Here is a 57,671-nt window from a genome sequence, read left to right as displayed (position 1 = left end):
AACACTTTTTTCTGCAGTGCGCTTTGTCCGGCTTAATCAGGAACTTAGCTTGTGCGGGATCTTTGGTATAAATGCCAGCGGATAAGCATTTCTTCGTATATCTTGGATAACGGCATCCGCAGGGCAGACTGGGCGATATTAACCGGGGCATTTACCAGCCTCAGGTTGATTTTTATCAGGCCCAGCTTTAAACCCTGCTGATTCCGGAGGTAAGCCTCCGGATCATTTAGCTGGATGCCGATCAGCACCTGACCGGTCAGCTGGTACATTTCTATATGGCGGATATCCTCCCAACGGATCAGTCCTCCGGCAATATAAGAGGAGTTATCAAGAATCCCCTCATGATCTATAACAAGACCAGGCGAATGATCCAGCAGCTTCCGGATAAAGAAAAGCAGGCAGGCGGCAAAAATGATGATACAGATACCCCCTATTACTCCATAAAGTAACATCTCTTCCCCGCGCAGATGTAATGACAGGATCCAGGCTCCTGTAGCAATAAAAGCCAGACAGGCAAAGCTGAATAGCCATAGCTTACCTTTTCCCATATAAATCATCAGGGGCTGGCTGTGGTTTGAAGAGTACTCCATAACTGCAGTCCTCCTTCCGTAGCTGTGTTCTTAACCGTATTTACCCAAATTATCCGTATAGATATACCGGTGAATAGCCAATGGATTTATCTGTTCTTGCAATGTCTATTTTTTCTTAGTCTTCTTTATCGTTCCATCCGTTTTAATTGTATAGTAACAGCCCGCGTCCTCTGCGCCGCCTTTGTCATCCGTCACCTGAAATGTCGCCGCATCCGCAGCACGCTGCACGCCCCCGGTGGCGAAGCAGAACACCGCTTGATCGTCCTTACCCCAGAAGCGGTTCAGCATCCGGAAGCTCCGGCCGTCAATTCCTTTTACCGTGCGCTTGCCGTTAGCGTTGTAGAGCCCGTTACTGTCCGCAGCCCAGCTCTCAGGACCCTGATCGAACAGATAGGCGAAGCTGGCCCGGTCCAGCTTCCTGGCCGGACTCCCCCACTGGTACACCTTATCCCGGTCAACAGCCCAGCTTCCGTTCTCCGACAGCACCTCGAAGCTCTCCGGCTCGGCACCCGGCAGCGGCTCCAGAATGTAGTCCGGATGTCCGAAAGGCGGCTCTGTGCGGTCAAATACTGCATGGTATACATGCTGGTTGTCTTTAGAGAGCCCCAGGTACCCTGCTGGCAGCAGACATTGAAAGGAATCCGGATCAGCGCTGTCTACCCGATATCCGTTATAGAAGATGTTCTCACTATCTTTTCCGTATAAACCGCCGAGTGCTTCGAATGCCTGCGTGCGGGCGGCGCTAACCTTCCTCCATGTACAGTAGATCCCCTCCGAATCGCGCCCATATATGCCGCTGAGCACCTCAAACGTTGCCGGGTCTGCCCCTCTCACGAGATTATACACCTGGCGCGGCTCCCTCCTGTTTGAGGTCCCAAGCTCCTCCAGGTAGAATACAGCTGCTGAAGTCCTGTACCAATTGCCCTGAATATGCTCAGCACCTTGCACTGTCATAGCGTAATCAGGATGCCACCAGCCGCACACATCGGGGCAGCTTTCCCGTAGCCATTCTACGAGTTCCCCTTTGCTGCCGTTGGCATAGGACAGGGAATTAAACAGGTGCAGCACATGATCCTTGTCTATGCAGTAATCCATTTTGGCCACCGCAGTTTCTGGATCAATATCGTCCCAGGTATGAAAGCGGTCACCATTCTTGACATACAAACGGCGCTTGTCCACAGAGAAATAAGGAGAGCCCGGCAGCAGCCTGAACGTGTCAGGATCTGCCCCCGGAATCTCTTTGTCTTCCAGATAGACATGCTTAGCATCCAGTCCATAATCCTCATCCAGGACGCGGAATCCTTCCGCTTCCCGGCTCACCAGAGTCACCTTGCTCTTACGGCCGTCAAACCACCATACCCCTTGAGTGTCCCGCAAATATCCGAACGGCAGCCAACCGCGATTGAAGATGTGAACCACGGAGAAGCCTTCACTGGTGATGCCGCCCTTGAGCGGCACGGGTTCTCCTTCATTCTGCCTCAGCAGCACACGGTCCGCTTCAGTAACAAACAGGCTCGACATTTATATCCTCTCCTAACAGGTTGTTTTGTCTATCATACAACAATCCTGCTTAGGAGGACATTCTTGAGCATACCGTAAGATGCTAAGGGCTGCGGAAGATATAGCCTTGTCCCCAGAGCGTCTGAATGAATTCATCCCCTTTCGGGTAACGGTAAAACAGCTTTTTGCGTAATCGTTTGATATGGTTATCCACGGTACGCTGGTCATATATCTCCTTGTGGGTTGTCTTCCATACTTCCTTAAGCAGATCCTCCCGGGAAAAGGCCGTTTCCTGATTGGTTACCAGGAAATAAAGCAAATCGTATTCTTTGGGCGTCAGATGAATCTCATTGCGCTGTACAAGCACGCGGCGGGCAGACGGCTGAATTACAATCTCTGCAATCAGAATTTGACTGCCTGAGTCCGTACTGCAATCGAAATTGTATGCTTCCTGCGTACGGGCCAAGATACTTTGGATACGCAATACGACCTCTCTTGGACTAAACGGCTTGACGACATAATCGTCAACACCTGCCTTAAAGCCCTCGATCCGGTCCTTTTCCTCCGCTCGCCCCGACAGCATCAGTATAGGAACCTCCTGATGATTCAGCTTCACATGCTTGCAGATCTCAATGCCGCTTATATCGGGCAGTAACCAGTCCAGCACCATCAGATCGTAATTCCCGCCGGTCATACAGCAATTCAAAATGGCTTGTTCGCCGCTATCCGCTTCTTCTACAACATAGCCCTCTTTCTCTAAATATTTCCTCAGCAGCGTGCGGATTCGAGTTTCGTCGTCTACCAGCAGAATTCGTTTATGGGTATTAGTCATGTCTCTGCACCTCCGTTTTGCTTGAGCTTTGGGCCTGCCTACAGCTCTCCAATCATTTGCAGCTCGATCTGCTTCATCCGGTAAAAATAGCCTTCCTGCGCCATAAGCTCCGAATACGAGCCTGTTTCGATCATCCTGCCTTGCTCTATAACTACAATCCGGTCCATATTCTCCAGGCCGGTAAGCCGGTGGCATATGAACAGAAGGGTATCTCCGGCGGCCTGTTCGTACAGCCTCGATAACACACGCTGTTCCGTTACATAGTCAAGTGAGAATGTCGGCTCATCCAGCAGCCATAACCGTCCTGTGCGCAGCATAACCCGCGCCAGAGCCAGGCGCTGCTTTTCGCCGTCTGACAGGTTCTCTCCTTTTTCGAACACGGTGTCCGTTAAGGCCAGACCCGGCAGCTCAGCCTTAGCGAGGGCCTCCAGCAAAGCTTCGTCAGACTGCTCTTCCCCCTTCAGCAGCAGATTGTCCCGGACTGTTCCGCGGAAAAAATGACCTTGCTGCAGCACGACATTAGAGCACTCCCAAATGCTTGCTTCATCCAGTTCCTGTACAGGCACACCGTTTAGGCGTATATCACCGGATGCAGGCGTACGAAGTTTGAGCAGCAAATCGATCAGGGTCGATTTGCCCGAACCGCTCGGTCCGACAATCGCGGTTCTGGAGCCAGCCGGAAGCTGGAGTGACAGCTCTTTTAACGCCGGGCGCCACTCATCCTCATATTGGAAGGTAATGCCCTCTAGCTCCACCGAAACTGCTGCTTCAGAGGACAAGGTACGGCCCGGCTGCAAAGACTGCTCACCGGCAGTCAGCACGGTATCAGTCAGCCGCTTGGCTGCATGCTCGCTGTCTTGCTTATATGCCGGTAACGTGGCCATTGCCGCGGCTTCTTCGAATACAGTCTGTGAGGCCATGACCAGCATGGCCAGAAATACGCCGGCCAGCGCCCCCTCCATAATCAGATAGGCGCCGAGCGCCAGCACAGCCCAGGAGATAAAGAACGTTACAAAGGTATGCATGGCCTGTCCGCGCAGCAGCTGCCCTGCCGCCCGCTGCTGCTCCGCTGTCAGCGCTGCAGAAGCAAGCTGGAGCTGCTGCTCCTTCTGTGCCAATTGCCCGTATACCTTCAGATCCCGGAAGCCGTACAGTACTTCGGTTACTTCAGTAGAGAGCAGCGCCCGCTGCTTACGGACACGGCCGTGTACGGACCGCTGGCCTAACAGAACGATACCCGGTACGGCCAAGGCTGTTAACAGCATTCCTGCAATGAACAGGCAGGCAATCCAGAACGAATAGGCTGCACTGAACAGCATGGTCGCCAGGAACACCGTAACGACAATGACCGGAGGATAAGCGACCCGCAAAAAGTAATTCTGCAGGCTCTCCACATCCCCGACGATCCGTGCGAGCAGATCTCCGCTGCGGTTCTTGTTCAATATGCCTGGCGTTAAAGGGATCAGCCTGGCAAAAAAGGCTGTGCGCAACCGGCTAAGCATGGAAAAGGTTGCTCTATGCGAATAGAGGCGTTCCCCGTAACGGCTTGCCGCCCGGAGCAGGCCAAGCAGCTTGACCATTGAGGTAAGTATAATCAAGGTGTAGAGCGGCGGCATAAAGACCGTTTGTGAAATCAGATACCCGCTCGCTGAAAAGAGAGCCACCCCGGCTGTGCCGGCAATAAATCCCCCCAGAATCGAAAGGAGAATATCCTTACGCTCTGATATCATTGCCTTGGACAAAATCGCCAGTTTATTCATGCTGAGCCTCCCTTTCGCTGAATGCGGACCATCTCGGCATATTGAGGTACGCGTTCAAGAAGCTCGTTATGAGCTCCAGATGCCGCTAATTCGCCTTGGTCCATATACAAAATGGTATCGGCCTGCCGGATCGTATATAGCCGGTGTGCCACTGTAATCATTGTTGCATTTTGGGCTAAAGCAGTGATGGAGTCCTGGAGTATGCGTTCAGTCTGCAGGTCGAGGCCTACGGTAGGCTCGTCAAACAAAATCAGGGCCGGCCGCTTCAAAAATGCCCGTGCCAGAGCAAGACGCTGCTTCTCACCGCCGGATAGCCCCCTGCCGCCTTCCCCGACAAAGGTATCCAGTCCCTGCTCCAATTGGCCTGCCAGCTGTGCAAGCCCCGCCTCCCCGGCTGCCCGGGCGATTTCTGCCCTGGTGACCTTTCGTCCGGCGCCGATTGCGATATTATCAGCGAGCGTGCCTGCAAAAATATAAGGATGCTGTGTAATGTAGCTGACCTGCTCAAACCATACGTTTTCGTCCAGCTGCCCAAGCGGGGCTCCATTCACATTAACCGTACCTGATACCGGCTTCAGCAGCCCGGCAAAGAGATGGAGCAGGGTCGTTTTGCCGGAGCCGCTTTTACCGACAATAGCGGCATGCTCTCCCGGCTTTATAGAAACCGGCCCGGCCTTAAGCTCAAACGAACCGGCGGTATAATGGAAAAGGACATCATTCAGCTCAAGCGATGGCGGCAGCGGGAGCAGCTTGGCAGCAGGCTTCTGAATCCCTGCCGGCTCTGTACCGGAGCTGCCATTCGTCTCTGCGAGCATCTGCTCAACCTTACGTACTGCCCCCATACTGGTCCGCCCGCTGTGAAAAGCGGTGCCTGTATTCTTAAGCAGGTTAAAGAACTCAGGCACGAGCAGCAGGACAAGAAAGGCGGTGTGAAACGGCATCGATTTAAATACAAGCAGCTGAATAGCCAGCTCAAGGGCAACGATCCCGATGCTCAGCATAACGACGGATTCCAGCATAAAGGTATTTGTAAAGGCAACCTTCAGAATATCCATTGTGGCATCCCGGTAGCCAAGGCTGCTGCGTTCAATCTGCTGCTGCTGGCGGCGGGAGCGCCCGAATATTTTTAATGTCACCAGTCCCTGCAAAGAGTCAAGGAAGGTGCCGGAGAATTCAGCAAGCTGAGCATATTTTTCTTCGGATTTATTCTTTGTCTGCAGTCCTACCAGAATCATAAACAGCGGGATGAACGGTGCCGTAAACAGGAGGATGAAGCCTGTGTTGGCATGTAAGATAAACGTAACGGCCAAAATCAGCACCGGGATGACGGCTGCTTCAACCATTCTCGGCATATAGTGGCTGAAATAGCTGTCAGCCTCGTCCACGGCATCGAGTGCAACACTGACCTTCCCCCCTGTCTGTCCGCGAAGGGCTGAAGGCATGGAAGCATGTGTAAGCTTCCGGAGTACGGCTGAACGCATATTTGCCTTGGCAGCAGCAGCCATAAGCAGGCCCACCCTCCCGTTACCGTATGACAGCAAAGTGCGGATAGCCATAATGGACAACAGAAGTGCAAGCAGCAGACCAACCGAGGATAAGGAGGCTCCCTCCACAAAAATCCGCTGGACTGCCTCAGCCAGTAAGCCGGCCTGGCTTACTATGGCTATGCCCAGCATGAGCGAAAGGAGACTCAGCATAACAAGTCGTTTGCGTTGCCCGGACATCTGCTCAGCGATCAGGCCAGTTTTCTTCTTCATTTACTTCTTCCCTTTCACATAATCTGCGTCAAACAGGAACAGCTTGAACACCAGAATCAGAGACGGGACCAGCATACACATGCCGCCGATGAATACAATGACCAGGGCCAGGCCCATCGCCGGTGAAGTGATGCTATTCTCGATCGTGATAAACGGATCCAGAATATAAGGATACTGCCCGATCCCGTAAGCGAAAAAGGCGCAGAAAAATTGCAGCATAATGAATATGAATGCTAAGCCGTAACGGCGTCCGCTGTATAACAGCCACATAGCGAGCATGAAGAAAGCAACGGAAAGCGCAAGCAGCCACCACAAATCCATCATATTTTGAAAATGCCGCTCATTGTGCTGGCCCAGATAAATGAATGCTGTCAGGGCGGTAACAATGGTCGGTGTACTCCAGAACAGCGCGTAGCTCCGCATAAGCTTCAGCGCAGCGTGATCCTCGGCGCGGGAGGCATAGAAAGCCAAAAAAGAGCCGCTGATGAACAGCACAGACACAATTGCCAGGCCAACAATGCTCCAGGATAACGGGTTGGTGAACAATGCCCAGTAATCCAGTGAAACGGTCTCCCCCTGCTTAAAGATAAAGCCGCCTTCAGATAGCGTTAGTGCCACTGACAAGGATGCGGGAATAAGCAAACCCGATGCTCCGTACAGGAACAGATACACGATATTATTTTTGGAGCCGTAATTCTCAAATGCATAGAACGAGCCGCGGATCGCAATTAGAATGACCGCAATGCTTCCCGGAACAAGCAGCGCCGAGCCGTAGTAATAAGCGGTGTCCGGGAAAAAGCCGATAAGTCCAATGTAAAAAAAGACGAAAAATACATTGGTGATCTCCCAGACAGGTGATAAGTAGCGGGAAATCAGGCGGTTGATCAGATGATCCTGCTTTGTCAGGCGGGCATAAAAGGCAAAGAAGCCGGCTCCGAAGTCTATCGAGGCCACTATTAAATATCCGTACAGGAACAGCCAGAGCACTGATATTCCTATTAATTCATAACTCATTGTGCAGGCTCACCCTTTACTGTTGTTTTATCGCCGGGATGCTGATTCCACTTCTCCATCTCGGTTTCTGCCGGGTTGTTTTTGAACATGCGCCGCAGCACGAGAACACAAACCGTCCCTAACAGGATGTACAGTAGCAGGAAAACAAAGAACAGGATTCTCACGCTCGGCGAGGTCGTCGCCGCCTCTTCTACACGCATATATCCCCGTAAAATCCAGGGCTGCCGGCCGAGTTCAGCGTAAAACCAGCCTAGCTCGACTCCCAGAAATGCAAGCGGAGCACCTAATGCGATCGCACGCAGCAGCCACTTGTTATGCTCGTTGCGCTTTTTCCAGAATACAAACAGGAAATACAGGAATGAAATGCCTAACAGCGTGAAGCCGACACCCGCCATCAGGTCAAACAAATAATGGACCAGAAGCGGCGGCTGTTCATCCAGAGGGAATTCATTCAGACCGGTCACCTCTGCATTAAAATCTCCAAAGGCAAGGAAGCTGAGCAGCTTGGGAATGTGGAGTGCACCCAGCACCTCATGCTCTGCATTAAGCCACCCTAACAGAATCAGATCTGCACCGCTTTCGGTTTCAAAATGCCATTCCGCCGCCGCCAGCTTTTCCGGCTGATGCTCAGCCAAAAATTTTGCAGACACATCTCCGGCGAGTGCATTTAGCAGACCAAACACCATAACAACGGCCATCATCAGCTTCAGCGCTTTTTTGTGGTATTCCGAGGCACCCTTCTTAAGAAGGGCAAACGCGGCAATCCCTGCCAGCAGTGCGGCTCCGGTCAGATAAGCTGAGCTCAATACATGGAACACTTTGGAGAATGTCGCCGTATTCAGCATTGCCTGCACCGGGTTAACGGCCGTGAATTGTCCGCCTGCCATAGCAAAGCCCTCGGGCTGATTCATGAATCCGTTGACTGTAGTGATAAAAACAGCGGACATCCCTGCACCGGCCACAATCGGAATTGTAAGGAGCCAGTGTATGTACGGTTTTTTGAACCGGTCCCAGGTATAGAGGTAAATGCCCAGGAAGATCGCTTCGAAAAAGAAAGCAAACACTTCCATAAATAACGGGAGCGCAATCACATTCCCCGCAAGCTTCATGAAATTTGGCCATACCAGGGCCAGCTGCAGCGAAATCGCCGTACCGGTCACCACGCCCACTGCAACAGAAATGACAAACCCGCGGGCCCATCTCTTTGCCATCAGCGTGTAGTGAGGATCTTTTTTGCGTATGCCCATAAATTCGGCAATTGCGATCATCAGAGGAACCCCGACGCCAATTGTTGCGAAAATAACGTGGAACCCGAGTGTCAAGCCTGTCACCAGTCTGCTCCACAGTACCGTATCAATGCCCATTGGTTTTTCTGCCTCCCTGTAAAGCTTTAAGATATTTTAAATTATTATATCTTTAACTTTAATTAAAACGGTCATGGTCACTTCATTGCCTTTAAACGTTCAAGAAAGCATCGATTCTTTTTTACATCTCGGTGAAAACCGCCGAAACCACCCATTCGAGCTATTGTTTGATCGGGCATAACGTGGTATGGCTGTCATTTTACTGCCTGGATTTCACATATTTGGTGCAGCAGGAGGAGAACCGGATTCACGCATAGGTGTTTGGGGATATAGGCTTCTTTAAGCAGGGGGTGCAGTCAGCTGACCGAAGAATGGATCACGAAGCAAATCATAAAGATGGAGTGAATATTGCAGTACAGGGAATAACGATATTTCACGGACAAAAATGCACAGGCAATCCGGAAACGGAACAGGGAGGCCTGTATTCCATTATGAGCGGGAAAGGTGCATTTTCATCCGCAGATTAAGGTTAAGCTTGTGGGTAACGGTGTGTTGAACTAGTCAGCCTGATGATCTCCTCCCGGATGATGTTCATTCCCTCTGCAACCCGCAGGCTTGGAACATTGGAAATGTTAAGCCGCAGCATCTTATCCTGCGGAGGATACGCCTGCGGGTAATAACGCTCAGTTGTTTCTGCCAGGATACCCCGCTTTGCGAGCCGCGATAACAGCACCCTTACAGGCATGCGGTCAGGTAAAGGCAGCACGGTGTGTTCTCCTCCGTTACGAGGTGCGAGTCCGAAGGATGTCAGGTCAGCAAAGGCATCCAGCTGCTGATGCACCCTGCGCATACGCTCGGCGTACCGGCTGCGGATCACCTTGCCGTGGTGGGCGAACATCCCGCTGCGGATATAGATTTCAAGGGCAGCCTGCGACAGCAGCGAAGTATCGATATCCAGCATTCTCTTATGAGCCCCGAATAAGGGTACCAGTGAATGCGGCAGCACAGCGACGCCGAGACGCAGGCCGGGGAAAAGGATTTTGGAATAGCTTTTCAGATAAATGACCCGTCCCAGCGTATCGGCTGACCATAGCGGGTCCTTCCGTGAATCGTTCTCCAGATCAGCAAGATAATCATCCTCCACCAGATAGACATCATATTTATGAGCGAGCTGCAGCAGCCTCTTCTTGTCCCGGGCTGATAAGGAAGTCCCCAGCGGATTGTGAAAGCGCGGCATTACATAGAAAAATTTGATGTTATCCTCCCTGAAGCTGCGCTCCAGCCCGTCCCAATCCAGTCCCTCTGCTGTTCTGGTTACTCCGGTAAACGGCACATTTAGCCCCTGCAGCAGCGGAGGCATGTTGTGATAGCCGGGCAGCTCCAGCAATACCGTCTGCTTACCGTTAGGAAAAGGCATCAGCGCAAGCACGGCAAGCGCCTGCTGTACGCCTGAGGTGATAAATAGCTGCTCCTTCTTAGCAAACACCTGATAATCCGTAAATTGTTCGCTCAATAATTCGATTAGTGAAGGCAAGCCGCGGTCGGTACCGTAGAGAAACAGCTCGGCTTGCTTCTGCTTCATCGCCTGGTCCACACAATGCCGGAAATCCGCATAAGGGAATACACGCGGATCAGGCGCGGCTGAAGCAAAATCAAGCGGTCCCTCCCACTGCGCTTCCTCCGGCAGTCCGCCGTCAGGCACAGCATAATATCCGGACTGTGGGACGGCATATACCAGATGCCGCTGCTCGAGCCATTCATAGGCACGCAAAATCGTGCTGATGCTGCACTGATACTGGTTAGCGAGTACCCGGACCGCAGGGAGCTTGATGCCTTTTGCATCCCGGCTGTTCCTGCTGCCCGGCGCTGTCTGCTCCTGCATCCATTCTTCAAGCGAACGTGCGATGAGCTCAAATTTCTTCATATCTGCTCCTCCTCAACTGTACCGGTACAATTCAAGCTTTTCTTGATTGTAACATGAATGGTCAGCCTGTATATTGAATCCAGGCTCACAGATCACAGGATGGAGGAAGCATCATGAAACACTTGACAGTAAAAACATACGCCTACGGTGCAGCTCTTCTGTACGCTATGATTATCGGTTTATCGTTTATGTTCGCCAAAATGACGGTGGAGATCGCCCATCCGCTGGATGTCCTAGCCCACCGTTTTACCCTTTCACTAATCGTTGTCAGCATTCCCATTTTATTAGGCTTGGTGAAAATCAGGCTGTCGGCAAGGGATATTTGGCGGATTCTTCCGCTTGGCCTGCTGTCCCCAGTGCTGTTTTTTGCTTTTCAGACGTTTGGACTGGTCACTTCCAATTCCTCTGAAGCGGGTATCATCCAGGCGCTGGTTCCCGTATTCACGCTGATTCTCGCCTCCCTATTCCTGAAGGAACGGACGACAGCTGCCCAAAAGCTGTTTATGCTGCTTTCTGTCTCCGGGGTTGTCTTTATCTTTGCGATGAAGGGAGGCTTATTGTCTTCCTCCTCCGTTAACATCAAAGGCAGCCTGCTGCTTCTGCTCTCTGTCCTCTCCTTTGCCGGGTATGGCGTGCTGGCCCGTCCCTTAACCCGAAAGTACAAGCCGCTGGAGCTGACTTGGGTTACCTTAATGACCGGCTGCATTGCCTTTAATGCTGCTGCACTCATCCGGCATGCTTACAGCGGAACGCTGGAGGCTTATGTGCAGCCCTTGGGCAATGGAACATATATCCTGGCACTGGCTTACCTGGCCATTGCGTCCACTATGCTTACTACCCTCTTATCCAGCTTCGCGCTGACCCATTTGGAAGCCTCCCAAATGAGCGTATTCAGCAACCTGTCCACACTGGTGTCGATTGCCGGCGGTGCATGGATCCTGCATGAGCCGGTCAGCGGCTATCACATCATTGGAGCGCTGCTTATTATTGCCGGTGTACTGGGAACAAATATAAAGAAATGATTACTCATCTATGATTGTATAATCTTAATTATTTTCTGCAGGGCATCTGCTGCTTCCGGCAGCGGCATAATCACAAACACATGATTCATTTTGGGATATACAAACGTATCCACTTGGGCACCCTGCTCTGTCAGCTTTTCCTCAAGCTTCATAGCGTCAGGATAAAGACCTTCATGGGTCCCTACAAAATGCGTGATCCGGCCGAGCCCCTTAAAGTCACCTTTCACCGGGCTGATGAGGGGATCGGATAGCTTTATATCCTCCGCCCAGCAATTTGTAATAACGCCGATGCCCCCGGATGACAGCATGGGGTCTTTTTTTTCATACACCGGTAACAGCGGATTATCAAAGGCCAAATCAACAGCGGCAGACAATAAAATGATATCCTTCGGCTGGGGGAGGTCCTCCTGCTTCAGCAGATGCGCCAGACCAAGTGAAATATTGCCGCCTGACGAGTCCCCCATTACAGTGAGCTGCTCCGGTCCTTTTACAGAGCGAAGTATATCCCGGTACAGGCTTAACAATTTGGGATACGTGTGTCTGTAGCTGAAATAAGGAACCTTTGGATACAGCGGAGCAATGATTTTGGCATCCAGCGCCTGCGCCAGCTTATCCATGAACTTCCAGTGAAAAGGCAAGGGCTGCTTCGTCCAGGCGCCGCCATGGATATACAGTATCACTTTTTGTGCGTCAGAATTCCGGTCATTTAGGGTGAACACCTGCATTCCCTCAAACCGCTGCTCTCTTATACTGCTGGAAAAGGCCACCTTTTTAATAGTATAGGGCTTGTTATTTTCTGAAGCAGTCTGTTCAACAAACCTTTGAGTGTTTTCCGCACTGGAAAACACCTTTTTTACTCCCAGCAGACGTATATATTTTTCAAAAATAAAGCTTTGGATAGAGCGTTTCCCAGTATAGGTGTGTATTGCCATTGTTGATCACTCCAATCCTTTATTTATCCTTGTCTATACTAATTACACAGGCTGCATCATTTCACTCATTTCATCAGGCACCGGGACTCTGGTAGGTCTGCAATCCCTTCTTCCAGATGAACCTGCTCAGCAGAACGAGAATCAGTGCTACAACAGGAACGCTAAATATAAAGACCTTGTTAGCCTCATAGCTGAAAAAGTATTGCGAGGGATAAAAGCTGATAAATCCAAACGGCAAAATGGTTGTCAGAATGATTTTGACCGTCAGATTATAGATGTTGAGCGGATACTCAACCAGTTTTTCTATGCTGCTTACCAGATCATGCAGGGCATTGCTCTTGATAAGCCAGAAGGAGGACGCCGATATTAGAAACATGATGCAGGTATAGATGATGGTGCAAAGAATCAGTGAAAAGACCAGATATAGCAGGCCCGTCAAGCCGGGGACGATATGGATATGGCTTTCGGCGACAATCATCAGTCCTAGACCAATCAGATATTCGTCCAGAGGAAGCTCGGTGTTATACCTGCCCGTGGACAGCAGCTGAAAGAAAGTGCCCAGCGGACGGGTAATATATGTATCAAGGCTGCCCTGCCTGATCCAGTACCCCAGATTGAGCGTGTTAATGAAGAACGTGTTATACAGCGCCCTGATAAGATAGAAGAAACCGAGCATCCAGAACACCTGATATTTGTTCCAGCCCGCTATCGTATCCACTTGGGCGAAGATAATCTCCAGGCTCACTACACCCATCAGCAGGATCAGGGCACTGGCAACATTAATCGCAATGAAATCCGTCTTATATTCTGCATATACAAGCATGTTGGTCTTGAAATAAGACCGGTAGCAGCGCAGATATTTCTTAAATCGATCCACCCTCTATCCCCCCTGAACCGTCAGCTTTTTGAAGGCAGCCCTTTGAAGTGAAATACACAATACGAGCAGAACCGTCACCCATGCTAACTGCTGAAGAATAAGCAGCAAGCCTTCCTCTAGACTGTAGCTCTTCATCATGGCCGAGACCGGTAGATAGTAAATGGCCCGGAACGGAAAAACATAGGTTAGCTTCAGGAGCCATTCAGGGTAAAATTCCAGTGGAATGTACAGACCGGACAGAATGCTCATACAGGCCATCTTCAGCATATAGATTCCGATAATGGAACCCGTCCAGAAGCTGACCAGTCCCAGAATGAAGTTCAGAATAAAAAAGATCAGGTATGCAAAACCCGCCATAACGATGAACAGCATCACCTGCTGGAACGATATGACGTCACCGGCTTTGAACAGAAACACAGAAACAAGCGGAATACTGATAACAGCAGCCTGAAGCAGCCCCCTCCCCAGATCATCGAACAGATACCTGAACGGAAGCAGCACAGGCTTTATTTTGTCCAGAACAATTGAACCGTCGCGGTAGCTTTCACCGATCCTTTCATCCACACCATCCCCCAGCAGCTTCCGCAGAATATTGCCGAAAAGGATGTACGAGAAAACGCTGAAAAAGGTTAAATGGGCCAGCTCATCCTTTCCGCTTCCGGAATAGATCGCATTCCATAAGAAATACTCCACAAAGAAAATAACGAGCGCCGCAAAAAAGGAAGAAAGGAAATTAAACTTATAAAAGAGCTCCAGCCGGATTCTGGTTTTACTGAACGCCAAATATTTCATCATCGTTATCATCACTTCTTATCCAGATTTTCATAGAGATGAAGCAGTATACTTTCCAGATCCGGTCTGCCGGACCCGAAATCAGCAGCTGTCTCCTCGTCTTTTACGCTCAGGCTGGCAAAGATGGCGGGATATTGCTCAACAACCTCCGCTGTGGCATTATCCAGCAGAACCTCACCATGGTTAATGACGATGATCCGCTTACAGGACTTCTCCACTACGCCGATATCATGGGTTGTCAGGAAGATCGTGGCCTGAAATTCTTGATTGAGATAAGACAAAAAACGGTTAATCTGCTTTTTCGTAACGATATCCAGTCCGATTGTCGGTTCATCAAGTATGTACAGGTCCGGCTGGTGCAGCAAAATCGCCGTAAATTCACATTTCATCCTTTGTCCCAGGCTCATCGTGCGTACCGGAACATTCAGCAGGCTCTTAATTTCAAAGAATCGATCCGCCAGGTCAAGGGATTCCTCGTACTGTGGATCTGAAACGGAATATACAGCCTTCAGCAATTCGAGAGAATGGATAAAAGGCAAATCCCATACAAGGTTGCTGCGCTGCCCGAACAGAATGCCGATCTTTTGTGAAATCTGCTTGATGTTTGAATAGGTACCCAGGCCGTTGATTGTGGCGGAGCCCTCGTCAGGCGGCATAATTCCTGCAAGCAGCTTGATGGTGGTCGATTTCCCGGCACCGTTAACTCCCAGAAAGCCGACGAACTCTCCCCTGCCGATACTTATGTTGATTCCCTTAAGCGCATAGACGTACTCGTAATCATTCTTTTGAAAGATAGACCGCAGACCGGTCTTCTTATCGATCTTTCGTTTATAGGTTTTGGTCAAATTACGGATTTCTACCATGGAATCCATGTACGGGCCCCTTTCAAGGAACAGAGAAATAATATACTTTATACCATAATTATACTTTTATGTAAACGACAAAAGGAACGCTCATATCCGCTGCCGTTTCTAAACCCTGATCCTTTTTGGTATAGTAATTTATAGAATCACTATCAAAATAATGCTTAGTACATTTTATATACTATTGGAGGATGTATCATGAAATATGAGCTCAGCATGGATCAGCTCTGTCCGGCAACCTTTGCTTTTCAGGTGATCGGCGGCAAGTGGAATCTTCCTATTCTTGCTTGTTTAAGTGAGGAAGAAGGTATCCGGTACAACGAATTAAAAAGAAGGCTGAACGGGATTACAGGCACCACGTTAACCAACTGTCTTAAAGAATTAATCGATAACGGAATTGTGCACCGGCAGCAGTATAATGAAATCCCTCCGCGGGTGGAATACTCCCTTACTCCGTCCGGCATGGAATTAGTTCCGCTCATTCAGTCCATCGTGGCCTGGGGCGAAAAAAACATGCATACGCTTAAAAGCGAGTCATAACATCACAACCTTACTGCTAAAAATTCTATATACTGGATAGGGTTATTATGACGAGGAGGCTGAATGTATGGACAAGCAAGCTAATTCCAGGACAAATGTTATAGGCGGAAGCGAGGCTGGTGTCGCGGTCACGGTAGAGATGGATAAGGAAGCTATACATCAGACGAACAGCTTATTCTGGGATACAAAAGGAAATGAGGTGCTAGGAGCAACCGCGCTTCCCATGTACGGGGCCTTTGTCTCTGAAGAAAAACACCAGCTGTTTGGTGAGGTTAGCGGTAAAAAGATTCTGGAGATCGGCTGCGGAAGCGGACAGTCCCTTCAGTATCTTGGGGAGCGCAAGCCCGCTGAGCTATGGGGGACGGATATTTCCGAAAACCAGATTAACAAGACCCGGCAGCTTCTGACTGAACGCGGATTGTCGGCAGAATTGATCTGTGCACCTATGGAGGACAAGTGTGGCTTGCCCGAGGATTATTTTGACATCATCTATTCGGTTTATGCGATAGGCTGGACCACCGATCTTGAGGGGACCTTTTCCCGGATCGCTTCTTACCTGAATAAAGACGGCGTATTCATCTTCAGCTGGTCCCACCCGATACACAAATGTGTTGCAGCCGAAAAGAATACGCTTGCTTTCAAAAAGAGTTATTTCGATGAATCCTGGTATACAGTAGCACTCGGCGACGATACATTATCCTTATCCGACCGCAAAATGTCCACCTATATTAATGCGCTCGCCAAAGCAGGTTTTATCATTGAGAAGATGGTTGAGGAATCAGATGATGATTTGCTCGAAGCTCAGGGAGACAGCAGCGATTTTGCCAAAAAAGCAAGGATGCTGCCTGTGACGTTTGTGATTAAGGCTAGAAAGCTGTAATAGCAGAATAAAGGCTATGCCCCCCTCATAGGGTGGGAGCATAGCCTTTGTAATGTTTGCTCTTTTACAGGTTATTTTTCTAAGATAATGATAAAGCCCCATGCCTCAAGCTTAACTGTCTCTCCTGACGTGATTGACCGGTTACTGAGCAGCTCAAGGCCGTCACTGTATGGATAAGTGAAAGATTGCCCGCCCGCAGAATAGTTAAAATAATACCGGATCGTCTGTCCAGCCTGATTCTTGCCTGACTTAACAATCAGCGGGAAACGGATATCCTGATCTCTCCCCCACAGTCCCGCCTCTTTACAAGCCCGTTCCAGCACCTTGCCTGCAACCTCCGGAGTCGGGAGACAGCCGATATAAGTGGCAACCCCTTTACCGTAGCGGTTCTCCGTAATAGCCGCATAATCCCCCCAGTGAGGGTGATCGTACCAGGCCAAAACTTCAGCAGTAGCCGGAGTGATTAACTCCATCCATGTGTTCACAGCGTTATGTTCCCCGCCGGCGCCAAACGGATCATCCTTCAACTGGACTGCACTCGGCGTAACAAACTGGCTGTATTTAATCCCGCATGCCTTACCGATGATTCCCGGCTGGGTGGTGCTTCTGACTTGGATATGTTCATTAGCAAATCCGCTTTTGAAGGTGTAAACGACATGTCCCCCATTTTCCACATATCGGTTTAACTGCTCAAGAAGCTCATCTGATGCTGCATAGAGAGCCGGTACGACAATCAGCTTGTATTTGGCCAGATCGCCTGCCGAGCCGGGATGCAGCAGATCACAGCCGATATTCATCTCATACAGCCGGTCATACAGCAAGCGGACGATATCGTTGTAATCGGTCTGACCCCCGGGGGGCTTGAACCATTCCAGAGAGGTCAGCGCCTCATTGCTTACCAGAATGGCAGCTTCATTCGTAATCTGCAAATCGATTAATTGCGGCGACAGCCGGGCGAAATCTTTACCGATTGTCATTGCTTCCTCATAGGTCGGATTGGTATCCAGATCGTGGCTGAGTAAGCCCTTCCAATAGGTCTCGATCGAATTGTGAATGGAGTGCCAATGCCAGTATTCCACCATATTTGCCCCGGATGCCAGATGGCTGAATGCCTGCAGCCTTAGCTGTCCCGGGTATGGAGTCCATTCCGGAAAGGCCTGAGCCTGTGTCTCAAGCACAAAGTAATTACTCTGCTTAAGCGAGCGTGTTAAGTCTCCGCCAAATGAAATTTCCTTGCCGGTCAGCTCGTCGCGTGAGGGATGATAAATATCTGCCCCGGCAATATCCAGTGCCGCAGCAGCCGCAAAATGATCGACATCCGGCTGTACACCGAAGGAATGCCCTTTCCAGGCAAAGTCAAAGTTATGGGTAACAAACTGGCCCGCCTGTTTATATTCATTTACTATCGAAGCCTGCCAGGCCAGGAAATCGGTAACCAGCTGCCGCTGAAATCTGGCGAATTCTGCGCCGAGGCTGCCGTTAATGGTGCCGACGGCAGACGGGAAGTCCTCCCAGCTGTTGATCCGGTTGCTCCAGTAGCTGAGTCCGAATTCATCGTTCAGGCGCTCAATCGTTCCGAATTTCTGTTTGATGTATTTTACAAATCTGAGCTGGACGTTGGGGCCGGAGGTCCCGTAATGCTTCGTTTCATTATCCACCTGGTAACCGATTACAGCCGGATGCCTGCTGACACGGCTGATTAACCGGCGGATCATCCGCTCCGCATAGAACAGATATGCAGGACTGGTGATGTCCATGATCTGACGGGCACCGTAACGGCCGGGGCCGCGGGAGGTTTCAGCGAGCACCTCAGGATGCTCCTTAACCATCCACGTAGGCACGGCATAGGTCGGCGTTCCGACAATGACATGAATTCCGGCCTTGTGCATGGCATCCAGCACCCGGTCCACACTGGTAAAATCAAACACCCCATTATGCGGCTCATGTGTGCTCCAGGTGGATTCGGCAATCCGCACCAGATTGATGCCGGCGGCCTTCATCATCCGGATATCCTCATCCAGCCGTTCATAAGGCATGTACTCGTCGTAATAAGCTACGCCATACAATAATTCACGCACATTTAACCTCTCCCTTTATTAATCAAGTAACAATTATATTAATTTATCGGGTTACCATTCTATATTAATTTTAGGGTTGTCTCAGTTCAATGATAAAATCCTGCGATTATATGAATATCGTGCCATGAACAGCCCGCTGCTTTGCTGCACACCAAAAATCCCGCAATCCAAGGGATTGCGGGAAAGCAGGCACAAGCCGGACTTAAGCCAGCTCTAATGCAATTTCCATCATTTTTGTAAAGGAAGTTTGGCGTTCTTCAGAGGTTGTTTCCTCTGCCCGGAAAATGTGGTCACTGATTGTCAGGATGCACAGGGCGTTAACGCCTGCTTGCGCAGCATTTAAATACAGCGCTGCTGCTTCCATTTCGATACACAGAACCCCCATATCCTTCCACTTTGACGCAGCAGACTTGTCCGCATTATAGAAAGTATCACTGGTTAGAATATTGCCGATATGAACCTTCTGCCCTTGTGCATCGGCTGTTTTCTTGGCCTTTTCCAGTAATTCATAGGATGCGGTAACGGCATATTGTCCCGGCAGATTGAACTGGGAAGCGTAATTCGAGTTGGTCGATGCCCCGATACCGAAGACAATATCATACAGATTCAGGTTGTCCTGCAACGCACCTGCCGAGCCAATGCGGATCAGATTCTTCACACCGAATACGTTGATTAACTCCCATGAATAAATGCCGATGCTCGGAACGCCCATCCCTGTACCCATGACAGAGATTTTCTTGCCTTTATAGGTCCCGGTATATCCGAGCATTCCACGGACTTCGTTGAATTGCACCGGATTCTCCAGATAGGTTTCAGCAATGAATTTTGCGCGGAGCGGATCTCCGGGCAGCAAAATGGTTTCTGCGATTTCCGCTCCGTTTGGCTTAATATGCGGGGTTTCTTTAAATTGGGATGTACTCATTCATGCACAACTCCTTCAATGATTTCGTTTGTTTGCAATCAATGAATTATAGCCAGAACACAAGAGATTTGCAAATCATTTCATTTAAAAGCCGGCGAATCCGGCGCCAGGCGGAAATCGTCCCGGCTGGCGTCAGCAAACTCCGGATCAGCGAACCGGGAGCTCCGGTCATTCCCCGTTCCGCGCTGGTAAGCGCCGAATCCGGCATATTCCCGCTTTTTCCAGACCCAGACGGCTTCGTCCGCTCCTGCTTCTGCAAAATAAAGATTATCGTCAATAGTATTATCTATATTACTTGTGTAATCGTTGCTCATTAGAACACCGGTATCGCCGGCTACGATGATATTGCCGCTAATAATATTTCTGCTCAAATTAGCCTGCAGATACAATTGCCCGTTGCCGCCGCCCAGCAGGTCATTCTGGTATAGGGTGTTGGACGCCACCTTGCTGTCGCTTGTGCCTCCACGCTCTTCGTCATAACCGCCCAGGGCAATGCCGGTCAGCCTGTTACGGTAGACAAGATTGTCCCGGACCGTTATGTCACTGGTGAGCCTTCCTTTATGCTCAGATGCAAGCTCAATCCCGATGTCATTATCGTATAGCCGGTTCTGCTCAACAAGAATGGATCTGCCCCCGTCTATATAAATTCCGCCTGCCGAATAGTTGTTATTAGGTAAGGAAGCACCATACGACGGATTATGATTAGACGATATGCCGTATACAATGTTCCCTCTGACCGTTCCGTTACGCGTCTGGTCAACTGCCTCGTCTCCTGCTGTTCCTTCATATCCGATAATGTCGATCCCGATGTTGTCGTTGTCATGAACCCTGTTGTCCGTTATTTCAAAAGTATCCACATTGCCGTTCACGGCCAGAGCCTCACTTGAGCCAAGCACCAGATCATACACTTCATTACCTTCAATGGTAAGCCCGCTTATCGCTTCATCCGCTTCAGTTCCATACACGGCTATGCCGTGAGCATCTCTTCCGGTAAGCTCCTTGCCTGCAGGCGACGCCGTATTCGCAATGGAGTGAATGCGGTTATTAAGCAGCGAGAGGGATTGTCCTGAACCATGTACATAAATACCGGCCGGAACTTCGCCTTGTACCGCCGTTTGGTAGTTGCGGATTTCCAGATCCCGAATCGTCACATAGCTGGCATGATCGATTTCTGCGAGTCCTTCCAATCCGTCTACAGACAGACCCTCACCGTCGAGAACGGCTGCTTCTCCGGGATAACCGGAGAAAGTGACAGGACCGGCTGTCTCCGATCCGCCGGCCGTGATATGCAGCTTCTGGTTATAAACACCGGCTCGAACATAGATATAGCTTCCCGGAGCGGCGTTGTCTGCAGCATGCTGAAGCGTCTCCCAAGGGGAATCTATTGTTCCGGGATTATTGTCATCCCCGCCGACAGCAACATAGTAGGTAGCAGCTTCAACCCGCAGCGGTTCCTCCGGGACAGATGAACACCCGCACAGAAGAAGCATACCGAGCAATATAGCGGGCCGCAGGGTGTATATAGACATCTCTGCACTCCTTTCTTATCTGTCTATATAAAGATAAAGAAGCCCGGCCGGATAACGGCCAGGCTTGCGATGCTCCTCTATTATCCCAGTTCATATGCTTCATTGTCCATAAAAAATCCTATATGCAAATTACCATATATGACTATTTATTGCGATTATTCTCAAATGATTTGTTTAATAATACTTACACATCATTTTGACTGGCGGTGAAATCACATGGACTTTCAATTCATTGAAGAAGCCTTAGTAAAGCAAGAACCGGTTAAAATTCAAGTGAATAGCGGTGAAATATTCTCCGGCTGGTTAGTCTATAGCTACAACTCCAGCTTCATACAGCTGGATACCGGATTTGGATGTATAGCTATTGCCAAGGAGTCCATTAAATATTTTTCTTATGTTTATAAATAAGCTTGCCGGCGTATCTTATACCCTTGGAGCGGGCTGGGCTTTTAGTACGCGCATTGCGTTAAGGACTGCTACCAGACTCACGCCTACATCGGCGATTACAGCCTCCCACATGGTAGCTATACCGAAAGCTCCTAACAGCAGGAACAGTCCTTTAACGAGCAAGGCGAATACGATATTCTGCCAGACAATGGCACGTGTTCTTTTGGCAATTTGAATGGCGGAAGACAGCTTGGAGGGTTCATCGGTCATAATCACAATATCCGCTGCTTCAATGGCCGCGTCAGAGCCGAGTCCTCCCATAGCGACACCGATATCGGCTCTGGCCAGAACCGGTGTATCGTTAATGCCATCGCCGACAAAGATGATTTTTTCTTTAGCTGATTTGGAAGCATCCAGCTTCTCCAGCTCTTCTACCTTGTGCTGCGGCAGCAGCTCGGCATGAACTTCATCAACGCCCAGCCTCCGTCCAATTTCTTCGCCTACCGCTTTGTTATCTCCGGTGAGCATTACAACCTTCTTTACGCCAAGCTGCTTGAGTGAACGGATAGCAGCTGCCGAATCCTCTTTTACCTCATCCGCTATTACAATATAACCTGCGTAACCTTTGTTAATGGCCAGGTGTACTATGGTCCCAACCTCTGAAGGCTCCTGGAAGGAGATTCCTTCAGCCTGCATCAGCTTGGCATTACCGGCAAGAACGGAGCTGCCTTCGAATGTAACCTGTATACCATGACCGGATATTTCGTTGTAATCGGATATCCGCCGTTCATCCAGCTCAACGCCATAAGCCTCTCTAATGGACTGTGCAATAGGATGTGTAGAGTGCATTTCCGCGTAAGCGGCGTACTGCAGGATATCCTCTTTACTCCATTCCCCGGCAGATACAATGGCATTTACCTTAAATGAGCCTTTTGTAAGAGTACCCGTTTTGTCAAAAACCACATATTTTACATCGTTGAGCCCTTCTAAGTAGTTACTTCCTTTAACGAGCACGCCATTCTTGGAAGCAGCTCCAATCCCGCCAAAGAAGCCTAACGGTATCGATATCACCAAAGCACAAGGGCAAGAGATAACCAGGAAGACCAAAGCGCGGTAGACCCATTCAGAGAAGGTCTCACCGGCTAACAATAGCGGCGGCAGAACCGCAAGTAGCAAAGCAACAATGACTACAACAGGTGTATAGTAACGGGCAAATTTGGTGATGAATTTCTCGGTCTCCGCCTTTTTGCTGCTGGCATTCTCAACCAGATCGAGAATCTTGGCTACCGTAGAGTCTCCAAAGGTTTTGGCCACCTCTATCGTCAGCACTCCGTTTTTGTTGATAAAGCCGCTCAGTACATCATCGCCTGCGGCAACTTCTCGCGGTATGGATTCTCCTGTCAGTGCGGAAGTATCCATCGCCGAGCTGCCTTCCAGCACAACTCCGTCCAGCGGTACGCGTTCACCCGGCCGGACAATGATCCTGTCACCGACTCTGACCTCTTCAGGATTAACCCGCTTGATTTCATCACCGGTCTTCACATTGGCATAATCCGGCCGGAGATCGAGCAGAGAGCTGATGGATTTACGGGAACGGTTAACGGCGATGCTCTGAAAAAGCTCCCCTACCTGGTAAAACAGCATGACCGCTACGCCTTCAGGATATTCACCGATGGTAAAAGCGCCGATGGTTGCAATGGACATGAGAAAATGCTCGTCGAACACTTTTCCCCGGATAATGTTTCTGAGCGCTCTAAGTACGATATCTCCGCCTACAATAAGGTAAGAGACAAGGAACAGCAGAAGCTCGGCTGTCGGATTAAGCGTCAGGAGCATAGCTGCAGCGCCGATCGCAGAGCCCGCAATCAGGCGTATGATCATTGTCCGGACGCCGCCGGCACCGTGGTCATGGCTATGTCCGTGATCCTCCTCCGCATGAGCATGAGCATGCGCGTGATCGTGGTCTGCACCGACCTCGTGCTGATGAGTATGATGAGAGTGGCTACTGCCATCTGTATGATCATGCTGTCCAGTCTCACTGTTGCTTTCTTTACCGCGATGGCCCGCTATTTTTGGAGCAGAGGGTTTAATTTGGCTGATAAATGCAATTCCCGGTTCAAGTAGCTTCACTTTCTTCCGGGCGGAATCCATAATTTCCGCTTCACGGGCAGAGTCGAACTCCATCGTCAATGACTGGTTCACGTAATTTACAGAGCAGGAAGAAATACCGTCAATTTTCTTTACGCCGTCTTCAATCTTCAGTGCGCAGTTGGCACAATCCAATCCTTTCAGCAGAACCTTACGTTTGACTAAGGATGAGCTTGCTTCCATGGCCTTTCACCTCACGATTATATATGATCAACTGTTCATATGATGGTTTTATTATATTCTTCCAAATTCCTGTTCGTCAAGGTGAAAAGCCTATTATTTCCTGAGTGTGCACAAAAAATCCCGTAATCGGAGTTGGCCGGCTACGGGATTTATCCTGAAATTGTGCTGTTACTTTACACCCATTCTACTGCTTTGAGTGAGTTGGAATTCAGGATACTGTTGCAATATCCTACATGGTGCTGCACATGGCGGATCTGCATCAGGACAACATCCATGTTGGTGATTTCAGCAAATAGGACACAGGGCTCCATTACATTGTCGTCTGTGAGCTGATCCAGAAACGTACGGGCTATGCCTGCTATTTCCTGTATGTAAGTCTTCATTTCCTCTTTGGTGGGATAGTCCGTGCAATCCTCATCCAACGCTTCCGTTATATCTCTGCCGAAGTCAGGTATAATGAATTCTTCCTCCTTCTGCAGCCTGAACCAGAATTTCATGCTCGTTGCCGTATGAAAAATATGCTTCCAGTACTTCTGCTTCGCATCCAGCCAAAGCGCATCAGGCCCGGCATCGACCAGCTGCTGCAGCATTTCTAACGACGGCTCGAACTGTCTTCTTAACACAGCTACCATTCTGTCACTCATCTTCATCAGCTCCATTCTCATAATATGGAATTGTGACTACATTCTAGATTATGACAGGCGATACCTTCTCTAAGCCGGTGAAGCTCTTGGCAGATTTGTGAATCATCACAAGCTTTCGCCCTGCGTTCAACTGCACTCATTCAAACCACTGCTTATGCTTATCAAAAAAACGGTGGAAAAACCGTACATTATCCAGCTCATACCATTCGGCCGTTTGCAGCGGATTAGCATCGAGGTTGTATATTTTGGCCTGCAGCGTGCCTAAGACAAACGGAGAATGTGTAGCAATAATAAACTGACTGTCCAAATAACGGGCCAGCTCATTGATCTGCTCGGCCAGCTTGATCTGATTGGCGGGAGAAAGTGACGTTTCCGGCTCGTCCAGCAGATACAATTGGCCGGGCAGCAGATATTCCTCAAAAAACTGCATCGAGGTTTCGCCGTTGGAGTATTTTTCCTGGGAAAACTGGATGTTCTTCACCTTCTGCTGAAACGCATATGAGCCTTCATATTGCTCTGCCTCCGTCTTGCTCATCCCGTTCTTCTTCTGCTCATGTATTAGCCCTTCGCGCAGCACGGAGGCCTGCTGTATCTTCTTGATCTCATACAATATGTCCTCGGATTTCATATAACGGCTTCCCTCCGGAAGCTGCTGTAATTCCCGCTCCAGCTTGTCATAGCCAAGCTGGCAGCTGCTTAAATCAAGGAACTGCTGAACAAACAGGCTGAACCCGTAGCTTGTCATCGGCTCAGCTCCCGATATACCCAGCTTGTTGGCAATGATATTAAGCAGAGTGGATTTACCGCTGCCGTTATTACCGTACAATACGGTTACCCGGTCAAACAATAACACCTCCCCGGCCTTATGCTTAAAGACATGATCGGGGTAGATGTTAGGATTTCGGCTGATATGATCAGATAGCTTGAAGCTCCTCAGATAGATCATGGATGCACTCCTTTGGCATGTTGGATCAGCTCACGGTCCTGTCATGCTTCCCGAATCCGCTCTCACAGGTGATATCTGTTTGAAGTAGTCCGTAGAGCGTTTGTTTGGCATTCTCCAGATTAAGCTGGACTGCTTCTATCTCTGCTATTTTTTCTTTAATGATGCGTGCATGCTCTTCCTTTGTTATTCCCTTTAACGAAATCATAGATTTAATATTGTTGATTGTAAATCCGACCGCTAGACAATTTTTCACGACCTGCAGATAGTCAATAATGTCGGAGGTATAATTCCGGTAATTGTTCTGTTCCCGCAAAATGTACTCATCCGTGATAATACCCATCTTCTCATAATAACGGATAGTGGAAATGGGCAGGTCAATCCTGTTTGCCACTTCACTGATTTTCACGATAATCACCTCATGTTAAACTCTTGCTATAAAGTATACTTCATAGTTTACAATCCTTCTAGTGAGCAGCAATAACATCCGCACACCTCACAAATACTATCCTGAAGGAGCCTGTTTACATGAGTACAATTACCGGGAAATACCGTAAAACCAATGATTTCAATAAAATCGCCCTGGAGCGCCGTTCCGTTAAAGTCTACGATCCCGAAGTGAAAATTAGCCGGGAGGAAATGACCGAAATCCTGGCAGAGGCAACCCGCGCTCCTTCCGCAATAAACATGCAGCCATGGCGTTTTCTTGTCATTGACACACCTGAAGGTAAAGAGAAGCTTGCACCGCTGGCCTCATTCAACCAGACGCAGGCGCTGACCTCCTCAGCTGTAATTGCAGTATTTTACGATGCTGACAATACCGAATTCATGGATGAAATTTTCGGCAAATCCGTTGAGCTTGGATATATGCCTCAGGAAGTTATGGATATGCAGCTGCAGCAAGTGAAGCCTTATTATGCTAATATGTCTGCAGCCGAGCTGCGTGATGTGAACCTCATTGACACGGGCCTTATCTCAATGCAGCTAATGCTTGTTGCCCGTGCGCACGGCTATGATACGAACGCGATGGCTGGTTATGCCAAGGATCAGATTGCCGAGGCATTTGGCCTGGACAAGGCCCGCTTTCAGCCGGTAATGCTGATCTCAATAGGTAAAGCAGCCAAAGCAGGCTATCCTTCCTACCGTTTGCCGGTAGATACCATTACAACCTGGGCGTAATCAGCAGTTGGGCCTAAATAGAAAGACCCGTAAAGTATACGGGTCTTTTTTAATAACTATAAAGTCACTCGGCCGGCGCAGCAGACATCTTTTCACTTTTGACAGCTGCTCTGGAGGATATTCTAAGGAACAGTGACACCAGCAGCCCCAATACAAGAATAGAGCCCAGTATCTCAAAGGAAAGCAAGTAGTTCCCGGTCTTTAACAGCTTTAATGCTATCATAGGTCCTGTGCTGGCGCCAAGAAACAGGATGAAGGCATTGAACGAAATCGCAGAGCCTCTGGACTGTCCGCCCAGCTGGCTGACGATCGAAATGATCACAGGAGTAATCAGCGCGATGCCTGATACAAACACAATGCTCATAAGGATGATAACCGGCAGACTCGCGCTAAAGCCTAATGCGAATAGCCCGGCTGCCGCGAGAGCTAACCCGCCACGCAGGACAGCTGCAGTTCCCAGCTTTTGAGCGATCCGTCCGGCAAAGGGGGACAACAGCATGCCGGCAATTCCGGCTGCACGGATATACAGGATTTGCTGCGGCGAAAGGCCGAACTTTGGCGAGCTTAAGTAGCTTCCGAGCACAGTGTACATGCCCACTAATGATAACAGAAGAACAAAGGTTACGCTAAAAGCCAACAGCAGCTGCGGCTGCTTCAGCAAGCCTGTCATCTGCTTGAATTTTAGGAGTATATGCTCCTTAGGCCGGTGTAAATCATCTTTAGGCAAGAGTGTGATAACGATGATTGCAGTAATTCCGTACACAATCCCCTGAACGAAGAATATACCATGCCAGCCCAGCCGCTCATTAACAATTCCGCTAAACACCTGGCCCACAATTCCTGCCATTAACAGCCCGGAGCTGATGAAGCCAACCGCAGTCAGCCTTTTGTGCGGAGGGAACATCTCTCCGGCATATACGAGCGAAATCGGTGCAAAGGCGGCAGCGATCAGACCCTGCAAGCCCCTGAGGACAATAAGCCAGAAAAAGCTGTTCACAAATCCGATCGTAATGGTAATGACAGTAAGGCCGATAATGCTGGCTACCAGGAAAATTTTGCGTCCGTAGCGGTCTGAGAAAGGCCCGTATAGCAGACATCCCAGAGCATAACAGAGTGAAAATGCGCTGCCGATCCAGGCAACCTGACTTACACTGATCTGAAACGCCTGAGCAAACACGTCCGAGAGCGGAATGGTTATATACATACTGGTCATAATGACCAGACCGCACCAGAATAAGATGAGGGTCATTAAGGAATAGCTTTTGTTGTTACGCGGCAGGTCTGTGTTCTGATTCATATCGAGAAGATCCTCCAGGTACTGGTTAATTTGAGATGGTAATTCCTTGCATAACATGATTTAACAAATTGTCGATGTACGCCTCATCCGGAAGCTTTTTATAGATGAGAATTTGAAAATAAAGAGGTCCATAGAGCAGATCCAATACGATATCCATGGCTATGCCGGATTGAACCTCGCCGTTGTCGATGGCTGTCTGGAGTACCTGCCTTGCTTCGTTTCTTTTAATGATTAGAAATGAATGATAGAAGGCGCCAGCTATTTCCTCGTTCTCGGTAACTATTGTTAGTGTCGACTTCCCGATGCTGCTGCCCAGAATACGCGCTAATGCGCCGAGCTGCTGCTTGAAGTTATCCTTAAGAGGCTTACCGGGGTCAAAATCAAACTCGGACTCCACAGTCATCAGAAAAGCATCCAGCACCAGCTGGGCTTTACTGTTCCACCATCTGTATATCGTTGCTTTGCCTACTCCGGCTTGTGCGGCAACCGACTCTACCGTTAAGGAGGAATAGCTGCTTGTTTCCAATAGCGCTACCGTTGCTTCCAGGATTTCTTTTTTATTCCGGGCTTCCCTATGCTGTTTCATATTCATAATGCCTTCCTCCTCTCCTGCCGAAACGAAACGTATCGTATCATTATCCGATAAAAATTCATCTTTGTAAATTTAAAATAATAATCAAATGAAAAAAACGGATAATCTGCCCTTGAGTAAGGAAGACATCCGTTTTTGGGATCTGATATTTTATTAACTATATTAATAATTAATTAGATTAAGATACCCGATCCATAGGCAAAAGCTCCAACCGTTACCGGAAGTACGCCGCGGGTGAAGCTTTGTCCTGCCAGTACCTTGGCCACAGACTGCATCGCCAGAGGTTTATTCTCATAAGAAGCAATATAGGTGCGTATACCGGATACAGCGGTAAAATCATAAGGGTTACGCACTGCCACAACGATAACCCTGCATCCTGTCCGCGCAGTAAGCTCCTGCAGAATCTGGCGTTGACCGGGCGAAAAATCGGCGTTGTAGGTCGCTGCCACAATCTGAGTAAAGGAGCGGCTCTCCTCCAGCACCAACGCGATCTCCTCTGCTGAAGGGTCAACGCCGATAATCCGTTCAGTAACCCCGTCATAATAAGGCTTCAGTGCCTTTCCAAGAGTCATTTCCTCCTGCAGGGCTTCGACTACCTCATGATTGACCCGGACCTCCGGCCAGATGACATAGATGCCTTGGTGTTCCGCCAGCGGAAGCTGTCCGTCGTCACATAATAAGGTAATGCTCTGTTCGCTGAGGGCACGGGCTGCTTCATGCGATGCTTCGGTAGCGAGCTGCTGCTGTACGGCCGGAAAGGCTTGCGGCTCTGCTCCGGTAATTCCCCGTTTGGCCTTAAGGCTTGCCAGCCGCTGCACGGATGCATCGATTCTGGCCTCGGAAATCTCTCCGCAGATAACAGCCTCAGTTACAGCCTCTATCGCCTCAACCTGCCAGCTATACGTATGGCTGACGAGGATAAGATCGGCCCCGGCTTTGACCGCCTGCACGGCTCCCGGTCCCACTCCGACGGTCTGCGAGATGGCGTTCATCTCCAGACAGTCTGTGACGATGACACCGTCAAAGTTCAGCTCCCGGCGCAGCAGCCCGGTCAGAATATTCTCAGACAGGGTTGCCGGAATGATGTCATCCTCATAGGCCTTAAATACGACATGCGCAGTCATGACTGCATCGACTCCGGATTCAATGATCTTCTGAAACGGCAGCAGCTCAACCTCCCCCAGTCTTTCGCGGTTATGGCTGATAGACGGAAGTGCCAGGTGGGAATCCGTATCCGTGTCTCCGTGGCCTGGAAAATGCTTGATCGTGGCCGCTACGCCCGCTTCCTGATAGCCGGCAGCGGCTGCGCTGCCCATTTCGCTGACCAGCAGCGGTGATTCACCATAAGAGCGCACACCAATGACCGGGTTGGCAGGATTGTTATTAACGTCGACACATGGCGCAAAGTTCATATTAATTCCCAGGTGGCGCAGCTCTGCTCCGGCAATTGCCGCCGCATGCCGAACCCCTTCCGGATTGCGGGTTGCCCCCAGTGCCATGTTGCCGGGCATCAGGGTGACTCCGTCCTCAATCCGGGCAACCATGCCCCCTTCCTGATCAATCGCGATCAGCAGGGGCTCGGACGCTGCCCGCTGCAGCGCGGCTGAACAGGCGTACACTTGCTCAACCGTTCCGATATTGCGCCGGAAATAGATAATGCCGCCAATATGATAATCCTGAATCAGTGTCAAAATATCCTTGTTTGGGGATGTGTCCATAAATCCGCACATGAACATCTGTCCCACCTTATGGCGGATACGAAGGTTGTGGTCTGTTCCAGCATCCATTATTGAGCTACAGCTCCTTTGATCTTGAGTTATATTGTTCTTCCGGTTGTCAGCACATCTGCCAGCGACTCCAGCGAATAGGCTGAGGTTCCGCAGACCAGGATAACAGACGCAGCGGATGGCAGCCGGTCAGCGTCATAAGGATTACGCAGAACGGCAGCAATTAACGGCTTCTCGCGGTTAAGGGCTTCGGCCAAATCCAGCTGTCCGCTGAAAATATGGGCGTTCCAGGTGCCCAGAATAACTGTATCGCATTCCTCAAGCCCGGCTATGATCTCATTAATCATACCGGAAGCAGCAGGATTGTTCGGAATATACTGTACTGAAAGATCAAACCCCCGGTCTGCCAGAAGCCCTCCCAGCTCAAGAGCCTTGCTGTCGGTATTATCCGCCAGGGTCAGCCTCTCCGGCTGCGGCAGCAGCAGCAGATACCGCAGCTCCGCTGATAATGGCAGCTGCTTCCGGGGATCACGCTGCAGCTTTACTGTTGCGCGGGTAAGCTCGGCTGTCCTGCTGTCCCACTCGGTGCGCGGCACCGGAGAGGCGTGCCTGCTGTGCAGCAGCATCCGCTCCTGAAGCCGGGCAATCCGCTGCAGGGATTCGTCAATTCTGGCCTCTGCAATCCGGCCATTGCGGACAGCTTCGGCTATCCCCCGGATGACGCGGTCCTGGAATTCAGGTGTATGACACATCAGGATCATGTCATTGCCGGCAGCCACTGCAAGCTCACCGATCAGCTCCGGCTCAAAGGTGTTGCGGATTGCCACCATTTCGACGTCATCCGTGCAGATGACACCCTGGTAACCCAGCTCATTGCGCAGCAGGTCTGTAACAAAGAACGGACTTAGCGAGGCCGGGAGGCCTTCTGCCTGCGGAATTTCCGGAAAGACGATATGCGCCATCATGACCGCGTCGCTGCCTGCAGCTATGGCGGCCGTGAACGGAATAAGGGGTCCGCTCTTTAGCTCCTCCAGGGTCAGCCCGCACGCCGGAAGCTCAATATGCGAATCACCATCCACCTGTCCGTGGCCTGGAAAATGCTTGGCAGTAACGGCAACTCCAGCTTCATGCATCCCCTTGATAAACGCGGCGCCAAGCTCTGCTACTATAGCCGGCTCTTCACCGTAAGAGCGGACACCGACTACAGGATTCAAGATGTTCGTATTTACGTCCAGCACCGGTGCCCAGCTCATCGGAATGCCCAGTGCAGCCAGCTGGCTGCCGATAAACTTTCCCTGCAGAAAGGCGGCTGCGGGATCTCCGGTCAGTCCAACTGCCCGGTTGCCCGGCACATGCGGGAACATCCTCTTCAGATTAGCCAGGCTTCCCCCCTCTTCATCAATGGAGAGAAGGTAAGGTGAAGTGAAACCGAGCCGCTCTGCGGCAGACGTTACACCGTGGACCAGCCTGCGAAGCTGATATTCGTTGTTTATATTATGCGGAAACAATCCGAGCCCGCCTGAAGGCAAGGCTCCCTGCCGCTCCTCGAACGCGGAGTCCGCTGCCATAGAAGGCAGTCCGGTTATACACATCCTGGCGATTTTTTGTTCCAGGTTCATATGAAAAATCCCGGCAGATAAGCTTTGTTCTGCTCAAGCATCTCATCCAGCATCGCTTCTGCGTCATTGGCTGAAGGAACGAGCGGATGATGGGCAAGAGCGAGCAAGGCGGTTGCGCGGCTGCCGGTTACAGCCGCTTCAATTGCCAGGCCTTCATAGGTTTTGACCGCATGAATCAGGCCTTTGGCCGCTTCCGGTACGACAGTAACCGGCATGGCGACAGGTCCATCCTTGTGCACTTTGCAATTGACCTCAATGCAGGCATCGTCCGGAAGGAACCCGAGAATGCCCTGATTAGGCACATTCAGCGTCTGAATATCGCCGGAATCATTATACAGTGAGTTCATCAGCCGGACTGCCGCTTCGGAGTAATAGGCTCCTCCGCGCTGCTCCAGCTGCTTCGGCTTTTCGGCCAGCTCCTCGTCCTTATACAGCTCGAACAGCTCATCCTCCAGGCGCTGCACCGTTTCGGCCCGTGTCTCTCCCCGGGCGGCAGCCTCCTGCTGCTCCGCCAGAATTTCGCGGTGCAGATAGAAATACTTCAGATAATAGGAAGGAATTGCCTTGAGCGCTGACAGCAGCGTCGCATTCCAGTCATACTGCGGGACATTGCGGGCAGAATAGCCGTCCCGGTTCGCCAGCAGCTCAGGCAGCTTGGATTCACCGTCAACGGTAATGGTGCTGATCCAGTGCAGATGATTCAGGCCGGCAAATTCACAGTAAATCCGCTCGGCCGGCACCTGATACAGCTCAGACAGCCATTTGTAGGCGGCAATCGGAGAATTACACAGCCCGATGGATTTGATGCTTGAATGCTTATGAATAGCCTCGGTCACCATGCCTGCAGGATTTGTAAAGTTCAGCAGCCACGCATCCGGGCAAAGCTCCTCCATATCTCTCGCGACCTCCAGCAGCACCGGAATCGTCCGCAGCGCCTTCATCATGCCTCCAGGACCGGTCGTTTCCTGCCCGATCATCCCGTACTTGAGCGGAATGGTCTCATCCCAGCCACGGGCCTCCAGTCTGCCTACACGCATCTGGGTAGTGACAAAGCTGGCATCTGCCAATGCCGAGCGCCGGTCAAGCGTAAGACTGAGCTCAATCGGCAGCCCGGATCTGGCGATCATCCGCTTGGCAAGCTGTCCGACAATGGACAGCTTGTGGAGTCCTTCCTGTATATCAACGAGTACGATTTCTGTTACAGGAAAAGTAGAGTAGTTAAGGATAAATCCTTCAATCAGCTCGGGAGTATAGGAGGAGCCGCCCCCGATTACAGCTACCTTCAATCTTTGAGCCATACTGCATTCGCCGCCTTTACGGATAAGGTTTGATGTAACTGTTCATAGACGTCTTCCGCCACCTGTATTCCGGATCTCTCCATAGCCAGCAGCAGCGCTCCGGCCACAGGCTCTTGTTCAAGCTTTCGCAGGGTACAGCCCGGAGCGGCAGCTGACACCGCCTCTGATATATATGGGACAACATACCGGCTCTCGCCGCGGGTCAAAATACTGCCCGCAAGCACCAGATCGAAGACATCCTGCTGCATGCCCAGTCTCCAGATCACCGCGCTTGCTGCAATGCCCAGCTCTCTGCCCTGCCGCTGCAGGATTTCACGTGCTGTTTCATCCTCGGCGGCAACCTCAAAGAGCAGCTTGGCGATTTCGTGCGGCACACGCAGGCTGTGGTCAAGGTAATAGTGAAACATATCAGCTTCGGAGGCGTAGCCGAGCTTGCCGAGAATCGCCTGAGTCAGCCGGGTTGGCCGTCCCCGGCCCTCCCAGGCGCGGATTACAGAGCGGAACGCTTCCACTGCCAGATCGCCGCCGCCGCCGAAGTCGCCGAAGGTATAGCCGAACCCGCCTACCTGCAGCTCCTGCCCGCTGCGGTTTATTCCGTAGCAATTGGTTCCGGTACCGCAGATAACGACAGCACCATAGGACTGGCGGGTGCCTGCCCTTAAACCGATTACTGTGTCGCATACAATGTGGTGGGGCTCCATGCCCAACTTGGCAATCATCGGACGCAGAATTCTGAAGTCCGCTTCCCGGTCAGCTCCCGCCAGTCCGAATACCGAGCTGGTAACCTGCTCTTTACGCAGCCCTGCCTGGCGCATCGCCTCTTCTACAGCCTGACGGATGTTGATTTCGGCCCTTTCGGCCCCTGTCTGATGGTTGCCGCATCCGCTTGCGCCGCGTCCGGTAATCCGGCCCGCGGCGTCGGATATGACGGCCAGTGTTTTGCTGCCTCCGCCGTCAACGCCCAAGTAATAGTTCAAGGTCTCCCGCTCCTGTATGTCAGTTTCATTTGCCCAGCTTGCTCAGGTTCTCCTGCCATTTCTCCGTCTTGAATTTCAGCAGCTCACTGTATCCGACCTGCTGTGCATCTGCCTCAGCCTTATCCAGAACAGCCAGCACCTCAGCTTCGCTTTTGGCGTTGAGCACAGCCTGCGCTCTGGCTTTTTCGTAAATTTCGCCAACGCTCTGCGAGATGATCCCTTCCTGGGAGTCGCCTGCCGGAGCCAGATTTACGAATTCGGTCGTATCAAACTGTGTTTTCCAGGTAATCTCGGACTGCCATTTGGTTTCCCAGCTCTTCTGGTCCTCCGGCAGCGTGGATTCAAATTTCATTTTGGAATTGTCCACATACACCGTGTTACCGTTCCACTGCAGGTTGACTGTAGCGTTCATCAGCTCATCGCGGCCCTTAGTATCCGTCGTGAAGGCCTCTGTGAACAGCGGTGCGCCTTCTTCATCTGTTCCGTCCCAGTACTTGCCCTCAGGTCCCCACATAATAATCCGCTGGCCTTCAGGTCCGGTGAACCAGTCCAGGAAAGCGAAGACCGCTTCCGGATCCTTGGCGGCGGAGGTAATTACACTCACATTCCAGCCAAGCTGATTGTAAGCTCCGGGGAAAATTTTGTTTTTATCCAGACCCGCCTTATGGATAGGCCAGACCATGATGTAGCCGGCTTCCGGGTCCTGCTCCTTCAGCAGCGAGTTGCCGATTGCGCCGTATTCAGTCGGACTGGAAGCGGCGTATACTGCAATGTTGCCTGTAATAATCTTCTGCTCCACCTGTTCAAGATTCTGGGTGAAGGCATCCTGGCTGATCAGCTTATCCCGGTACAGCTGATTCGCATACACCAGCGAGGAACGGAAGGCCTCATCTTTAAAGACCGAGGTCATTTCATTGCCGTTCGGAATCGCCATCATACTGAGAGCGCTATATACATACGGGCGGTTCTCGGCAAAGGCGGACGACAGGACATCAATACCTTCCGCGCCTTGTCCTACCTCAAACGGAACTACATCCGGATACTTTTCCTTGACCAGCTTCAGGTACGCATACAGGTCGTCAGTTGTCTCCAGCGGCGGGGTGCCCAGATCGTTGTAGATTTTTTTGTTAACCAGATATCCCGAGTTGCCGTTCGGCTGAGTCGTATACCAGTTCGGGAACTGATAGAGCTTACCGTCGGAGGACCGCAGCATATCCAGCGTCTCTTCGCCTGCCCATTCCTTCAGGTTCGGGTATTTGTCGAGATAATCATCAAACGGCACCAGCGCTCCGGCAGCCCGCAGCTGCTCAACATCTGCACCGCGCTCCATCCAGATCACATCAGGAAGCTCACCGGATACGATCATTGTACTGAGCTTTTGCTTGGCATTGCCTCCCGAGCTGACCGGCAGGACATTCACCTGCTTATTATCCTTAATCCATTTGGAGGAGAGATCCTCGCCCCAGTTAGGCATTGTATACCAGTCGTAATGGCCGTAGAAGGAGAATTCGAGCGGCTGCTCACCAAGCACATATCCCCCGCCCTCAGCGCTATCCGGATTATTGCTTTCTGCTGCATTTGCGTTGTTTCCGGAATTTGCAGAATTGGAAGGACTGTTATTTCCGCCTGTACAGCCTGTTAAACCAATCATAAGACTAAGAACCGCCGCCAAAGCGGACACCTTTGTTTTGCCTGAGATCATTGGTTCATTCCCCCTTGAGTTCCTTTATTCTTTTAGTGAACCGACCATAACGCCCTTAACGAAGTACTTTTGCAGGAAAGGATACACGCATAAAATCGGGATCGTAGCGACCATCATGGTAGCCATGGACAGGGATTTGGTTGTGACGGCGCGCATTTTGTTCATCCGTCCCTGGGCAGCCGCATCCAGCTGGGCCATCTGCTCGGACATGATGTTGGAGTTGAGGATCTGCTGCAGCTTGGTCTGAATCGGCATCAAATCGACATTGCTGAGGTAGATGCTGGGTGTGAACCAGTCGTTCCAGTGATAGACTGCGGTGAACAGGGATAAGGTCGCAATGACCGGTCCTGAGAGCGGAAGCACAATGCGCAGCAGCACTCCCCAGTTGGAGCAGCCGTCGATTCTCGCGGATTCCTCCAGTCCTGCCGGTATTCCTTTGAAGAAGGTCCGGAAAATAATCATGTTCCACACGCTGATCAGACCCGGGATGACCATAACCCAGAAGGAGTTGAACATGCCCAGCTCGCGGATCAGCAGGAAGCTCGGAATCAGACCGCCGCTGAAATACATGGTGATGATGCAGAAAATCATATAAAACCTGCGTCCCATCAGCTCTGATTTGCTCATGCCGTAAGCAAAAATGGCAGTTGCGGCAATTGAGGCAAAGGTGCCGATTACGGTCCGCAGTACGGAGATCACGAAGCCGTTAATCAGGCGGCTGTCCTGGAATACCACCGAGTAATTCTCCAGAGAGAACTGTCTGGGCCAAAAAGTAACTCCCCCGCGCATGGTATCTGTTCCGTTGTTAAAGGAAATAACTCCGGCGTTCCAGAAAGGGTAAAAGGACAGAAAGGCTAATATTGCTAGTAAAATGTATATCACCGTTACAAGAATCCGGTCTCCGGCTGACAGCTTCATCTATATCTGCCCCCTTTCATGCTTCACCATAGGCTGTTGCCGGATTTACGTGCGGCATAATTCGCCCCGACCAGCAGGAACACTCCGATCAGCGATTTGAACAGGCCGGCTGCCGTAGCGTAAGAATAACGGTTGTTCTGAATACCGATCCGGTATACATAGGTGTCCAGGACATCGCCGACATCACGCAGCACGGGATTGGAGCCAAGGAGCAGGATGTCTTCAAAGCCTGCGCTGAGCAGATTGCCGATTGCAAGAATCAGGAACACAATAATGACCGGCAAAATGGAAGGCAGCGTAATGGCAAACATCTGTCTCAGCTTACCTGCACCGTCTATCGAGGCCGCCTCATGCATATGCGGATCAATTCCGGCAATCGCTGCGAGGTAGACGATGGAGGAAAAGCCGATCTCCTTCCACACTCCTGTTGTGACAAGGATGGTCCAGAAATATTCCGGCAGCGACAGGAAGTTGATCGGGTCCCTGATCAGGTTCAGCTGCTGGAGCAGCATGTTCACGCTGCCGTTCTCTGTGGAGAGCATGGACATTACGAAGCCGGAGACAATGACCCAGGAGAGGAAATGCGGCAGATAGCTGATCGTCTGCACCGTTCTTTTGAACACTCTGCTGCGCACCTCATTCAGCATCAGTGCCAGCAGAATCGGTGCCGGAAAGCCGACCAGCAGCTTGAGCAGACTGATTACAATCGTATTGCGCATGACCGTCCAGAACTCAGGTGCGGCAAAAAACATCTCAAAATGCTTAATCCCCACCCATGGACTGCCCCCAAACCCCTTGAACAGATTGTAATCCTGAAAAGCCATCAGCACCCCGTACATCGGGATATAGCTGAAGACGAGGATAAAGAACAGGGCCGGCAGCACCATCAGCTGAAGATCCCACTGCCGGGCAAAGCGTTTGAGTGCATTTGGCTTCCGGAGCTCTTCGTTTGTCTTAATGTGATAGGCGATCTTCTGCATTTCAACCTCCTTTTCCATATACTTCTTGTTAATCCTAATAACTTATGTTGTTATATTTACTGACCTCATCATAACTCTATTCTGTTTCAGACACTCCGCCTAATCGCTCGAATACTGATACTATCTTACTGTCGATAATCGTTGGTTGAGTCCGCACATTACGCGGCTCCATACCGATGTGGCGCTTGAACAGCCGGTTAAAATTGGATAAGGTGCGGAAGCCGCATTCCATGGCGATGTCCAGGACCTTGCGGTCTGTATTCTGCAGCAGGGTGTAGGCATTCTCCAGCCGCAGCTGGATCAGATAGAGCAGCGGGGACATGCCTGCCGTACGGCGGAAGATATCACTGAAGCGCGAAGGGCTTAAATAGACCAGGGCAGCCAGCTCCTCGAGGGTCCACGGATAGGCCGGCTGCTCCTCCATCATGCGGGTGACATGCAGGATTTTTTCAAGCTGGGTGGTTGTTACAGCGGATTTGCTGGCCTGCAGGGAGTCCATGCGAAAGTACCGGTTGACGTATACGAAGAATTGCAGCAGCTGGGCATAGACAATCGAGGTGTAGGATCTGCGTTCTGCCTCATGCTCCTCCTGCATATCCAGCAGCAGAGCACGGAGTAGCCCGATATGCTCATTCTCACGGTCAAGCAGATTGCTGAAATGCAGCCCCATTTCCTTAAAGGGAGCCAATATATCCGGATCACAGCGTACAATCCCCAGGAACCAGGACGCATCAAAGGTGATTACCTGCATGATCAGGTTCCCTGTCTCATAAGCACAGTGCAGATCGTTGGAGTTAATCAGCAGAATGTCCCCTTCCCGGAAATCATACCGCTCCCCGTTAATCATGTAATACCCTGTACCGGATTTAATCATATTAATCTCCAGCGCATCATGGGCATGCAGTCTCTGATAAGTTGAGGTAACGCCAATCGTATCACCAAGAATAACGGGATATTGCCTGGAAAATACAACCTTTTCCCTGAGGCTGTTATGACCGCGCGTCTGCATAGGCTGCCCCTCCTCTTTATAATGGCTCAATGTGTGTGGAACTGGTGAAAACTTACTGTATCTTGCTGGAAAATAATCCGAATCGGCTTATATTCATCCTAGTAGAACACTATTTATGTGTCAAGAATAGTTACATCTCTTTTATAAACTGCATTAAAAAAAGTGTGCAGCAGGCTTGTTAGCCTGATTACACACCTTTATAAAAGGAATTGCGAATATTAATGCAAGCTGCTTCAAATCTCAAGCTCCCGCTTCCCGTACATGAAATAGGTGAGTGCTGCAAAAGCACCTGCCAGCAGAGTTCCCAGCACCAGGCTGCCGGCGTTTAGCCCGTTCCCCTCCACAATCCGGTTGTAGCTGAAATATTTGAATGGTGACAGTATATTCAGCATAACAAGCTGATCCGACAATTCCGTAATTTTGGCTACGATAAAAGAACTGACCAGAATACCTGCGGCGGCAGCTCCCGAGCGTTTCGGATTCTTCAGGATTGCTGCAAGCAGGGCGCCAAGCGCCAGAAAAATCAGCTGTACGATAAGCATACTGAGCAGGAACAGAGAAATCTCCGCGGAAATGTCCTTGCCTTTGTTATAAGCAGATACCATTAAAATAGAAGAAACAAGCGTAACGAGGTTAAGCACGATAATTTGGACCAGAGCGGCCAGCAGCTTGGAAGTCACAATCGACGAACGGGATACCGGCTTAGCCAGCAGGAACTCTGCGGTCTTCTCCCTCTCCTCTTTAGCTATTATACTGCTCCCCAGCAGCACGGCATGGATGGCGGCAGTAAGCTCCATGTACAGAAACAGCAGGGCGAAATAACCGCTCATAACCGTAACATCCAGCGTCCCTATCCCCATTAGCGCCTTCATGGCGGCAGGCATTTGGTTAAACACCTCACTGCTTGCCCCTCCGGAGGAATAGGCAGTGTATTTGCCCATTCCGCTGACTATCAGCAAAAACATACCTATGCTCCAAATGATCAAGCCTTTGCGTCCCGCCTTCAATTCTCTCCAAAACATATTCATTAAGTTATCCCCCTATACTGCATGAACATCCTTCCGGATGTATACCCGGTAGCTGACGGTTACCGCAGCTGCAATAATAACGGCACCGGCTATAAGATACTGCAGTTCATATCCGCTATGCTCAATGATATATATGCTGTCGAAATATTGAAATGGCGAGAGGTAACGAACTGCACCCCCGCCTGATCCTGGATTAAGCAGTGCACCTGCCATATACAAGCCGAAAACGGCGCCTAGCGACAGCGGCAGCACATTTCGGAGTCTTGTAAAAAATACGGAGGCAGCCAGGCCGATAGCCAGAAACATCAGCTGGATAAACAGCAGCGGAAGATTAAGCAGCAAAAACAGGTGTAAGCTGAAATCTGCTGCTGCCAATGCACCGGCTATACCGGCTGTTACTGCGAAAAAGACAATATCAATGGCAAGAACGGCTGTAACTGCGGCGAACAGCTTGGCGCTAACGATGCTGGACCGGGACACCGGCTTGACGAGCAGAAAATCCGCCGTGCGCTCCCGGGCTTCTTTTGAAAGAATGGATGCCCCGAGATGCATGGCCTGAATAGCCCCGCATAGCGCAATATATACAAACACCATGGAATAGTAGCCTGGAATAGACGTTATGTAATCCAGATGAATCCCGAGCATCTCCCGCACAGAGGCGGGGTAGCCCTCCAGCAGCGCGGTGAAGTATGCAGCATCTTTTACCATACTTGGATAAATGGACAGAAACAGTGCGGATAATGCAATCATGGCACAGACCCAGATTCCGCCGGATTTACGGAGCGCCTTCAGCTCATGCATAACCATATTCATCCCGCTCAATCCCCCTTCACATAATAATGCATGAAGATTTCCTCAAGATCGGGCTCTTCAATGGAAAGGTTGCGGAGCTCGGTTGCGGACAGCTTTTGAATAATGGTATTGATGTTCCCCTTAAAAATGAATGTCGCCGCGTTGCCGTTAACGGTCAGATTGCTGACTCCGCTGATTTGAAAAGCATCCCTGCTGATATCTGAGGTGCCTTCGATGCTGATCCGTTTGTAATTGTTCTCGTGCAGGGTGCTCATCTTCTCCAGCTTAATGATCTCCCCCTCCTTGATGAAGGCGACCCGGCTGCACATTTTCTGGACCTCGCTGAGGATGTGTGAGGAAAAAAATACAGTGGCGCCCTTACGGTTCTCTTCCCCGATCAGATCGAAAAATCGCTGCTGCATCAGCGGATCAAGGCCGCTCGTAGGCTCGTCAAGGACAATCAGCTTCGGTTCATGCAGCAATCCCTGCACAATACCAACCTTCTTTTTATTGCCGAACGACAGCTCGTCGATTTTCTTCTTCAGGTCAAGCTCCATTATCTCCGCCAGCTCCATGATCCGCTTCGTACAATCCTTTTTATAAAAGCTGGCGGAGTATTTGAGCAGGTCGATCACCTTCATGTTGTCATAATAAAAAACCTCCGAAGGCAAATAGCCCAGCTCCTTGCGGATTTCTGGATGCCTGGTGCAGCTTTGGCCGAAAATCGTAGCACTACCGCTTGTCGGGGAGATCAGCCCCAGCAGTGTACGGATCGTTGTCGATTTGCCTGCACCGTTGGGGCCGATGAAGCCGAAAATTTCGCCCTCCTCCACACTCAGGTTAACGTCCTTTATGCCGCGAGACTTGCCGTAATGCTTGGTAAGATTGTGGATTTCAATGACACTCATTGGGGCACCCTCCCGAAGGCAGCGATCAGAGATATAATTCTTTTGACAGAAGTCCTGTCTTGCTTTCGGGCCTAGTATAGTCCTGTAAACCAGTCTGGTCAACATCAAAAAACACCTCCAAAAGCTCCCTGCCCTGAGGCGAAACGGATGCTTTTGAAGGTGTTATAGATCTTTAATATGATTTAATAAAGTTAACGAATGTTTAGTAAGCTTAAGGGAATTAAGCTTGCCCCATCGTGCTGATGTCAATTACGAACCGGTAACGGACATCAGAAGCGAGTACACGCTCCCAGGCTTCATCAATCTGGTCAGCGGAAATAACCTCGATCTCGGAGGCGATGTTGTGTTCAGCGCAGAAATCCAGCATTTCCTGGGTTTCGCGGATGCCGCCGATCATAGATCCGGCGAACGTACGGCGTTGGCCGATTAGGGAGAATACGTTAACAGCCAGCGGATCTGCTGGCGCACCGACATTGACCAGTGTACCGTCCAGTGCCAGAAGTGACAGGTAAGCATCGATGTTAATCTGTGCACTTACGGTATTAATGATCAGATCGAAGGAGCCTGCGAGCTGTTTGAAGGTCTCCTGATCGCTAGTAGCGTAATAGTGGTCTGCTCCCAGCTGCAGCCCGTCTTCCTTTTTCTTCAGGGACTGTGAAAGCACTGTAACCTCAGCACCCATAGCGTGGGCGATTTTCACAGCCATATGGCCAAGTCCGCCAAGTCCGACAACAGCTACCTTTTTGCCGGGGCCGGCTTCCCAGTGGCGCAGCGGTGAGTAGGTGGTGATTCCGGCACACAGCAGCGGTGCAGCTGCATCAAGCGGAATGCTGTCCGGAATGCGGACTACAAAGTTTTCGGTCACGACGATGTGAGTGGAATATCCGCCTTGGGTATAGTGTCCATGACGGTCAGTGGCTCCATAAGTGCCGGTATTGCCGTGAAGGCAATATTGCTCTTCCCCTTTATGGCAGCTGCTGCACTCTCCGCAGGAGTCCACCATACAGCCAACCCCTACACGGTCGCCAACTGCGTACTTGGTTACCTCTGCACCAACCTGGCTGACAAATCCGGCGATTTCATGGCCTGGAACAAGCGGATATTTGACCGGTCCCCATTCACCGCGGGCGGTATGGATGTCAGAGTGGCAGATGCCTGCATATTTAATCTCAATAAGGACATCGTGCGGCTGAAGCTCCCGGCGCTCGATGGTAGTCAGCTTGAACGGGCCCTCCGGATTAAATGTAGCGCGTGCGTTAACTTGAATCATAAGTATAAGCCCTCCTGTAATGTTTAGGTTGAGTTCCTTGCCTCTAATCGTTTGTAAAAAGCTACCGGCTTGTCCGGCCTTTACAAAACCTATGTTATTACTTAAAGTTAACTCTAAGTCAAGAAGTAATTTGAACATAGGAGACAGAACATGAGGACCTATACCATTAACGAAGCAGCACAGCATTTTAATCTGACCCCGCACACCTTGCGGTATTATGACAAGGAAGGGCTTATGCCTAATTTAGAGCGTACGGCGGGCGGTAAACGGATTTTTAAGAATACCGATCTCGATGCGCTGAAAGTCATTGAATGCCTAAAGGCTTCCGGGATGCCGATCAAGGAGATCAAGCATTTCATTGAATGGTGCTCCGAGGGCGATTCCACACTGCAGCTCAGATACGATATGTTCCTGGAACGAAAGGCATCCGTAGAAGCCCAGATGGAAGAATTAAAGAAAACCATGGAAGTCATCGAGCATAAGTGCCACTATTACGAGTCTGCCCTGGAATGCGGCACGGAGGCTATTCACAAAAAGAATAAAGCTACAGTAGCTCAATAATTCCCTCAGTACCGTTAATACGGATCATTTGACCGTCTTTGATCAGCCGGGTTGCCCGTTCCACACCGACAATGGCCGGCAAGCCGTATTCCCGCGCAATTACCGCCCCGTGCGTCATGAGACCGCCGACCTCAGTAACAAGTCCTTTAATCGATACAAATAAAGGTGTCCAGCTGGGGTCGGTGAACGGGGTTACCAGGATATCCCCTTCTTTCAAATCCGCTTGCTCCATGTTAAAGATCACACGTGCACGCCCTTCTATAATGCCGGAGGAAACTGGAAGCCCTATAATTGCATCCTCCGGGAGATTTGTGCGCTTGTAGCTGCCGTTGATCATCTCACCGTCAGAGGTGAGGACACGCGGCGGGGTCAGCTTGTCATACAATCTGTACTCTTCTTTTCGTCTGCTGATTATTCCATAGTCCAGGCGGCTTGTACGGACAGCTTCACGCAGTTCATCAAAGGCCAGATAGAAGATGTCCTCTTGCTCCTGAATAAGGCCTTTTACGGCCAGTTGGTCTGCCTCCCTCAGCAGAGCTTGCTTATAAATAAAATAACGGCTGATCATGCCGTATTTCGGGTATTCCCGGTACCCGCTGAAGCCGCGGAGCAGGCCAATGACCCGTTTCGTTTCGGCGGCCTTTGGTCCGCCGTCCGGCAGCTGCTTCAAGCGGTCCAGGAGTTCACACTCCTTCTTTATGGCTTCCTGCCGGCCCTGTTTGAATTTCTGCCTGCTGGCGCCCCGGCTGAAATGCCTGATGTGATTCAGGATTACCGGGACCAGCGTATGCGGCTGCTCACTCCAGCGCGTTCGGGTCAGGTCGATCTCACCGCTGCAGCGCATGCCGTATTTGTCCAGGAAGGAACAGATGGCGTCCTTGGCCTCCCGTCCCCCTGCTAATGGAGTGAGCTCATCAAGAAAGCCTTCTGCTGCGCTGTGCTGCAGATAAGCGATAACCTCCGGGAAAGGGCGGATTATATCCGCAACGTCCAACAGCGCCAGGCCCATTTCAGAGGTGATATTATCTGCTACCGACTGGGACAGCGTGTCTGCTGCGTTAATTTCGCCTAACCATTCGTTCATCCGTTCATTGATCCATGAGGAGGCGTCCATACCGGTCATGATGACTGCCGAGCTCTGCGGATCGAACAGAAGCTTCTTCAACTCCTGCATATCCTCCATAATAAAATCAAACAAAGCCGTCCCTGACCGGGTCTGGATACGCTGCTTCAGCTGTTCAACGGATGCCTGATTACGCTGAATCAATACAGGCACGAGGTCAGGGTCATATTCGATTCGTGCATTAAATAATCCGGGATCTGTGTTTTCGTTGCTTTTAAGTGAATGGGGTACTTTATGATTCTCCGATGAGTCCTGAATGAAATCTCCGCGCTCCACAAGAGACATAAGGGCGTTTTTGATCAGCGGATCAGATTTCCCGAGCGCATTAAGGACTGCTGCCCCTGTGTCCGGTGAAGCCAAATGAGGGGTTACATCGACAAATAGTCTTCCGCCGGCGGTACGCATAGGTGCCGGAGTAGTCAACAGATAAAAAGACAAGCCCAGCGGCTTCATGGCATCCGTCATCATCTGCTGGTGGCCGACGGACAGATAAACACGGTTAGTCTGATCTGCCTCCTGCGGGATTGGAAATAAAGTCGTAATGGGCCGGCTCTGTACGATGTAAAAGACGCCATTCTCCAGGCACCACTCTATGTCCTGCGGACAGCCGAAATAAGCCTCGATCTTCCTGCCCAGCAGCGCGAGCTCAATTATCTGCGGATCGCTGAGCGCTGGTAACGTCTGCTGATCCGGTTCGAGCCGGTGAGTCTGGATTCCACCCTCCTGAAGGCTATACATAGCCAGCTGTTTAGCGGCAATTAGTTTGCTAATAATCACCCCGTCTTGAATTCTATAGCTGTCGGGAGACACCAGACCGGAGACCAGTGCTTCGCCAAGCCCAAAGCCGGCGTCAATGGACACCACCTTCCGGCTGCCGGATACAGGGTCAGCAGTGAACATGATCCCGGAAACCTCCGGTTTGATCATCTTCTGAACAATGACAGACAAATACACCTGGTCATGGTCAAAGCCATTCTGCATCCGGTAGATTACTGCTCGGTCTGTGAACAGTGAAGCCCAGCATTTACTGATATGCCCGAGGATGTTGCTGCTTCCGATTATATTGAGATAGCTGTCCTGCTGGCCGGCAAAAGAGGCATGCGGCAAATCTTCGGCAGTTGCGCTGGAGCGCACAGCATAGGAGAGTTCCTCCCCCAGCTGTGACAGCTGCTTCTTTACAGCTTCCGTTACTTCTGCAGGAAATGGGACTTCAATGATCAATTGCCGAATCTGGCGGCTGATCTCAGCGATCTGCTCCCGGTGACCGGGTGATAGTGTCTTCAGCTGTCCGAGCAGAGACTGGTACAGCCCGCTATTTGCTACCGCTTGCCGGAAAACGCCGGTGGTAACACAAAAGCCTTCGGGCACGTGAATCCCGTTTATATCGGATAATTTGCCCAGGTTCATTGCCTTTCCGCCGGCAAGCATAAGCTGTGAAGCTGTTAATTCCTTTAAGCTGAGAACTGAAGCATGCATCCGCATCTCCCCTAACGAGTGATTTTCAAAAATAACATTTGACAAAAGCAGCTATCTGTAGTAAATTTAAATTATAAGATAAGATTTTTATGTCTATTTTTCGAAAAAATAGAGGTAGGCTGATTATATCACTGCTTCTGTACATATGCAATAAAGAAGAACCTGACCAAGAGATCAGGTTCTTTCTTGTTTTCCTTATATAACAGTTTAGAGCATCATGTTAATGACAGCCTTGCCCTTCACCGTTCCTTCGCCGATCTTACGGACCGCCTGGGCGGCTTCCGCTAAAGGGTACTCCCGGTCAATTACAGGCCGGACTGTTCCGGCCTCAGCGTACTCCTTCCAGAGTAATTGGTCGGCATGGTTCGGTTTATGGACCAGCACGGCTATTTTTTTCTTTTCAAGCAGAGAAATATACGGAGCACTGAGCAGATTCAGGAGGATGCGCGTGAGGGGGCCGCCTATCATAACATAGGTGCCCTTCTTTCTGAGCGCACGCTTCAAGGGGAATATGGAGCGGCTCCCGACAACGTCGAGGATCAGATCGTATTTAGGCCCGCTTTGGGTAAAATCCTCCTTCGTATAATCGATAACATGGTCAGCACCGACTGTCTTCAGCATTTCCAGTTTGTCCGCGCTATCAACTCCGCTCACTTCAGCCCCGTGCTGCTTGGCATACTGGACCGCAAACGTCCCGACGCCTCCGCCGGCGCCGTTAATCAGAACATGCTGCCCCTGCTGCAGCTTCCCTTTGTCACGCAGACCCTGCAAGGCCAGAACAGCCGCCTGGGGTATAGCCGCAGCCTCTGCATAGCTGAGTGTGGCCGGTTTTGGGGTTAGAGCTACCTCTGCCGCGCATACATACTGGGCAAATCCGCCCCAGCCGCAGCCGGACAGATCGCCGAACACCTCATCCCCCGGCTTAAACCGTGCGGCAGCTCCGCCGACTGCAAGCACTTTGCCGGCAATGTCTGCACCAAGTATCCGGTATCGGGGAGAACGGAATGCGCCAATCCTGTTTACAAAAGGTTTCCCGCGCAGAAGATCCCAGTCCCAGGAGTTAACTGAAGCGGCATGCACCTCGATCAGCACTTCATGGTCCTTGGGCTTAGGGATAGCTACGGATTCAATCCGGAGGACCTCTGCTGTTCCATAGGTATCGTAAACCATCGCCATCATCGACCCTGAACCACTGTTACGGGTTAACCCTGAATTGCTTATCTTCACGCTCATGCTCATCTCCGTTTCATAACCATCATAGTCAGGCTTTCTCTAACTATAACGCCGGGATACCGCGAAGGGTTGCATTATTTTCTGACGACAGGAATCCACATTTCCCCGTATACGAGGCCGTTTCTGCTCCCCATCTCAACTGTCGTATTAGGTCCGCCGACATAAACGAATTCTGCTGATTCCGGCAAAGCCTGGCCAAAGGCAATACCGGTGAGCTTGTTGTTCAAGGCATCCGCGCTCTGGTCTTCCCCTCTGACTACCAGGTATTCCCCTGCAGGAAATTGAATGATTCTTGCTTCCTCCGGTGCAGTCTGCTCGGACATAACGCCGGCATAATGCATCATTTTGTTGTTAACCGCTTCATTCACGGCAAAAATGTATTCATTAGAAGCTATGCTCTTAAGATGAGCGAGTCTTCCATCCCGGCCGGCCTCCTGCCAAAAATCCGCTTTTTCCTTATTGATGCCGGCATAATCGGTGTAATCGCTTTTCAGCTCGGTGCCGAGTCCTATGACGATAAAGCCTTCTTTTTGCTCAAAGTTATAATCTGACATTCCGGAAAACTCCTCTTTGTTTGGATTTATCAAATGATTGTCTTCCTCATCTGATAAGGCTATGATAACCTTGAACCATGTCAAAAAATGATACTGTTTAGGGGCTGCTATGAAAAAAGTTGAACGGATTAACATTATCATGCGCTATATTAACAACCGGGCACACTTTACCATTACTGAGCTGATGCGCGAATTCAATATCTCCCGTTCAACTGCGATCCGGGATGTCCGGGAAATTGAAGCTTTAGGGATGCCGCTTGTGGCTGAGGTCGGTAGAGACGGCGGTTATTCTGTCATGCGCAACTCTGTTCTGCCCGTTGTTCGGTTCACGGATAATGAGGTCAAGGCGCTTTTTATTGCATTTATGGCTACACGAAACCAGCAGCTGCCTTACCTGAAGAGCCGTCAGTCTTTGACAGAGAAGCTGCTCGGCCTGATCTCAGAGAATCAGCAGGAGGATCTGTTTCTGTTAAATCAGCTTCTGCTGTTTGAAGGAACTAACCCTCATAATCCGGATCTCCTCGAGCTTACAGACCTTCCCCACCCCATGCTGGACAAGCTGATTCAGCTTCTGCTTGCAGACAGCTATTTATTCATTACCATTTATGATCAGAGCTATCCCATATTTCTTCTGCAGCTTTACCGGGAGAAGAGCCGCTGGATGATTAAGGGCTTTGATTTACAAGGTGAACAAATACAGCTTTATCCGGTTGACCATCTCGAAAACGTTGAGCCGTTTATACCGGAGCGGAGATTAAGCAGGAAAAAGATGCTTGAAAAGCTGAGCAGACAGGTCGAAGCCGTCAATCTTGTTCTTGAGCTTGGTCCAACGGCAATTGCCCAGTTCAAAAAATATCATCCTGTTCATGCTTCGATCGCTTATACGAATCCATATCAGACAACGGCTATGCTAAAGCTCTTTATTAACGTGAATCAGCCTGATGAATTGGCTGAAATGACAAGCTGGCTGTTATTCCTGGGGGAAGATATCAAGGTTAGAGAAATGCCGGGAGAGGTTAAAGAAAGCATGCAATCCCGTATACATTTGTACAGTAAATGACATTCATTTAAAAAGCCCAATGAAACGGTAATGCCGTTCCATTGGGCTTAGTTCGGGCTGATATGCTGTTCTGGTTGCCTAAGCTTATTTCTTAACCGTCACAAGCATCTTCACAGTCCGGGTTTCCCCGCCTGCATTGCTTAGCACGGCCTCATACTCATAGGTTCCGGCAGCTTTGCCTGAAATGGCCGTTACGGCTGACTGTGCACCCGGCGTACGGGACTGAAGGGCTTGAGTGTCCACCAGCCTGCCGTTTTCATATAGCTTGTATTCAGTAGCGTTGGTACCCCACCACAAATTCATAGTCACGTTAAAGCTGCCGTCTCCATCCCAGTTGTCATTAGACAAAACAGCTTGCCCTGGCGAGGCATCCGTAACATTCACTGTCAGTGGTGCACTCTTCGTAATACCCAGTGCATTGATTAATTCGCCGGTATAAACGTACGTTCCGTTCTTCTTCCCGGTAATGTCGATTTGCACGGACTGGGCAGCCGGGGACTGGTCAGACAGTGAAACTTCCTTGACCAGCTTGCCGTCTTCGTACAGCTTGAACTTGGTACCGTTATTTCCCCACCAGAGATTCATCGTGATGGTGAAATCCCCGTCTCTGAGTCCAGTATCATGACCGTTATTATCGGACAGGACAGGGGTTCCGGGAGCGCTGTTCGCCAGCGGAGTTGCTTCGCTGAGCCATGCAGCCCATTTGTGCAGTACAGCTGCCTGCTCAGCGGTAAATGCCGAACTGGCAGCCGCGTCTACATCGCTGATGTAAGCAGTGAGCAGCTGGCGGGCTTTGGCGCCGTTACGGGCAATTGCCGCCTGCTCCGCTTCCTGCAGCTTCGCAGCGAGCCGGCCGGCAAGTGCTGCTGCACCCGGGTCTTCCGAACCTGCAGCAAATGTGCGTGTCAGCTCCGTCAGACTTGGGAAGGTAGCGGTAACACCAAAGCTGAAGTCTACAACGGTCTCCTGGCCTGCACGGTCATAGACCAGGGCAGTTACTGTATTCAAGCCTGGCTCCAGTGTATAAGCCGGGGTATTCAATACCTCACCATTAGGCTGCTCTACTCCAGAGACGGTATCGGCAGTGGAATAGCCAATTACAACCTGCTGGTCAATCGTATACTCACTCTGGCCCTGGATTTCAACAACCGGCGGTGCAAGGTCGATCCGCACCTCCAGCGTCTGGGCATTCTCTTTATTGCCTTCCAGATCCACGCTCCAGTAAGTGATGAGATGTGTGCCTTCTTCACCCAGGCTCAGCTCTGATCCGGTCACGGCTTCACCGCCGTTTACCTGATAATAGGTAGCCTCTACACCTGGAGCCTCATCTGTCGCGGTGAAGGTTACTTTAACCGGCGAGGTATACCAGCCGTTATTAAGCTGTCCTTCCACTGCCGCGGTTGTACGCGGTGCTTCATTATCCGAAGGAGCATCCAGATTAACGAGTGCTGAGAGCGGAATGTTCAGCTCCTGTACAAGCCTTGCCACCATCTCCGCAACCTTAGCTGCACCATTCAACTGAAGATGCGTGTTGTCTTCGGTAGCTCCTACCCACATAAAGATGTCTTTAGTCCCTTCAGTACCAAGCTCCTGGAAGTACTCCCAGCTCACCTGATTCAGATCGATCAGCAGGGTTCCGGTCTCCTGTGCAGTCTCCTTCATCGCCTTCACATATTCAGGGAAGCTCTTGTTAAGCACTTCGCCCGTAAAATCACGCCGGTTAACCGGAGTCACCAGAACCGGGGTTGCTCCTCTTTGCAATGTACCATTAATGTAATCCTTCAGGTACACCTTGAATTGCTCCGGCGTCAGATAACGCTCCGGACGGGAAGGTGTGGAGTCATTGTGCGACCATTGCATGAACAGATAGTCGCCTTCGTGAATATTCAGCAGGATATTGTTCAGATAACCGCCAACCAGGAAGGTTTTGCTGCTGAGCCCGCTGACTGCACGGTTATCGACACTGATCTGCTCCAGGTGGAAGTAGCCGCCCAGCTTTTCACCCCAGCCTGCCTGCGGACGATAGCTTTCCAAATAATTCGCCACTGTTGAATCACTTGCGAGGTAAATAACCGGCTGAGTACCCGCTCCGTTATCAGGCAGGCGTTCAAGCGTCATCGCGTTGATCTTTGGAGTGGCACCGGTGAATTCAAAGGTAAAGATGCCGTCAATCAGCGCAATATCGTAGCTAACCTCTTTGAATTCACCCTTTGCGATGGCCGCAGCTGGCAGCTTCGGCATTTGTTCGACGGTTACTCCGGCATTTGTCGTTTCCTGTGCATCACCGATGGTAAGCGTAACCCGGTAGTTGGCCGGCTCCATTTCCACCAGGAAGGAGCTGCCGTTCACGTTAGTGAAATCTCCGGTTAGATCATTTCCTGTCTCACGGTTTGCATCCTGCACCAGAGCGGTGTCCGTAAAGCCGTAGCCGTTGCCTTCCACATAAGCTCTCTTACTGTCTACCTTCGTGTAGCCTTCAGCCGCGTTGCCGGAGCCAAAGTCAAACTTATAGCTGCTGATCTCACCTGTGGCTTCAGTTGACAGTGAAGCCTTCGCAACGGTCAGCATGTTAAAGACATGATCGACCTGCGCCTGCGTCGCTTCAGTGCCGATAATGGCTTCGGCAGCCGCCAGCGCTTTATTCAGAACAGCCTTGGAGGCTTCGGTATAAGCTGCCAGATCCAATCCTTTTACCTCAGTATGCAGTGCGACCAAGGCCTTCTGGTCACCTGCGACCGGCGGCAGCTCCTTGCCCTCGATATGCACGTTATCAATCTGTGTAGTCCAGTTCAGTGTACCGCCCCCGCCTTTTCTTGTTCCCAGGAAGCGGAGTGCTCTTACATTGTCCGCATAAACACCCTGATTCATTGGAATATCCTCGATAGTCTGTGTAACGCTTGGATCTGCCAGGCTGGTTAAAGTCAAATCCATGGTCTTTCCGGCAAAATTAATGGTGAGATCCACGTTAACCCACTGGTTCTTCAGCAGATTAGTGGCAATTCCGCCGTCCGGTACAGCTGTAGTTCCGGTTCCATAGTCTGGTGTGTACGGGCCTACAAAGTAATGGATTTTGGTACCCGGACTTGCCGTTCCTGTCTTGGTCAGCAGCGTTAAAATGATATTCTCATTTGCGTCCAGCAGCGACAGATGGCCCTCCGACGGAGTCGCGCTGACATTGCCGGAATTCCAGTCAAAGTTCACCTTGACGATGTCACCGTTAACGGCATCGAACAGCCGGAACGTCTTTGCCCGGTTACCGGAGCCCGATCCTGTAACGGCCAGCACCTTGTTACCATTCTGGTCAGCAACGGTTCCCGACATCGTACCGGCGATACCTGTCGCATTTACCAGCGCATACTGGACTGCTGCCGGATCGCCTTCAAAATCCTCCTCATACACCTGAATTTCCGGTTCCGGTTCAGGCTCAGTGATATCCGGATCAATCACATATGGGGATATGCCTAATTCCATTTCTTTAACCGCTCCTGCAACTAGTGCAGCGATTACCTGTGCACCGTAGCTGCTGAAGTGAGTGTTATCGCCTACGCCGTTCGGGTACTTTGGAAATTCCCCCGGATTCGCATAGAGGAACACTTTCTCAGAAGCGCTTAATCCAATTTTGTCATAAAAAGCAATGCTCAACTGGCTCAGATCAATCAGCTTCACATTAAGCTCTTCGGCTACTTCCTTGGCAGCCTTCACATATTCAGGGAAGCTGACGTTGAATTCCTGGGTTACGGTATTAAAATCTCTGCGACCTACCGGGGTAAGAAGCACCGGCTCGGCACCGCGCTGTCTGGCACCGTTTACATAACGGGCTAAATAGGTTTTATAATCCTCCGGCGAAGCGTAACGCTCAGGAATGCCTGCGCTGGCGTCGTTATGGCCGAAGGAAATGAAGAAATAGTCGCCTGGTTTAATCCGCTGCAGAATGGAATCCAGACGGCCGTCGACCATGAAGGATTTGCTGCTTCTGCCGCCGATCGCATCATTCTGGACTACCACGCCATTGGCAAAATAGCGGCCAAACTGCTGGCCCCAGCCCTCCTGCGGAGCCTGAATGCTGCTGTAGGACTGCATGGTTGAATCGCCGGCCATATAGAGGGTCACTGCATCTCCGGCTGTTTTGTCAGGGTATTGTGAGATGATAATTTCCTGCACATCAATAGCCGTTCCGGTGAAAATAAACTCCAGCTGGCCATCCACCAGTGCAACATCATAAGAGAATTCGCGGGTTTCCCCGGCATTAAGGCTGGTCACGGCCAGCTTTTGCACGAATTCAGATTTCACGCCCACATTGGAGCTGCGGCCAGTGTCGCCCAGCTTGAGCGTCACCTGATAATTGGCATCAGGCAGGTCAACTGCGAACTTGGCGTTTTCAGGCAGGGCCACATGCCCTGTACCCACCGTAATGCCGTTGATGCTCTCAAAGCCATAGCCTGACTCCTGTGAATACAGCATATCCTGTACGGCTGTAGTTCCGGCTGCTGCATCTGTGCCAAAGTCAAAGCGATAGACCTGCTCAGGCAGCTGCTGTGATCCGGTCAGTGCAAGATTCGCTTTCGGGAATTCAGTGGCTTCAGTTCCCAGGTAGAATCCGGTATGAGGCGGCTGATTGTAGCTGACATTCTGCCAGGCAATGCCGAGCCGGTATACCGGGTCCTGCATCAGTGCCGGAATTTTATAGGACGTTGGAATCGTTGTAGTGTAGAGTCTGTACTCTGAGCTGTCTTCACTGCGCAGCAGCAGCTCCTCGCGCCAGTCCCCGAGGATATCCGCCTGAAGGGCCGGTGTTCCTTTGGTGTGGTTATTTGTCAGAGTGCCTGCCGCCCGGAAGATTTCCTTCAGCTGCTTGTTCTCATAATCCCACTTATATATAAGCGGAATCCCTTGTGCGGTAGTGTTATTCCAGTCATGGTCAAACAGCTCGCGCTGCAGATCCCCGTCCCACCAGATTGCAAAGTTGGCGCTCTTTGGCACCTCATTCTGCTCATAGATAACGTCACCGTTTGCAGCATATCCCTTAGATAAAGGGTCCATCTGTCCATCTACAATCGTGGAGGCCCAAGATTCGTACCCTGGATAGTTGGGATCGATATCCGCCGACATGCCGCGTCCGGTATCCTTGCCAGTATACTGGCCCCAGATAATTTCTCCTGTTGCAGCATCACGCATCTCCAGTCCGTATTCGGCGTTGGTATGCTCATGTACGCTGAACACCTGGTAGCCGTCACGGTTCGGATCAAGCTTGCCGGCATGAATGGCATCGCCGTGGCCCAGCCCCGTGCTGTACAGCAGAGTCCCATCGTCGTCAATGGCGAGTGCGCCGTACATAATTTCATCCTTGCCGTCGCCATCGGCATCCAGCACGCTCAGATTGTGATTACCCTGTCCCTCGTACTGTTTCCCGACTTGATTGGTATCAAAGGTCCAGCGCTGGACCAGCTGTCCGCCAACAAAATCATAGGCTGTCAGCACAGTACGTGTATAATAACCGCGGGCCATCACTACACTTGGCTTCACGCCGTCCAGATAAGCGATACCGCCCAGGAACCGGTCCACACGGTTGCCGTAACCGTCGCCCCATGCGGCTACATCGCCTCTTGGCGGAATGTAATCCACGGTGGATACGGCAGCTCCGGTTTCACCGTCGAACAAGGTGAGGTATTCCGGACCAGTCAGGATATATCCGCCGTCATTACGGTAATCCTTGCTTCCGTCGCCTATGATAGTGCCTTGGCCGTCTTTTGTGCCGTCCGCTGTTTTGACCACGACTTCAGCCTTGCCGTTGCCGTCCAGGTCATACACCATCAGCTGGGTATAATGCGCCCCGGCACGGATGTTGACACCCAGGTCAATCCGCCACAGCTTGGTGCCGTCCAGCTTAACCGCATCAATATAGACATTGCCGGTGTATCCGGCATGGGAATTATCCTTGGAGTTGCTCGGGCTCCATAAGAAAACGATTTCATATTCTCCGTCGCCGTCAAGATCCCCTACAGATGCATCCCCGGCATAATAGGAATAGGTCCCGCCGTCTTTGGTGCGTCCATCCGCAGGTTTATCCAGCGGAATCGGCAGATAGTTGTTATGCCAGACCGAAACGGTCTCAGGCTGGATTTGTTCTTTTCCCGCAATAATAGTAGAAATCTGATATTGTGAGCTGTCAGCTCCTGTAGTATCTACATAGTTTGTAGAACCGCTAACAGGGGTGCTGTTTACTTTGTAGCCGTTCTTATAAATGTTGAAAGCGATTTCATCCGAATCCGTATTTAAGTATCTCCAGCTCAAATACACACCACCGCTGGTCAGTACGGCCACCAGCCCGCGGTCAAGATATTCAGCCTGACGAGCAGGCGGGCTGCCCGATGTCTCGGCATGTGCCGGAGCCGGGGGAATCACTAACAAAATAATCATCAGAATTGACATAAAGAATGCAAGTGCTGCTTTCCTGCCGGAAACGTTTATACCCATGTACTTAACTCCTCCTATTTGTCTAAAATCAATTTTAGAAATCAGGGGAAATCTAAACAGGAAACGTCAGACTATTGTAAGGATGATCACTCCCTTCGATACTGCGTGTATATGAGCGGGATTCCAATTAGAAGCTTGTGAAAATGCTGCATTACTATATCCCGCCTCTAATTATGCACAAGTGTAACAAAGTTTGGGAGCGCATTCTTAGCAAAAAAATGCAGATTAAGCTTAAAATCGACTATTTTGCTTTTTTGATATTTTTATTTTGTTTAGTTATCAGGTGAAAATAAAAACAAGCCCTGCATTGATTGCAGGGCTTGTCCGGATTTCATGTTAAATTAATGATCAACACCGTGGCCAAGAAGAACAAACCCATTGCTGTTGCTGGGATTAGTAACGGTTATTCCACATTCCGCACTAACTGCAGCAGCATTTACGCTAAGCAATACGAGTACTGTGACAACGAGTATAAATGTCTTTTTCATAAACATGAATCCTCCCTAGTCTAGTATATATTTCATTATTCCGAGATACTTATCCAGCTGCTCAGAGGTTGCCTGTCCCCGGAGTGTCTCAAATAGAGCAGCGGATTTTTTAAATCCTCTATCATCCTTTAGTTTAACTGAGGTTGCTAAAGACTGAACAATTATATTTAAAGCATCGTCAATTCTGTCATTGATCGAAAAATATCTTGCTTTTAAGTAGGAATAATCTATGTAATATCGAATATTTCTTTGTGTCTCATAGTATTCAGCCATAGCTGTTATCTGTTCGCTGAACTCCTCCAGAACATGGTCAACGTTGAATCTATACTTAATAGCCGAATCTAGAATGTAGAGTACACCAGGCATCACTTCTTCTTTGGTATTACGTAGAAAAGCGAGGTAATCAGGTAGAACAGATACATTTCCTTCATTAAGCTCAATGATGTACTGATTCCCTTTGGCTATTTCACGATAATAGTTAACTTCTTCCTGTCCCTCCGCGTCTATTCCGTTAATCCAGCCCAAATCCTTATACATTGCAATACAATCTCTCGCCTCGTTAAAACGTCCTAATTTCTCTAATGCAATTCCCTTAAGGCACATACTATATCCGAAGTAATAGACTATGTTGCGGTTTAAACCAAATCCGCTTACTCGTTTCCCGGAAAGCTGCTCTTGTTGGTTAATTTTATAGAAGGTATTAATCTCGGTGTATAGTTTATCAGCGATAAGGAGCATGCTGTCCCAATTCTCTAAAGTAAAGGAAGCCTTTAGCATTTGTACCAGTGAGTCTGCATTAAACCCGTTAAGATCCAGCTCCAAAATGATTCATCCTTCCCTCCATTTTGACATACATCCGACTAAAAAATCCCCTAAAAGACACTTTAAATGCTATTTCCTGGAATTATTATTCCTTATTTTACCTAATTGAGTATGTGAGCTATATCATAATTTAACGATTTTTTATGCTGAAATATAGAATATCAATAAAAATGCAGTAATTTAGTTAAGCGTAGCTCCAAACCATTTAGGATTTGTTCCCTTTATAGTCCCAGCCCGCTTTTAACAGCAATAAAGATAACGGGTATCAGCAGCGCGGGAATCAGATTAATCGTCTTAAAGCTTCGGACTCCAAGAATGCTCAGTCCCGCACATAAGATTAGCACTCCACCGACAATTGAGGTTTCTGTTAGTAGTGCAGATGATATAAAGTCAGTCAGCACATTAGCCAGAAGATAGATTGAACCCTGCCAGAAGAAAAGCACCGCAGCGGCCCAAATAATCCCGATTCCGAATGTGGAAGCCAGCACGATTGAAGTCACTCCAACAAGGATGGCATTCGTGTACAGGTACGTATTGTTACCGTTCAAAGCGCTTTCTATGGGACCAATAATCGACATTGTTCCGACACAAAACAGCAGGATTGCTGTGGACAGCCCCTCAGCCAGTTTGCCCGACGAAAATCTTGAAACTATATTCTTGAAGCGCTGCTCCAGATTAAGCATCTGCCCGGTTACACCCCCAAGAGCCAGGCTGACAATAAATAATACAGGGTATTCACTATCCGGTAAGTGCTGAGCGATGGCATTGCATTGATACCCAGAGCGGCAGCGGCCAGCCCCATAGCCTGCATAAGAATATCCTGATAAGCTTCCTTCAGCCCTTTTTTAAATACACTGCCAGCAACGCTGCCGACAATAATTGCAGCAGTATTCACAACCGTTCCAATCATTTTTATCTCTCCTACTCTTCATTTGCTACAAGAATAAACCCTCCAGCAGCTGGAGGGTCAATGTTTCGTTACCGGCAATTGAATTTCGGTTATAAATTTGGAGGTATCCTGTGTAAGCCCATAATCAATATACGTAATTTCGAGCGCATCATCAGCTAGGGTATAGCCCTCTTCCCGGGCGTAGCTCAGCAAATTTGTATAATGTACTGCCGCATCTGCATGGGTACCGACAAACCAGATCGTCAGACAGGTC

At 50.3% G+C, this 57,671-nt stretch carries 47 protein-coding genes and 1 pseudogene (1 of these 48 only partly in view); 7 read left to right on the top strand and 41 right to left on the bottom strand.

Translation table 11 applies throughout. The features are described 5' to 3' along the window. Positions 1–44: 44 nt before the first annotated feature. The 8 genes from R70723_RS16140 to R70723_RS16100 form a co-directional block, all read right to left on the bottom strand. Entirely contained in the window at positions 45–590 is a 546-nt protein-coding gene (locus tag R70723_RS16140; protein WP_052421337.1) for an STM3941 family protein, read from the bottom strand. 105 nt (positions 591–695) lie between these two features. Beyond that, positions 696–2,111 carry a DKNYY domain-containing protein gene (locus R70723_RS32105; protein ID WP_052421336.1) on the bottom strand — a complete coding sequence of 472 codons (1,416 nt, stop codon included), beginning with the start codon at positions 2,109–2,111 and terminating at the stop codon, positions 696–698. Between the two features lie 82 nt (positions 2,112–2,193). After that, on the bottom strand, positions 2,194–2,922 hold the full coding sequence (locus R70723_RS16130) for a response regulator transcription factor (protein WP_039873418.1): 729 nt from the start codon (positions 2,920–2,922) through the stop codon (positions 2,194–2,196). A gap of 38 nt (positions 2,923–2,960) precedes the next feature. Then, positions 2,961–4,682 carry a thiol reductant ABC exporter subunit CydC gene (cydC, locus tag R70723_RS16125; protein ID WP_039873417.1) on the bottom strand — a complete coding sequence of 574 codons (1,722 nt, stop codon included), beginning with the start codon at positions 4,680–4,682 and terminating at the stop codon, positions 2,961–2,963. Then, positions 4,679–6,439, bottom strand: coding sequence for a thiol reductant ABC exporter subunit CydD (gene cydD / locus R70723_RS16120; RefSeq protein ID WP_039873415.1), 1,761 nt, complete (start codon positions 6,437–6,439; stop codon positions 4,679–4,681). The genes cydC and cydD overlap by 4 nt, the downstream gene beginning before the upstream one ends. Next, positions 6,440–7,453, bottom strand: a complete 1,014-nt coding sequence (locus R70723_RS16115; RefSeq protein ID WP_039873414.1) for a cytochrome d ubiquinol oxidase subunit II — start codon at positions 7,451–7,453, stop codon at positions 6,440–6,442. Further along, a complete protein-coding gene (locus R70723_RS16110; protein WP_039873413.1) occupies positions 7,450–8,817 on the bottom strand; it encodes a cytochrome ubiquinol oxidase subunit I in 1,368 nt (455 codons plus the stop codon). The genes R70723_RS16115 and R70723_RS16110 overlap by 4 nt, the downstream gene beginning before the upstream one ends. A gap of 469 nt (positions 8,818–9,286) precedes the next feature. Beyond that, the gene (locus tag R70723_RS16100) at positions 9,287–10,681 is read right to left on the bottom strand and encodes an aminotransferase-like domain-containing protein (RefSeq protein ID WP_039873410.1); all 1,395 of its coding nucleotides are present in this window, start codon (positions 10,679–10,681) and stop codon (positions 9,287–9,289) included. A 113-nt stretch (positions 10,682–10,794) separates the two neighbouring features. Between R70723_RS16100 and R70723_RS16095 the strand changes: the two genes are divergently transcribed. After that, the gene (locus R70723_RS16095; protein WP_039873409.1) at positions 10,795–11,703 is read left to right on the top strand and encodes a DMT family transporter; all 909 of its coding nucleotides are present in this window, start codon (positions 10,795–10,797) and stop codon (positions 11,701–11,703) included. A gap of 8 nt (positions 11,704–11,711) precedes the next feature. Here the strand turns inward: R70723_RS16095 and R70723_RS16090 are convergent, their stop codons facing one another. The 4 genes from R70723_RS16090 to R70723_RS16075 all read right to left on the bottom strand — a co-directional run bounded on the left by R70723_RS16090 (position 11,712) and on the right by R70723_RS16075 (position 15,176). Then, the gene (locus R70723_RS16090; RefSeq protein ID WP_039873407.1) at positions 11,712–12,635 is read right to left on the bottom strand and encodes an alpha/beta hydrolase fold domain-containing protein; all 924 of its coding nucleotides are present in this window, start codon (positions 12,633–12,635) and stop codon (positions 11,712–11,714) included. A 73-nt stretch (positions 12,636–12,708) separates the two neighbouring features. After that, positions 12,709–13,512: an ABC transporter permease gene (locus R70723_RS16085; protein ID WP_039873406.1), complete on the bottom strand. Its 804-nt coding sequence runs from the start codon at positions 13,510–13,512 to the stop codon at positions 12,709–12,711. Positions 13,513–13,515: 3 nt separating this feature from the next. Further along, a complete protein-coding gene (locus R70723_RS16080; protein ID WP_179088002.1) occupies positions 13,516–14,307 on the bottom strand; it encodes an ABC transporter permease in 792 nt (263 codons plus the stop codon). A gap of 8 nt (positions 14,308–14,315) precedes the next feature. Beyond that, positions 14,316–15,176, bottom strand: coding sequence for an ATP-binding cassette domain-containing protein (locus R70723_RS16075; RefSeq protein WP_052421335.1), 861 nt, complete (start codon positions 15,174–15,176; stop codon positions 14,316–14,318). A gap of 189 nt (positions 15,177–15,365) precedes the next feature. Here R70723_RS16075 and R70723_RS16070 point away from each other — a divergent pair, with 189 nt between their 5' ends. Together R70723_RS16070 and R70723_RS16065 are read left to right on the top strand one after the other, a co-directional pair. After that, positions 15,366–15,707, top strand: a complete 342-nt coding sequence (locus R70723_RS16070) for a winged helix-turn-helix transcriptional regulator (RefSeq protein ID WP_039873404.1) — start codon at positions 15,366–15,368, stop codon at positions 15,705–15,707. A gap of 67 nt (positions 15,708–15,774) precedes the next feature. Beyond that, complete coding sequence (locus tag R70723_RS16065) at positions 15,775–16,587, top strand: class I SAM-dependent methyltransferase (RefSeq protein ID WP_039873403.1); 813 nt, start codon at positions 15,775–15,777, stop codon at positions 16,585–16,587. A gap of 71 nt (positions 16,588–16,658) precedes the next feature. Here the strand turns inward: R70723_RS16065 and R70723_RS16060 are convergent, their stop codons facing one another. The 3 genes from R70723_RS16060 to R70723_RS16050 all read right to left on the bottom strand — a co-directional run bounded on the left by R70723_RS16060 (position 16,659) and on the right by R70723_RS16050 (position 21,116). After that, positions 16,659–18,665 (bottom strand): beta-galactosidase, encoded by a 2,007-nt coding sequence (locus R70723_RS16060; protein WP_039873401.1) that lies wholly within the window; start codon positions 18,663–18,665, stop codon positions 16,659–16,661. 202 nt (positions 18,666–18,867) lie between these two features. Next, positions 18,868–19,587 (bottom strand): purine-nucleoside phosphorylase, encoded by a 720-nt coding sequence (gene deoD / locus R70723_RS16055; protein WP_039873400.1) that lies wholly within the window; start codon positions 19,585–19,587, stop codon positions 18,868–18,870. A gap of 80 nt (positions 19,588–19,667) precedes the next feature. Then, the gene (locus tag R70723_RS16050; RefSeq protein WP_039873399.1) at positions 19,668–21,116 is read right to left on the bottom strand and encodes a right-handed parallel beta-helix repeat-containing protein; all 1,449 of its coding nucleotides are present in this window, start codon (positions 21,114–21,116) and stop codon (positions 19,668–19,670) included. A gap of 216 nt (positions 21,117–21,332) precedes the next feature. Between R70723_RS16050 and R70723_RS16045 the strand changes: the two genes are divergently transcribed. Beyond that, positions 21,333–21,524, top strand: a complete 192-nt coding sequence (locus R70723_RS16045) for a hypothetical protein (RefSeq protein ID WP_039873397.1) — start codon at positions 21,333–21,335, stop codon at positions 21,522–21,524. A gap of 15 nt (positions 21,525–21,539) precedes the next feature. Here the strand turns inward: R70723_RS16045 and R70723_RS16040 are convergent, their stop codons facing one another. From R70723_RS16040 to R70723_RS16025, 4 genes are all read right to left on the bottom strand, one after another. Beyond that, positions 21,540–23,834, bottom strand: a complete 2,295-nt coding sequence (locus R70723_RS16040; RefSeq protein WP_039873396.1) for a heavy metal translocating P-type ATPase — start codon at positions 23,832–23,834, stop codon at positions 21,540–21,542. Between the two features lie 173 nt (positions 23,835–24,007). Continuing rightward, a complete protein-coding gene (locus tag R70723_RS16035; RefSeq protein WP_039873395.1) occupies positions 24,008–24,478 on the bottom strand; it encodes a DinB family protein in 471 nt (156 codons plus the stop codon). Positions 24,479–24,614: 136 nt separating this feature from the next. Further along, positions 24,615–25,424 (bottom strand): AAA family ATPase, encoded by an 810-nt coding sequence (locus tag R70723_RS16030; RefSeq protein WP_039873393.1) that lies wholly within the window; start codon positions 25,422–25,424, stop codon positions 24,615–24,617. Positions 25,425–25,449: 25 nt separating this feature from the next. Beyond that, positions 25,450–25,830, bottom strand: a complete 381-nt coding sequence (locus tag R70723_RS16025) for a MerR family transcriptional regulator (RefSeq protein WP_039873392.1) — start codon at positions 25,828–25,830, stop codon at positions 25,450–25,452. A gap of 119 nt (positions 25,831–25,949) precedes the next feature. Between R70723_RS16025 and R70723_RS16020 the strand changes: the two genes are divergently transcribed. Next, positions 25,950–26,600 (top strand): nitroreductase family protein, encoded by a 651-nt coding sequence (locus R70723_RS16020; protein ID WP_039873391.1) that lies wholly within the window; start codon positions 25,950–25,952, stop codon positions 26,598–26,600. 64 nt (positions 26,601–26,664) lie between these two features. On the opposite strand, the gene R70723_RS16015 is transcribed toward R70723_RS16020, so the two are convergent. The 14 genes from R70723_RS16015 to R70723_RS15950 all read right to left on the bottom strand — a co-directional run bounded on the left by R70723_RS16015 (position 26,665) and on the right by R70723_RS15950 (position 42,717). After that, positions 26,665–27,897: an MFS transporter gene (locus R70723_RS16015; RefSeq protein WP_039873390.1), complete on the bottom strand. Its 1,233-nt coding sequence runs from the start codon at positions 27,895–27,897 to the stop codon at positions 26,665–26,667. Positions 27,898–27,922: 25 nt separating this feature from the next. Next, positions 27,923–28,489, bottom strand: a complete 567-nt coding sequence (locus R70723_RS16010; RefSeq protein ID WP_039873389.1) for a TetR/AcrR family transcriptional regulator — start codon at positions 28,487–28,489, stop codon at positions 27,923–27,925. A gap of 173 nt (positions 28,490–28,662) precedes the next feature. Further along, positions 28,663–30,276, bottom strand: a complete 1,614-nt coding sequence (gene nagZ, locus R70723_RS16005; RefSeq protein ID WP_039873387.1) for a beta-N-acetylhexosaminidase — start codon at positions 30,274–30,276, stop codon at positions 28,663–28,665. A 29-nt stretch (positions 30,277–30,305) separates the two neighbouring features. After that, a complete protein-coding gene (locus R70723_RS16000; RefSeq protein WP_039873384.1) occupies positions 30,306–31,835 on the bottom strand; it encodes a glycoside hydrolase family 3 N-terminal domain-containing protein in 1,530 nt (509 codons plus the stop codon). Then, complete coding sequence (locus R70723_RS15995; RefSeq protein WP_039873382.1) at positions 31,832–33,133, bottom strand: 6-phospho-beta-glucosidase; 1,302 nt, start codon at positions 33,131–33,133, stop codon at positions 31,832–31,834. The genes R70723_RS16000 and R70723_RS15995 overlap by 4 nt, the downstream gene beginning before the upstream one ends. Then, the gene (locus tag R70723_RS15990; protein WP_039873379.1) at positions 33,118–34,110 is read right to left on the bottom strand and encodes an N-acetylglucosamine kinase; all 993 of its coding nucleotides are present in this window, start codon (positions 34,108–34,110) and stop codon (positions 33,118–33,120) included. Before R70723_RS15990 ends, R70723_RS15995 begins: the two co-directional genes overlap by 16 nt. Positions 34,111–34,135: 25 nt before the next feature. Further along, positions 34,136–35,812, bottom strand: a complete 1,677-nt coding sequence (locus R70723_RS15985; RefSeq protein WP_039873377.1) for an extracellular solute-binding protein — start codon at positions 35,810–35,812, stop codon at positions 34,136–34,138. Positions 35,813–35,836: 24 nt separating this feature from the next. Next, a complete protein-coding gene (locus R70723_RS15980; RefSeq protein ID WP_039873375.1) occupies positions 35,837–36,730 on the bottom strand; it encodes a carbohydrate ABC transporter permease in 894 nt (297 codons plus the stop codon). 23 nt (positions 36,731–36,753) lie between these two features. After that, positions 36,754–37,710: an ABC transporter permease gene (locus R70723_RS15975; RefSeq protein ID WP_039873373.1), complete on the bottom strand. Its 957-nt coding sequence runs from the start codon at positions 37,708–37,710 to the stop codon at positions 36,754–36,756. Between the two features lie 76 nt (positions 37,711–37,786). Beyond that, the gene (locus tag R70723_RS15970) at positions 37,787–38,719 is read right to left on the bottom strand and encodes an AraC family transcriptional regulator (protein ID WP_063837764.1); all 933 of its coding nucleotides are present in this window, start codon (positions 38,717–38,719) and stop codon (positions 37,787–37,789) included. 233 nt (positions 38,720–38,952) lie between these two features. Continuing rightward, the gene (locus R70723_RS15965; protein ID WP_039873371.1) at positions 38,953–39,747 is read right to left on the bottom strand and encodes an ABC transporter permease subunit; all 795 of its coding nucleotides are present in this window, start codon (positions 39,745–39,747) and stop codon (positions 38,953–38,955) included. A gap of 12 nt (positions 39,748–39,759) precedes the next feature. Then, complete coding sequence (locus R70723_RS15960; protein ID WP_039873369.1) at positions 39,760–40,560, bottom strand: ABC transporter permease subunit; 801 nt, start codon at positions 40,558–40,560, stop codon at positions 39,760–39,762. Positions 40,561–40,565: 5 nt separating this feature from the next. Then, entirely contained in the window at positions 40,566–41,447 is an 882-nt protein-coding gene (locus tag R70723_RS15955) for an ABC transporter ATP-binding protein (RefSeq protein ID WP_039873367.1), read from the bottom strand. Positions 41,448–41,667: 220 nt separating this feature from the next. Then, positions 41,668–42,717 carry an NAD(P)-dependent alcohol dehydrogenase gene (locus R70723_RS15950; protein WP_039873364.1) on the bottom strand — a complete coding sequence of 350 codons (1,050 nt, stop codon included), beginning with the start codon at positions 42,715–42,717 and terminating at the stop codon, positions 41,668–41,670. 150 nt (positions 42,718–42,867) lie between these two features. Between R70723_RS15950 and R70723_RS15945 the strand changes: the two genes are divergently transcribed. After that, positions 42,868–43,278, top strand: a complete 411-nt coding sequence (locus R70723_RS15945; RefSeq protein ID WP_039873363.1) for a MerR family transcriptional regulator — start codon at positions 42,868–42,870, stop codon at positions 43,276–43,278. Here R70723_RS15945 and ppsA read toward each other — a convergent pair. The 3 genes from ppsA to R70723_RS15930 all read right to left on the bottom strand — a co-directional run bounded on the left by ppsA (position 43,262) and on the right by R70723_RS15930 (position 47,664). After that, positions 43,262–45,877, bottom strand: a complete 2,616-nt coding sequence (ppsA, locus tag R70723_RS15940; RefSeq protein WP_039873360.1) for a phosphoenolpyruvate synthase — start codon at positions 45,875–45,877, stop codon at positions 43,262–43,264. The genes R70723_RS15945 and ppsA overlap by 17 nt on opposite strands. Positions 45,878–46,084: 207 nt before the next feature. Beyond that, entirely contained in the window at positions 46,085–47,110 is a 1,026-nt protein-coding gene (locus R70723_RS15935; protein ID WP_231574734.1) for an NAD(P)-dependent alcohol dehydrogenase, read from the bottom strand. A 74-nt stretch (positions 47,111–47,184) separates the two neighbouring features. After that, the gene (locus tag R70723_RS15930; protein ID WP_039873358.1) at positions 47,185–47,664 is read right to left on the bottom strand and encodes a GyrI-like domain-containing protein; all 480 of its coding nucleotides are present in this window, start codon (positions 47,662–47,664) and stop codon (positions 47,185–47,187) included. Positions 47,665–47,773: 109 nt separating this feature from the next. Between R70723_RS15930 and R70723_RS15925 the strand changes: the two genes are divergently transcribed. Then, entirely contained in the window at positions 47,774–48,724 is a 951-nt protein-coding gene (locus tag R70723_RS15925) for a helix-turn-helix transcriptional regulator (protein ID WP_039873356.1), read from the top strand. An 84-nt stretch (positions 48,725–48,808) separates the two neighbouring features. On the opposite strand, the gene R70723_RS34265 is transcribed toward R70723_RS15925, so the two are convergent. From R70723_RS34265 to R70723_RS15905, 5 genes and pseudogenes are all read right to left on the bottom strand, one after another. Continuing rightward, complete coding sequence (locus tag R70723_RS34265; protein ID WP_218639307.1) at positions 48,809–55,141, bottom strand: rhamnogalacturonan lyase family protein; 6,333 nt, start codon at positions 55,139–55,141, stop codon at positions 48,809–48,811. Positions 55,142–55,539: 398 nt separating this feature from the next. Further along, complete coding sequence (locus R70723_RS33435) at positions 55,540–55,686, bottom strand: hypothetical protein (RefSeq protein ID WP_156123821.1); 147 nt, start codon at positions 55,684–55,686, stop codon at positions 55,540–55,542. A gap of 15 nt (positions 55,687–55,701) precedes the next feature. Then, the gene (locus R70723_RS15915) at positions 55,702–56,508 is read right to left on the bottom strand and encodes a hypothetical protein (protein ID WP_052421334.1); all 807 of its coding nucleotides are present in this window, start codon (positions 56,506–56,508) and stop codon (positions 55,702–55,704) included. A 221-nt stretch (positions 56,509–56,729) separates the two neighbouring features. Then, a pseudogene (locus R70723_RS31610) lies at positions 56,730–57,418 on the bottom strand (DUF554 domain-containing protein). A 57-nt stretch (positions 57,419–57,475) separates the two neighbouring features. Continuing rightward, positions 57,476–57,671 carry the final stretch of a GyrI-like domain-containing protein gene (locus R70723_RS15905; RefSeq protein WP_052421333.1) on the bottom strand. It continues 386 nt past the right edge of the window, so only the last 196 of its 582 coding nucleotides appear in the window; its start codon lies beyond the right edge, outside the window; the stop codon is at positions 57,476–57,478.

The organism is Paenibacillus sp. FSL R7-0273 (assembly GCF_000758625.1).
Lineage (GTDB): Bacteria > Bacillota > Bacilli > Paenibacillales > Paenibacillaceae > Paenibacillus_AQ.
This window is presented reverse-complemented; position numbering and strand designations above follow the sequence as displayed.

Coding starts and splice junctions, on each gene's coding strand:
- nagZ (WP_039873387.1), bottom strand. CDS start 30,276: ATGGATGCTGGAACAGACCACAACCTTCGTATCCGCCATAAGGTGGGA.
- R70723_RS16045 (WP_039873397.1), top strand. CDS start 21,333: ATGGACTTTCAATTCATTGAAGAAGCCTTAGTAAAGCAAGAACCGGTT.
- R70723_RS15980 (WP_039873375.1), bottom strand. CDS start 36,730: ATGAAGCTGTCAGCCGGAGACCGGATTCTTGTAACGGTGATATACATT.
- R70723_RS16000 (WP_039873384.1), bottom strand. CDS start 31,835: ATGAACCTGGAACAAAAAATCGCCAGGATGTGTATAACCGGACTGCCT.
- R70723_RS16030 (WP_039873393.1), bottom strand. CDS start 25,424: ATGATCTATCTGAGGAGCTTCAAGCTATCTGATCATATCAGCCGAAAT.
- cydD (WP_039873415.1), bottom strand. CDS start 6,439: ATGAAGAAGAAAACTGGCCTGATCGCTGAGCAGATGTCCGGGCAACGC.
- R70723_RS16070 (WP_039873404.1), top strand. CDS start 15,366: ATGAAATATGAGCTCAGCATGGATCAGCTCTGTCCGGCAACCTTTGCT.
- R70723_RS15925 (WP_039873356.1), top strand. CDS start 47,774: ATGAAAAAAGTTGAACGGATTAACATTATCATGCGCTATATTAACAAC.
- R70723_RS16075 (WP_052421335.1), bottom strand. CDS start 15,176: ATGGATTCCATGGTAGAAATCCGTAATTTGACCAAAACCTATAAACGA.
- R70723_RS16010 (WP_039873389.1), bottom strand. CDS start 28,489: ATGAATATGAAACAGCATAGGGAAGCCCGGAATAAAAAAGAAATCCTG.
- R70723_RS16035 (WP_039873395.1), bottom strand. CDS start 24,478: ATGAGTGACAGAATGGTAGCTGTGTTAAGAAGACAGTTCGAGCCGTCG.
- R70723_RS32105 (WP_052421336.1), bottom strand. CDS start 2,111: ATGTCGAGCCTGTTTGTTACTGAAGCGGACCGTGTGCTGCTGAGGCAG.
- R70723_RS15950 (WP_039873364.1), bottom strand. CDS start 42,717: ATGATTCAAGTTAACGCACGCGCTACATTTAATCCGGAGGGCCCGTTC.
- ppsA (WP_039873360.1), bottom strand. CDS start 45,877: ATGCATGCTTCAGTTCTCAGCTTAAAGGAATTAACAGCTTCACAGCTT.
- R70723_RS16020 (WP_039873391.1), top strand. CDS start 25,950: ATGAGTACAATTACCGGGAAATACCGTAAAACCAATGATTTCAATAAA.
- R70723_RS16080 (WP_179088002.1), bottom strand. CDS start 14,307: ATGATGAAATATTTGGCGTTCAGTAAAACCAGAATCCGGCTGGAGCTC.
- R70723_RS15965 (WP_039873371.1), bottom strand. CDS start 39,747: ATGAATATGTTTTGGAGAGAATTGAAGGCGGGACGCAAAGGCTTGATC.
- R70723_RS15935 (WP_231574734.1), bottom strand. CDS start 47,110: ATGAGCGTGAAGATAAGCAATTCAGGGTTAACCCGTAACAGTGGTTCA.
- R70723_RS15945 (WP_039873363.1), top strand. CDS start 42,868: ATGAGGACCTATACCATTAACGAAGCAGCACAGCATTTTAATCTGACC.
- R70723_RS16100 (WP_039873410.1), bottom strand. CDS start 10,681: ATGAAGAAATTTGAGCTCATCGCACGTTCGCTTGAAGAATGGATGCAG.
- cydC (WP_039873417.1), bottom strand. CDS start 4,682: ATGAATAAACTGGCGATTTTGTCCAAGGCAATGATATCAGAGCGTAAG.
- R70723_RS16110 (WP_039873413.1), bottom strand. CDS start 8,817: ATGGGCATTGATACGGTACTGTGGAGCAGACTGGTGACAGGCTTGACA.
- R70723_RS15985 (WP_039873377.1), bottom strand. CDS start 35,812: ATGATCTCAGGCAAAACAAAGGTGTCCGCTTTGGCGGCGGTTCTTAGT.
- R70723_RS15930 (WP_039873358.1), bottom strand. CDS start 47,664: ATGTCAGATTATAACTTTGAGCAAAAAGAAGGCTTTATCGTCATAGGA.
- R70723_RS15975 (WP_039873373.1), bottom strand. CDS start 37,710: ATGCAGAAGATCGCCTATCACATTAAGACAAACGAAGAGCTCCGGAAG.
- R70723_RS16015 (WP_039873390.1), bottom strand. CDS start 27,897: ATGAATCAGAACACAGACCTGCCGCGTAACAACAAAAGCTATTCCTTA.
- R70723_RS16040 (WP_039873396.1), bottom strand. CDS start 23,834: ATGGAAGCAAGCTCATCCTTAGTCAAACGTAAGGTTCTGCTGAAAGGA.
- R70723_RS33435 (WP_156123821.1), bottom strand. CDS start 55,686: ATGAAAAAGACATTTATACTCGTTGTCACAGTACTCGTATTGCTTAGC.
- R70723_RS16090 (WP_039873407.1), bottom strand. CDS start 12,635: ATGGCAATACACACCTATACTGGGAAACGCTCTATCCAAAGCTTTATT.
- R70723_RS15970 (WP_063837764.1), bottom strand. CDS start 38,719: ATGCAGACGCGCGGTCATAACAGCCTCAGGGAAAAGGTTGTATTTTCC.
- R70723_RS15995 (WP_039873382.1), bottom strand. CDS start 33,133: ATGGCTCAAAGATTGAAGGTAGCTGTAATCGGGGGCGGCTCCTCCTAT.
- R70723_RS34265 (WP_218639307.1), bottom strand. CDS start 55,141: ATGATTATTTTGTTAGTGATTCCCCCGGCTCCGGCACATGCCGAGACA.
- R70723_RS16115 (WP_039873414.1), bottom strand. CDS start 7,453: ATGAGTTATGAATTAATAGGAATATCAGTGCTCTGGCTGTTCCTGTAC.
- R70723_RS15955 (WP_039873367.1), bottom strand. CDS start 41,447: ATGAGTGTCATTGAAATCCACAATCTTACCAAGCATTACGGCAAGTCT.
- R70723_RS16095 (WP_039873409.1), top strand. CDS start 10,795: ATGAAACACTTGACAGTAAAAACATACGCCTACGGTGCAGCTCTTCTG.
- R70723_RS16130 (WP_039873418.1), bottom strand. CDS start 2,922: ATGACTAATACCCATAAACGAATTCTGCTGGTAGACGACGAAACTCGA.
- R70723_RS15960 (WP_039873369.1), bottom strand. CDS start 40,560: ATGAATATGGTTATGCATGAGCTGAAGGCGCTCCGTAAATCCGGCGGA.
- deoD (WP_039873400.1), bottom strand. CDS start 19,587: ATGAGTACATCCCAATTTAAAGAAACCCCGCATATTAAGCCAAACGGA.
- R70723_RS16140 (WP_052421337.1), bottom strand. CDS start 590: ATGGAGTACTCTTCAAACCACAGCCAGCCCCTGATGATTTATATGGGA.
- R70723_RS16065 (WP_039873403.1), top strand. CDS start 15,775: ATGGACAAGCAAGCTAATTCCAGGACAAATGTTATAGGCGGAAGCGAG.
- R70723_RS16050 (WP_039873399.1), bottom strand. CDS start 21,116: ATGTCTATATACACCCTGCGGCCCGCTATATTGCTCGGTATGCTTCTT.